At 40.6% G+C, this 42550-nt stretch carries 37 protein-coding genes and 2 pseudogenes; 17 read left to right on the top strand and 22 right to left on the bottom strand.

What is annotated here, in order from left to right; genetic code table 11:
• Window positions 1-19: 19 nt before the first annotated feature.
• A pseudogene (gene avtA / locus CWC30_RS08660) lies at window positions 20-584 on the bottom strand (valine--pyruvate transaminase); the annotation flags it as partial.
• 234 nt (window positions 585-818) lie between these two features.
• Between avtA and CWC30_RS08655 the strand changes: the two are divergent.
• From CWC30_RS08655 to CWC30_RS08640, 4 genes are all read left to right on the top strand, one after another.
• A complete protein-coding gene (locus tag CWC30_RS08655) occupies window positions 819-1832 on the top strand; it encodes an endonuclease/exonuclease/phosphatase family protein (RefSeq protein WP_138626881.1) in 1014 nt (337 codons plus the stop codon).
• A gap of 355 nt (window positions 1833-2187) precedes the next feature.
• On the top strand, window positions 2188-3192 hold the full coding sequence (locus CWC30_RS08650; RefSeq protein ID WP_138626880.1) for an HlyD family secretion protein: 1005 nt from the start codon (window positions 2188-2190) through the stop codon (window positions 3190-3192).
• Window positions 3192-5981, top strand: coding sequence for a ribosome-associated ATPase/putative transporter RbbA (gene rbbA / locus CWC30_RS08645; RefSeq protein WP_138626879.1), 2790 nt, complete (start codon window positions 3192-3194; stop codon window positions 5979-5981). The genes CWC30_RS08650 and rbbA overlap by 1 nt, the downstream gene beginning before the upstream one ends.
• Window positions 5982-5983: 2 nt before the next feature.
• On the top strand, window positions 5984-7105 hold the full coding sequence (locus CWC30_RS08640) for an ABC transporter permease (protein ID WP_138626878.1): 1122 nt from the start codon (window positions 5984-5986) through the stop codon (window positions 7103-7105).
• Window positions 7106-7422: 317 nt separating this feature from the next.
• Here CWC30_RS08640 and CWC30_RS18735 read toward each other — a convergent pair whose 3' ends face one another.
• The gene (locus CWC30_RS18735) at window positions 7423-7587 is read right to left on the bottom strand and encodes a hypothetical protein (RefSeq protein ID WP_249929839.1); all 165 of its coding nucleotides are present in this window, start codon (window positions 7585-7587) and stop codon (window positions 7423-7425) included.
• A gap of 280 nt (window positions 7588-7867) precedes the next feature.
• Here CWC30_RS18735 and CWC30_RS08630 point away from each other — a divergent pair, with 280 nt between their 5' ends.
• Complete coding sequence (locus CWC30_RS08630; RefSeq protein ID WP_036982878.1) at window positions 7868-8287, top strand: MAPEG family protein; 420 nt, start codon at window positions 7868-7870, stop codon at window positions 8285-8287.
• A gap of 52 nt (window positions 8288-8339) precedes the next feature.
• Here the strand turns inward: CWC30_RS08630 and yddG are convergent, their stop codons facing one another.
• From yddG to CWC30_RS08615, 3 genes are all read right to left on the bottom strand, one after another.
• On the bottom strand, window positions 8340-9242 hold the full coding sequence (yddG, locus tag CWC30_RS08625; protein WP_138626877.1) for an aromatic amino acid DMT transporter YddG: 903 nt from the start codon (window positions 9240-9242) through the stop codon (window positions 8340-8342).
• Window positions 9243-9424: 182 nt separating this feature from the next.
• On the bottom strand, window positions 9425-11272 hold the full coding sequence (locus CWC30_RS08620; protein WP_036982874.1) for an ABC transporter ATP-binding protein: 1848 nt from the start codon (window positions 11270-11272) through the stop codon (window positions 9425-9427).
• A 111-nt stretch (window positions 11273-11383) separates the two neighbouring features.
• The gene (locus CWC30_RS08615) at window positions 11384-11572 is read right to left on the bottom strand and encodes a phosphate-starvation-inducible PsiE family protein (RefSeq protein WP_249929838.1); all 189 of its coding nucleotides are present in this window, start codon (window positions 11570-11572) and stop codon (window positions 11384-11386) included.
• 346 nt (window positions 11573-11918) lie between these two features.
• On the opposite strand from CWC30_RS08615, the gene CWC30_RS08610 reads away from it, so the two are divergent.
• Window positions 11919-13313, top strand: coding sequence for a M28 family peptidase (locus CWC30_RS08610; protein ID WP_138626876.1), 1395 nt, complete (start codon window positions 11919-11921; stop codon window positions 13311-13313).
• Window positions 13314-13432: 119 nt separating this feature from the next.
• Entirely contained in the window at window positions 13433-13879 is a 447-nt protein-coding gene (locus tag CWC30_RS08605) for a DUF4826 family protein (RefSeq protein WP_138626875.1), read from the top strand.
• A gap of 98 nt (window positions 13880-13977) precedes the next feature.
• Here CWC30_RS08605 and CWC30_RS08600 read toward each other — a convergent pair whose 3' ends face one another.
• The 4 genes from CWC30_RS08600 to CWC30_RS08585 are packed head-to-tail and all read right to left on the bottom strand — an operon-like array spanning window position 13978 to window position 16889.
• A complete protein-coding gene (locus CWC30_RS08600) occupies window positions 13978-14445 on the bottom strand; it encodes an outer membrane lipoprotein (protein ID WP_036982871.1) in 468 nt (155 codons plus the stop codon).
• Window positions 14446-14461: 16 nt separating this feature from the next.
• Window positions 14462-15079 carry a penicillin-binding protein activator LpoB gene (gene lpoB / locus CWC30_RS08595; RefSeq protein ID WP_051894383.1) on the bottom strand — a complete coding sequence of 206 codons (618 nt, stop codon included), beginning with the start codon at window positions 15077-15079 and terminating at the stop codon, window positions 14462-14464.
• A gap of 11 nt (window positions 15080-15090) precedes the next feature.
• Window positions 15091-15516: a YcfL family putative periplasmic lipoprotein gene (locus CWC30_RS08590; RefSeq protein WP_036982869.1), complete on the bottom strand. Its 426-nt coding sequence runs from the start codon at window positions 15514-15516 to the stop codon at window positions 15091-15093.
• 8 nt (window positions 15517-15524) lie between these two features.
• Window positions 15525-16889 carry a COG3014 family protein gene (locus CWC30_RS08585; RefSeq protein WP_138626874.1) on the bottom strand — a complete coding sequence of 455 codons (1365 nt, stop codon included), beginning with the start codon at window positions 16887-16889 and terminating at the stop codon, window positions 15525-15527.
• Window positions 16890-17105: 216 nt separating this feature from the next.
• Here CWC30_RS08585 and CWC30_RS08580 point away from each other — a divergent pair, with 216 nt between their 5' ends.
• The gene (locus CWC30_RS08580) at window positions 17106-17981 is read left to right on the top strand and encodes a DMT family transporter (protein WP_138626873.1); all 876 of its coding nucleotides are present in this window, start codon (window positions 17106-17108) and stop codon (window positions 17979-17981) included.
• Here the strand turns inward: CWC30_RS08580 and CWC30_RS08575 are convergent.
• The 7 genes from CWC30_RS08575 to CWC30_RS08545 form a co-directional block, all read right to left on the bottom strand.
• The gene (locus CWC30_RS08575; protein ID WP_036982866.1) at window positions 17968-18663 is read right to left on the bottom strand and encodes a M15 family metallopeptidase; all 696 of its coding nucleotides are present in this window, start codon (window positions 18661-18663) and stop codon (window positions 17968-17970) included. The genes CWC30_RS08580 and CWC30_RS08575 overlap by 14 nt on opposite strands.
• On the bottom strand, window positions 18663-19793 hold the full coding sequence (dapE, locus tag CWC30_RS08570) for a succinyl-diaminopimelate desuccinylase (RefSeq protein ID WP_138626872.1): 1131 nt from the start codon (window positions 19791-19793) through the stop codon (window positions 18663-18665). The genes CWC30_RS08575 and dapE overlap by 1 nt, the downstream gene beginning before the upstream one ends.
• Window positions 19793-20137, bottom strand: a complete 345-nt coding sequence (locus tag CWC30_RS08565) for an ArsC family reductase (protein ID WP_138626871.1) — start codon at window positions 20135-20137, stop codon at window positions 19793-19795. The genes dapE and CWC30_RS08565 overlap by 1 nt, the downstream gene beginning before the upstream one ends.
• 4 nt (window positions 20138-20141) lie before the next feature.
• Complete coding sequence (locus CWC30_RS08560; RefSeq protein ID WP_138626870.1) at window positions 20142-20639, bottom strand: PTS glucose transporter subunit IIA; 498 nt, start codon at window positions 20637-20639, stop codon at window positions 20142-20144.
• A gap of 3 nt (window positions 20640-20642) precedes the next feature.
• Window positions 20643-21029, bottom strand: coding sequence for an ACT domain-containing protein (locus CWC30_RS08555; protein WP_138626869.1), 387 nt, complete (start codon window positions 21027-21029; stop codon window positions 20643-20645).
• Window positions 21030-21250: 221 nt separating this feature from the next.
• A complete protein-coding gene (gene pta, locus CWC30_RS08550) occupies window positions 21251-23404 on the bottom strand; it encodes a phosphate acetyltransferase (protein WP_138626868.1) in 2154 nt (717 codons plus the stop codon).
• A 1-nt stretch (window position 23405) separates the two neighbouring features.
• Window positions 23406-24620 (bottom strand): acetate kinase, encoded by a 1215-nt coding sequence (locus CWC30_RS08545; protein WP_138626867.1) that lies wholly within the window; start codon window positions 24618-24620, stop codon window positions 23406-23408.
• A gap of 254 nt (window positions 24621-24874) precedes the next feature.
• Between CWC30_RS08545 and yfbV the strand changes: the two genes are divergently transcribed.
• A complete protein-coding gene (gene yfbV / locus CWC30_RS08540; RefSeq protein ID WP_036982860.1) occupies window positions 24875-25321 on the top strand; it encodes a terminus macrodomain insulation protein YfbV in 447 nt (148 codons plus the stop codon).
• Here yfbV and rlmA read toward each other — a convergent pair.
• Genes rlmA through xthA form a run of 3 tightly spaced genes read right to left on the bottom strand, consistent with a single transcriptional unit; the run spans window position 25305 to window position 27564 of the window.
• Window positions 25305-26108, bottom strand: a complete 804-nt coding sequence (rlmA, locus tag CWC30_RS08535) for a 23S rRNA (guanine(745)-N(1))-methyltransferase (RefSeq protein ID WP_036982858.1) — start codon at window positions 26106-26108, stop codon at window positions 25305-25307. The genes yfbV and rlmA overlap by 17 nt on opposite strands.
• The gene (locus CWC30_RS08530) at window positions 26105-26752 is read right to left on the bottom strand and encodes an energy-coupling factor ABC transporter permease (protein ID WP_013464794.1); all 648 of its coding nucleotides are present in this window, start codon (window positions 26750-26752) and stop codon (window positions 26105-26107) included. Before CWC30_RS08530 ends, rlmA begins: the two co-directional genes overlap by 4 nt.
• Window positions 26753-26757: 5 nt before the next feature.
• On the bottom strand, window positions 26758-27564 hold the full coding sequence (xthA, locus tag CWC30_RS08525) for an exodeoxyribonuclease III (protein WP_138626866.1): 807 nt from the start codon (window positions 27562-27564) through the stop codon (window positions 26758-26760).
• A 240-nt stretch (window positions 27565-27804) separates the two neighbouring features.
• Between xthA and CWC30_RS08520 the strand changes: the two genes are divergently transcribed.
• The 4 genes from CWC30_RS08520 to rluB all read left to right on the top strand — a co-directional run bounded on the left by CWC30_RS08520 (window position 27805) and on the right by rluB (window position 30568).
• Window positions 27805-28236: an exonuclease III gene (locus CWC30_RS08520; protein ID WP_138626865.1), complete on the top strand. Its 432-nt coding sequence runs from the start codon at window positions 27805-27807 to the stop codon at window positions 28234-28236.
• A 201-nt stretch (window positions 28237-28437) separates the two neighbouring features.
• Window positions 28438-28956 (top strand): EF-hand domain-containing protein, encoded by a 519-nt coding sequence (locus CWC30_RS08515; protein WP_138626864.1) that lies wholly within the window; start codon window positions 28438-28440, stop codon window positions 28954-28956.
• Window positions 28957-29111: 155 nt separating this feature from the next.
• Window positions 29112-29702 carry an SMC-Scp complex subunit ScpB gene (gene scpB / locus CWC30_RS08510; RefSeq protein ID WP_013464798.1) on the top strand — a complete coding sequence of 197 codons (591 nt, stop codon included), beginning with the start codon at window positions 29112-29114 and terminating at the stop codon, window positions 29700-29702.
• Window positions 29699-30568: a 23S rRNA pseudouridine(2605) synthase RluB gene (rluB, locus tag CWC30_RS08505; RefSeq protein WP_036982855.1), complete on the top strand. Its 870-nt coding sequence runs from the start codon at window positions 29699-29701 to the stop codon at window positions 30566-30568. The genes scpB and rluB overlap by 4 nt, the downstream gene beginning before the upstream one ends.
• A gap of 72 nt (window positions 30569-30640) precedes the next feature.
• Here the strand turns inward: rluB and CWC30_RS08500 are convergent, their stop codons facing one another.
• On the bottom strand, window positions 30641-31387 hold the full coding sequence (locus tag CWC30_RS08500) for a YciK family oxidoreductase (RefSeq protein WP_010389778.1): 747 nt from the start codon (window positions 31385-31387) through the stop codon (window positions 30641-30643).
• 207 nt (window positions 31388-31594) lie between these two features.
• Here CWC30_RS08500 and CWC30_RS08495 point away from each other — a divergent pair, with 207 nt between their 5' ends.
• Together CWC30_RS08495 and sohB are read left to right on the top strand one after the other, a co-directional pair.
• The gene (locus CWC30_RS08495) at window positions 31595-34036 is read left to right on the top strand and encodes a VolA/Pla-1 family phospholipase (protein WP_138626863.1); all 2442 of its coding nucleotides are present in this window, start codon (window positions 31595-31597) and stop codon (window positions 34034-34036) included.
• Window positions 34037-34136: 100 nt separating this feature from the next.
• Complete coding sequence (gene sohB / locus CWC30_RS08490; protein WP_138626862.1) at window positions 34137-35153, top strand: protease SohB; 1017 nt, start codon at window positions 34137-34139, stop codon at window positions 35151-35153.
• A 72-nt stretch (window positions 35154-35225) separates the two neighbouring features.
• Here sohB and CWC30_RS08485 read toward each other — a convergent pair whose 3' ends face one another.
• A complete protein-coding gene (locus tag CWC30_RS08485; protein ID WP_013464802.1) occupies window positions 35226-36557 on the bottom strand; it encodes a dicarboxylate/amino acid:cation symporter in 1332 nt (443 codons plus the stop codon).
• A gap of 185 nt (window positions 36558-36742) precedes the next feature.
• Between CWC30_RS08485 and CWC30_RS08480 the strand changes: the two genes are divergently transcribed.
• Complete coding sequence (locus CWC30_RS08480; protein WP_138626861.1) at window positions 36743-39454, top strand: Ig-like domain-containing protein; 2712 nt, start codon at window positions 36743-36745, stop codon at window positions 39452-39454.
• A gap of 253 nt (window positions 39455-39707) precedes the next feature.
• Window positions 39708-42416, top strand: coding sequence for a type I DNA topoisomerase (gene topA / locus CWC30_RS08475; RefSeq protein ID WP_138626860.1), 2709 nt, complete (start codon window positions 39708-39710; stop codon window positions 42414-42416).
• A gap of 36 nt (window positions 42417-42452) precedes the next feature.
• Here the strand turns inward: topA and CWC30_RS19245 are convergent.
• A pseudogene (locus CWC30_RS19245) lies at window positions 42453-42550 on the bottom strand (IS982 family transposase); the annotation flags it as partial.

The raw sequence follows: 42550 nt of genomic DNA, 5'->3' as shown, positions 1-42550 counted from the left end.
CTTATGTGCAGCTCAGGTTAGCTAATAAATCGAGATGCTGTACTTCTTCATCAGTGATGACATAACCTATAGGGTTAGTAGGGCAAGACACACACAGTACGCTAATGCTTCTGTCGCTTGCTAATACTTGCTCAACAGCTTTAAATTTAATGATATATTTAAATTGGTTTGAGCCACTTTCAGTATTTAAAATTTCGATATCGGGCTTTGTTGCTACAAACATATCGTCTGTTAAGCCTTGATCTGCATAGCCTACATATCAGGTGCCAGCGGAAATAAAACCTTTTTATGGCTTCCATCAGGCATACTGCCAGCTAACAGATTGAATAACAAAAAATTGGCTTGGCTGCCATTACCCGCAGGGCCATCGTAAAGTCTGAATACGTTGGAAAGTGTATTATTCACAACAAACTTTTGTAACTCATTGATAAAAAATTATTAACCTCAGGCACTAAGGCCGGATTACCACCACCGAGCATAACAATATTTGGATTGTTACTGTTTTTAGCATCGCCTAAATCTTCAATTAACTGAGTAATACCATTAGGTTGAGTAAATTTAGTGCCGAAGTTTGAGTAATCCATAATGACCGTGTGCCTTAAAAAATGATAAGTTAGTGTAAATTAACACTATGAATTTGATATTGAAAAATTTTCACCGCTTAGATTACTATAGCGATAACCCGCTATGATCGTTTTTAATATTTTAAGTAGGGCAGCCTTATCAGCAACCTTGAATCACACACTAAAACACCTTTAAACACCACAGCAGACGATTCGGTTATTACTGATACGATTCTTAAAATTGCTACTTTTAATTTGTTTAATTACCTCGAGCCGCCTAATGCCTATTATGAATTTGAACGCATATACACCGCAGAGCAGTGGGCTAAAAAGCAGCGTTGGCTTGTAAATTACTTAACCGAGCATCAGCCTGATGTGATTGGCTTTCAAGAAGTATTTAGTATTAAGTCGCTTAAAGAATTAGTTAAAGAGCAAGGTTATGCGTACTTTGCCGTGGTAGATGAGCCCCAGGTAATCGACGACTTTATTTACAAACGACCTGTAGTAGCGCTTGCTGCTAAATATCCCATCGTTGAAGTGGCGAGTGTTGAGCATGACCATGAGCTTGCTAAAACCCTTGGCTTAACTGAGGATTTTACATTTAGCCGAAAGGTGCTTAGAGCTACAATAACCTTACCGCATATCGGCAATACCGATTGCTATGTGGTGCATTTTAAGTCTAAGCGCTCAATGATAGAGCTCGATGAGCAAAACCAAGATCTCACACCCGAAAAAAACATTATCGAGCTATTAAAAGCCGATATAGCAGGGAGTTGGGGCTCAACAATTCAGCGCGGCAGTGAGGCTACATTGCTGATGATAGACATCATTGCACGCCGCGAATCTGCACAAAACCCAATGGTTTTAATGGGCGATTTTAATAACAACTTAGCCGATGGTGTATTAAGCCATTTGTTAACTAATACGCTGCGTTTTGCCCCGACGTTTGACAGTAACACTTACCTTGCAAAATATTGCCTTAACGACGCGTGGCAGTTATTTACAAGGTCGCAATTAAATTCGGCTAATCAAAATAATGAAAATACAGTAGATTTAAAGCGAAAGCCTACCCATTATATTGGCGCGAGCAGCTCAGTGCTTGACTATATTTTGCTATCTTGCGAGTTTGACTCAAGTTACGACGACAGCTTTTTTGAGGTGAGGCAGTACCATACTTACGATCGTCATTTAATTAACCCTGAATTTGAGCGTGATGATTTAAGCACCGATCATGGCGTGGTATTGATTAGCTTAGCATTAAGGTCGTGACGGATTTTGTTACTAAAAATTATAAGCTAATCTGCCGCTGACATAATTAATATTAAGGCGCTCAGTAGGTGCCTTGATGTTATCCCTTTCTTTTATCCTGCTGTTTTAAAAAATCACTAATAAATAGTGCATTAACTCTAATTTATATTGATCCACATCACCTTTATTAACGGTGAGGATGGTAGATTAGTGACGCTGGATTTTTAAGTTCGTTTAAATTGCTTATTACAACTACCCATGTTGTACTTTCAAGGCAGGGTTGCTTTAATATAACAAATAGCGTGCTGTATCATAAAAATTTTTACCTTGACTACCCTCACTTACATTACTTTATACATACATGGAGTTTTAGCACATGACAATTAAATCAACGTTCAAATCTTTGAGTAAGCTCGCTGTTTTGGTCATTGTGGGGGGGGCTGGCTGGTATGCTTGGCAAACCTTGCAGCCTACATCATTTGCTGAACAACTCCCTGACAGTGTTGCCTATGGAAATGGGCGAATTGAAGCGACTGAGTACGATATTGTTACAAAATTACCGGGCCGCTTAGTTGACGTTATGGTGCAAGAAGGCGATATGGTCAAAGCGGGTCAAACGTTAGCGGTTATTGACACTGATGATTTAAATGCACAGTTACGTGAAGCTCAGGCGGGGCTTCGTGTTGCTAATGAGTCTCGTAAATACGCATTAGCGATTGTAGAGCAGCATAAAAGTGAGCTTAATTTTGCACAAACTGAATTGCGCCGCTCTGCAAAATTATTGGAAAAAGGCCATATTTCAAAAGAAGTGGTTGATCAACAACGAACCACCTCTACTATTGCGCAAGCTGCTTTAACCGCGGCAAACGTAAAAGTTGTGCAGTCGGATGCTGAAATAGAAGCAGCGCAGGCACGTATTGAGCGATTACAAAGCAACATAGCCGACAGCACGCTCACAGCACCAATCAATGGACGCATATTGTATCGATTAGCTGAACCTGGCGAAGTGCTTGGCAGTGGTGGTAAGGTTTTATCGTTATTGGATTTAACCGATGTTTATATGAGTATATATTTACCAACAGCGCAAGCGGGCAAGGTAACAATAGGCTCACAAGCGCGCATTGTTATTGATGCTATTGCCGAGTATACATTACCGGCTAAAGTGACGTTTGTATCTGCACAGGCGCAATTTACCCCTAAATCGGTAGAAACCCGAAACGAGCGCGATAAACTGATGTTTAGAGTTAAGGTAAAGCTCGACTCGCAGTTATTAAAAGATCATATCAAACAAGTAAAAACAGGGGTGCCAGGGCTTGCTTATGTGTTGTTAGCGCCTGAAAAAAATTGGCCTACGTCATTACAGGTACGAGTGCCTGAATAATGGATAACGACGATAAAAACATTCAACAGCCATCAAGTGAAAGTGTGGTTAGGCTTACTAAGGTGAGCCATCGCTATGCTAATAATCGCGTGCTTGACAACATTAGTATTTCATTACCTGCCGGGAAAATGGTCGGGTTTATAGGCCCTGATGGCGTAGGAAAATCAAGCTTGTTGGCACTTATCGCAGGGGCAAGGACGATTCAAGAAGGGGAGGTTGAGGTATTAAACGGCAATATGCGCAGCAGTGGTTTTCGTAATACGGTGTCGCCACGCATTGCTTACATGCCTCAAGGACTTGGCAAAAATGTGTATCCAACACTTTCTGTGTTTGAAAATATAGATTTTTTTGGTCGTCTATTTTCTCAAAATAAAGCCGAGCGAAAACAACGAATTAATAACCTTTTAAAAAGTACAGGCTTAGAGGCATTTGCCGATCGCCCCGCAGAAAAGCTCTCTGGCGGGATGAAACAAAAACTCGGTTTGTGCTGCGCACTGATCCATGACCCTCAATTATTAATTTTAGATGAGCCAACAACCGGGGTTGATCCGTTATCGCGTCGTCAATTTTGGCAATTAATAAACAGTATTCGCGCTGAAAATACACAGATGAGCGTACTGGTTGCGACCGCCTACATGGAAGAAGCCGATGATTTTGATTGGCTAGTCGCTATGGACGATGGAAAAGTAATCGGTACGGGCAGCCCACAAAACCTAAAAACGCAAACGAATAAAGAATCGCTTGATGAGGCGTTTATAGCATTACTTCCTGAAGAAAAGCGCCATGATCATCAGCGGTTAGTTGTGCCACCTCGCAAACAAGACATAAACACAACTCAGTTCGCTATAGAAGCAAATGGATTATGTAAAACATTTGGTGATTTTACCGCCGTTAACAAGGTGAGCTTGAGTATTGAACAAGGTGAAATTTTTGGCTTTTTAGGCTCAAATGGCTGTGGAAAAACCACCACAATGAAAATGCTTACGGGGTTACAACCGGCAACCAGTGGCGAAGCAAAATTGTTTGGTGAAAAGGTCGATGCCAATAACATCGAAAGCCGCAAACGCGTTGGTTTTATGTCACAAGCGTTTTCGCTTTATAACGAGCTTACAGTAAAGCAAAACTTGGTATTGCATGCGCGTTTATTTCACTTGCCTGCAGAGAAAATAGAGCCGCGCGTTAAAGATTTAATTACTCGGTTTAACCTTAAAAAATACAGTGACGATTTTCCTACCGATTTGCCCTTAGGTATTCGCCAGCGTTTATCGCTTGCTGTTGCGGTAGTACATAGCCCTGAAATGCTCATACTTGATGAGCCCACATCGGGGGTAGACCCCGTTGCGAGGGATGACTTTTGGCAGCTACTCATTGAGCTTTCGCGCGAACAAGGCGTGACTATTTTTATTTCGACTCACTTTATGGATGAAGCGGCACGTTGCGATAGAATTTCGTTAATGCATGCAGGTAAAATACTTGCCAGCGATACGCCAGCTGCACTGTGCCAAGCGCGTAATACCGACACACTAGAAGCTGCCTTTATTGAATATTTAGAAGAGGCGGTAAATGCAGCCGGAGCAAGCCCGGCGATACAAGCATCGATAACGGATAAAACCAAAGCATTGGATTCAGCGCCCGCTACTTGTAAAAATAACATTAACCCCGCATTTAGTTTGTTGCGGTTATTTGGTTATGCGCATCGCGAAACGCTAGAGTTATGGCGCGATCCTATTCGCCTAACGTTTGCTTTGCTGGGCTCGATAATTTTACTGTTTATTTTAGGTTACGGCATTACATTTGATGTTGAAGATTTAAGCTTTGCGGTACTAGATCAAGACCAATCGCCCGAGAGCCGCAACTACATTCAAAATATGGCAGGTTCACGTTACTTTATCCAAAGAGCAGATATTAAAAGCCCGCAAGAACTTGATAAACGAATGCGAAGTGGTGAGTTAAGCGTGGCCGTTGAAATTCCACCTAACTTTGCTCAGCAATTTAAACGCGGCCGTAAACCTGAAATTGTAGTGTGGATTGATGGTTCTATGCCGTTTAGGGCAGAAACGATTAATGGTTATATGAGCGGCGTGTATTACAGCTATTTAACCAACTTATCTTTGCGCACTTATGCACAAGTACCAAACTTAGTGCCAGCTAATATTGAATCTCGCTATCGTTATAACCAAGATTTTAAAAGCATTGAGGCCATGGTGCCGGCGGTTATTCCACTACTATTGGTATTTATTCCTGCGATATTGATGGCGCTTGGCGTAGTCCGGGAAAAAGAGTTGGGTTCAATCATAAACTTATATGTAACACCGGTTAACCGGCTGGAATTTATTATTGGCAAACAGCTGCCTTACATTTTAGTGAGTATGATCAGCTTTTTTGGCTTAGTCGCACTTGCTATTACTGTGTTTGGTGTGGCGCTAAAAGGCAGCTTTTGGGCGCTTAGTTTGGCTGCATTATTATACGTTACAGCGACTACCGGAGTCGGGCTGTTAATTTCGGCTTTTACAAAAACACAAATTTCAGCATTGGCAGCCACTACGGTGGTTGTGTTAATGATTGCCGTTAACTTTTGTGGGTTAATTGACCCTGTTTCTTCCTTAGAAGGGTTTGGCGCGATTATAGGCAAACTGTTTCCGACTACCTACTTTTTAGAGGCGTGTCGAGGGGTCTTTAATAAAGCGCTTAATTTTTCTGATTTATCAGCCCAGCTACTGCCTTTATTCGCTTTTATACCTGTGCTGACTCTGGCCAGTGTATTTTTACTTCCAAAGCAGGACAAATAGCCATGCAACGTCACGGAAATATTGTTAATTTAGGTATTAAAGAGTTGCGTAGTTTATGGCGTGATAAGGTTTTACTGCTATTTGTTTTTTTTGCTTTTACTGGGTTGATTTATGTGGTGGCTTCAGCCACGTCGATAGAGTTAAATAATGCGCCGATTGCAGTTGTTGATCACGACCAATCGCAATTATCTAAGCGTATTATTAATGCCTTTTATGAGCCTTACTTTAAAACGCCAGACAGTATTTCATTAAGCGATGTTGACTCAGCTATGGATAATGGCCGCTATACTTTTGTGCTTAATATCCCGCCTTATTTTGAGCGTGATGTACTTGCAGCTAAGCAACCTACAATTCAAGTAAATATAGATGCTACGCGCATGTCGCAAGCATTTATTGGTGATAACTATATTCAAACCATTATTAACGGTGAAGTAAATGAGTTTGTGCAAGGTTATCGAACCGTTTATTCACTGCCAATAAAGCAATCGGCGCACATTATGTTTAATCCAAACATGACAAGTGTATGGTTTGGTAGCGTGATGGAATTAATGAACGTGATCACAATGATTTCGATTATTTTAACTGGCGCCGCGGTGATCCGTGAACGCGAACATGGCACATTAGAGCATTTATTAGTGATGCCATTAAGCCCCTTTGAAATAGTGATGGCGAAAATTTGGGCCAATGGGTTAGTGATTTTATTACTAACTGCGTTTTCATTATTTATTGTGATCGAAGGTTTGTTACAAGTGCCTATTCATGGCTCGCCAGGCTTATTTTTATTTGGCGTTGCTATTCATTTATTTGCGACCACATCGCTGGGTATATTGTTAGGCACACAGGCGCGCACCATGCCGCAACTCGGGTTACTGATGATCTTAATTTTATTACCATTACAAATGCTCTCTGGCGGTGTTACGCCGCGTGAAAGTATGCCTGAGGTGGTGCAAAATATTATGTTATTGGCGCCAACAACGCATTTTGTAAAATTTGCTCAAGCTATTTTATACCGAGGAGCAGGGGGGGATGTAGTTTGGCCTTACTTTTTAGCATTAACTGTTATTGGCAGTGTGTTTTTTACTGTTGCATTAATGCGCTTTCGTAAATCAGTGGCGCAAGGTTAGGGTATTAAAATATAACGCGTGTTTTCAAAAAAGTGGCTGTTTAAGATAAAGCCACCCGTTAACGTTAAAGCGCTAAGGGTGGCTATTGAAGTATGGGGGAGTGATACCATCCGCAATAATTATTAAGCGAATGGGTTTGACTTAGTTTAGTCTTGGGTTAAGTGGTAAACCTTTCAGTTGTTGTAACGCGTTGTTTGCTAAACGAGTATTTTGTTGTGTGTGCATACCTAAAGACGGTAGCTGATCCGCATTCAAAACCAGTTTATATTGGCTTAGCGTTTGTATAAGATCAGCGTTTAATACACTGTAATTAAGCGCTATTTTTTTGCGAAATTGCGTTTAATGGTGGCTACGTCTTTGTATTGTGCCAACTTAGCCAAGTTTTCACCTTTTTCGATTTCATATTGAGCTGAAAAAGCGGGCGCTGATACACAGTTCAATAGCGCTAAGGTTACCAAGCATTTGGTTATTTTATTCATCATATTCATTTTACCGTTCCGTTATCAGTAACACCATAAAACAACACTTAGAATAAATGCTAAAATAAAAATTATAAAAATACGTAATTAGTACTGATTTTAAGTTGCGCTCAGACTCTAAAAAAATACCAAGACGCTGTGATAGAGTAAGTTTTATATAAAGAATGAATCTATTACAAAAATTTATTTTACTAAAAAGTAATTACTATATACATCAGTGGCTTATCTTTGGCTTGATAGTTGCTGTAACTACTACTCTAATAACAACACAAAGGATTAAACAATGACCGATATAGCACATTCAGCGTTTATAGCATTTTATTTATATTTAATTATGATGTTAGTTCAGTGGGCAGTGGCGACGTTTAGTAAAGCCAAACAGCCTGGAGCTGTACCAGGAAAAATTGATAAAGACCTATCTCATGAGAGTTTTATATTTAGAGCGCATCGCACCTTTCATAACACATTAGAAAACAGTGCGTTATTTATAGGAACGGTTTTATTTGCCTTTGTGATGAATTACCACAGTTCGGTTTTTGCAATCTGTATTTGGGTTTACGTTATTGCACGTTTAATTCATATGGCACTGTATTACGCCATTGCCACAGAGAAAAACCCCAGCCCGCGTAGTTACTTCTTTTTAATCGGTGTGATTGCAAACATTGTGATGTTAGTGCTGTTAGGACTGCGATTAGCAAGCTAATTAAATGATTAAAGCGAAAAGCAGACAGTCCCTAGCTTTTCGCTTACTTATTTTATTGGGCTGGCTTTGTTTTTCGCGTCACAATAAAACACATTAATGAGCCTAATGTAACTAATACTACGCCTTGCCAAAATGCGTTGGTGAGCGATAGTGATAAGTAAATAGAGGCAAATAGCGTAGACAATACAGGAATAAAGTAAGACAAGGTGCCTAACAACACTAGGTTACCGCCAATTATTGCTTGGTTCCATAGTGCGTAACCTCCACCAATAACCACCCCTGCCAGCAATAAAGTAAAACTAGAATATACGTTAAACTCAAAGCTGGGTTCATTACTCAGTCCGTAACTTATCCATAAAGAGATTGCCGTGGCTGCAAAAAATACACTAATGGCATTTTTACCCTCGCTAAGTTTAACCGTTACACTGCAATACACAGCCCAAATAAACGCTGCTGCAAACGCCATAGAGTAGGGCAATGGGTTGTCGCTAATATTAGCGGTTAATACAGCCATAGATAAACCACTGTTGCCTGCAATACACCATGCAACGCCTAAAAATGCAATCAGTATGCTCGGGTAGACTAATACGCTTACTTTAGTGCGGTTAACAATAATCGATAATAATATGGTTAACGCTGGCCAAAGGTAGTTAATAATTGCCATTTCTAACGCTTGCTGGCGACTATTTGCAAAGCCGAGGGATAACGCTAAACACATTTCGTAAATAACAAATAAGCTGCCACCAAAGACTAAATAGCGTTTTGGGTAATTGCTTAGCCTTGGTACACCCATGACTAGTATTAAAAAAATCGCACTGACGCTGTAAATTAAAGCAGCACCGCCAATAGGGCTAAATAACTCTGATAAATCACGAATAAAGGCAGTTAAACTGCTCCAAAGTAAAATAGCGAACACCCCATAGAGGGTGTATTTATGTTTGCTTAAAAATGACATGGTGAATTGCTTGATGAATGATAAAAAGTCAGTCGCGAATGTGACATTTTAAAAACAGTGGGGCAAGAGGTAGACTATAAAATTCGACTAAATAACTATAAATAGCTTTAAAATCAAAGAATAAGTTTAATTTTAGTTAACAAGAGCAGGCTATAATAATAGCCCGCCTTCAATTAGTTTAATTACTCAACGCCAATAAAGCCGCCGGTTTGATGTGCCCAAAGAGCAGCATAAATGCCGCCTTGGGCAATTAATTCATCGTGACTGCCTTGCTCTACAACGCCGCCTTCATCAAGCACGATGAGTCTGTCCATTTGTGCAATGGTCGATAATCGATGGGCAATGGCGATTACTGTTTTACCTGTCATTAAATCATCTAAGCTTGCTTGAATAGCCGCTTCGACTTCTGAGTCTAAAGCGCTGGTGGCTTCATCAAGTATAAGGATTGGTGCGTTTTTAAGTAGTACGCGTGCAATGGCAATACGTTGGCGTTGACCACCTGATAGGGTGACCCCTCGTTCGCCTACTTGCGCATCAAAACCTTTATTGCCTTTGCTATCTTCTAAATCGGTTATAAAATCAAGGGCTTTGGCTTGCTTAGTCGCATCGAGCATTTCGGCTTCTGTGGCATCGGGTCTGCCGTATAAAATGTTATCTTTTACTGAGCGATGTAGTAGGGATGTATCTTGGGTAACCATAGCAATATAGCGGCGAAGGCTTTCTTGGCTTACATCCGTAATATTTTGGCCATCAATACTAATGCTGCCTTTGTCGGTGTCGTAAAAGCGCAGCAACAAGTTAACTAATGTAGATTTACCCGCGCCAGAGCGACCCACTAAGCCGATTTTTTCACCGGGTTTAATGTTTAAGTTTAATCCGTTTATTACGGGGCCACGGTTATTTTCATTCGCGGCTTTACCGTAGTTAAAATGTACATTATTAAAGTCGATTGCCCCTTGGGTGACCTTTAACGTTTCGGCTTCTGGTTTGTCATCAACCGCAATAGGATTAGAAAGGGTGCGCATGCCATCAGCCACGGTGCCAATGTTTTCAAACAAGCTGCTAATTTCCCACATGATCCATTGGGCCATGCCATTGAGCCTTAATGATAAACTCAATGCCACGGCAATCGCTCCTGCACTAATGGCGCTTAACGACCATAAATACAAGGACACAGCTGCTACCGAAAACACTAACAAATAGTTTAAGCTTTGAATAACCACGTTTAAGCTGGTGACCAAGCGCATTTGTTTATAAACAGGCTGTAAAAATACATCCATACTTTGTTTAGCGTATTGTTCTTCGCGTTGAGTGTAAGAAAACAGCTTAATGGTTGAAATATTTGTGTAGCTGTCGACGATACGGCCGGTCATTTCTGAGCGTGCATCAGCTTGTGAACTTGCAATACTTTTTAATCGGGGTACAAAGTAAATTTGCACGCAAATATACAATGCTAACCACACTAATAATGGCAACATTAAACGCCAGTCTGAGGCGGCCACTAAAAACACCATTGAGCCAAAGTAAACAGCAATGTACATCAGTACATCAAGTAACTTAGTGACTGACTCACGTACTGCTAATGAGGTTTGTAATACTTTTGTAGCGATACGCCCAGCAAATTCGTTTTGATAAAAGCTGACACTTTGACGCAGTAGATAACGGTGTGCCAACCAACGAATCGACATAGGGTAATTCCCCAATAGCGCTTGGTGTAAAATAGCTGATCTAAAAAACACCACTACAGGCATGACGACTAAAAGCATTAACCCCATTTTTATTAACGCGGATTGTTGCTGCGAAAACAGCTCTTCAGGTGTGTACTCGCCAAGCCAGTCAACCAGTTGTCCCATATAACTAAATAAAGACACCTCTAAAATGGCTAATAATGCGGCACTGAGCGACATAAGCACTAACGACAGTTCCATGCCTTTAGTGTAGTGACGACAAAATGCAAAAAGGGTTTTAGGAGGCTGAGATGGAGAACGCTCTGGGAACGGTTTAGTCATCCGTTCAAATAGTCGATACATATTAACTGCTTAATTAAATATTTTATAAAGATGTCCCATTATACCATTGTAAAACACAAAGGCGCAGTGGGAATGAGGTGTGCGTCGGTTAACTTAAGTTGAGTTAACCGTTTATAGCTTAGTGTGGCCGGTTTTATTTTTTACCAGCCAATACGATATACCCAGTGCTAAAGTAACTAACGCCAGGCCAACAATTTGCTCTGAGGTCACTAATTTTAAATCGAGGACAATAATTTTACACGCCACAACCATCAATGCGGTAGCAATAACCAGTTCAACGGGCAGCGAGCTAGAGCCCAAATATAACCGGATTTAGTAAATCAGGGGATCAACATGATCATCTGGTAATTTTTCGTGTTTCTTCATGTTATTTCAGCACCTTATTGATTAAATTAGCCTTTATAAAATGATAGCTGATTAATTTTGTTTAGCACTATATACGGTCAAAACAGTATAAGTGATTATTTTTATTAAAATAGTGTGCTTGAACAGAGGACTTGTTTGGTGAGGGTTAAATTGTAAGTAAAATTCAAGGTGTTAATAATCTGTAATTAAGCGTGTGATTTTTAGTGTCTATCTCAAAAGGTTTGCGGTTATTGGTTTCTGCTGTCATGTTGGTAGCATTCATTATGAGGATAACAATGCGATGTCTTATTTAGGTTTAAAGTTAGTTAATCGACTTATAAAGTATGGTGTGTTGACATCATTATGCTCTGTAACGCTTACAAGCTTTGCTGGCGAGTCTACACAACAAGCATCATTGCATAAAATTGCACAAGAAATTTCGGCGCAGCGTATTGAGAGTGATATTCAAACGCTGGTGAGTTTTGGTACGCGACATACGCTATCAGAGACTAAGTCTGATACACGTGGTATTGGCGCTGCAAGGCGTTGGATTAAAAAAGAATTTGAAGCGATTTCGGCACAATGTGGTGGCTGCTTAGAAATAATAGAGGTAAAACAAACCATTTCGGGAGAAAAGCGCATTCCTAACCCTGTAGAAGTGGTTAACATAATTGCGATTCAGCGCGGCAGTACTGAGCCTAATCGTATGGTGATGATGTCGGGTGATATAGACTCGCGCGTTAGTGATGTAATGGATTTTACCAGCGATGCGCCAGGTGCAAACGATAACGCTTCAGGGATTGCCGGTGTTATTGAGGCAGCGCGTGTTTTATCGAAATATACATTTAATGGCTCGGTTGTTTACGCGGCGCTCTCAGGTGAAGAGCAAGGTTTATTTGGCGGTAAAATTTTAACCGCTTATGCGCAAAAAAATAATTGGCAGGTTCATGGTGTTTTAAATAACGACATGATTGGTAATATTACCGGTATTAATGGCGTAACCGATAACACCACTGCACGCATTTTTTCAGAAGGGACGCGAGTGGTTGAAACCAAAGAGCAAGCGCGTACTCGTCGTTTTACAGGTGGCGAAGTTGACTCAGCGAGTCGTAATTTAGCGCGTTACATAGACACCATTGCCGATAAGTACATTGAAAATTTAGACACTATGCTGGTATACAGACTCGACCGATTTGCTCGAGGAGGGCATCATCGCCCATTTAATGATGCGGGCTTTGCGGCTGTACGTATAATGGAAACTAACGAGCATTACGACCGTCAACATCAAGACCTACGCACCGAAAATGGCATAGTGTACGGTGATACCATCGATGGGGTTGATTTTGATTACGCCGCAAAACTCACGTCATTGAATGCGGTGAGCCTAGCGTCAATGGCATGGGCACCAGCGCCACCGAAAGAAGTGAAAATTAGTGGTGCCGTACGCGCCAGTACCACACTTTCTTGGCAACCATCGGAAGATAAAAATATTGCCGGTTACAAAATTTACTGGCGCTATACGAGTGAGCCACAATGGCAATACAGCCAATGGGTTGATAATGTAAGCGAGTTTACGCTTAAAAATGTGGTTATTGATAACTACTATTTTGGCGTTGCTAGCGTGAATAAACAGGGTGTTGAATCGCCAGTGGTGTTCCCCGGTGATGTGGGGTCGTTTGATCACAACATAAAATAATCGGTTTGCTTAAAAACCCAGCAAACAGCTGCGAATAAGGTGTTAAGCACGCTATTTATGCTTGCGCCTTATTTGTTATGCCCTTAAAGTGTAAACAAAGAAGTAAAAAGGTTATTAAAATGCAGCAACAAGAACAAAAACCATTAACACCAGAGCAGCAAGCTGAACTTCAGCAACAAGAAATTCAATGGCAGCGCGAATGCTTTCAAAATGCGCAAAAGCATTTAGCTGAAAAAGGCATTATGCCCAAAACATTGCTTGAAAAAGAAAGTCGCTTTTTAGCGCCTTTATGTGCGCTTTGGAAATTTAAAGCGCAAAACGGTAAAAGCTACTGGGTGATCACCGGTCGTTTACCAACCGATCACGCTGAAGCATCTGCAGCAAAAGATGCACGCGATGCTATGCGTTATTTTTCACTGCAGTGGCAGTTAAAGGCCGATCAAATTATTACCGGGGGTGCGCGAGATAAAACCCAAGCTGATTTTGCAAATTTACTGATTAACCGTGCACATGGTTTATATGAAATGCATGAAAACGAGCAGCTTTGGGCAAAAGAACCCGCTTAATAAATAAAAGTGAATACATTAAAAAAAACCTAACTTAGCGACCTAAGTTAGGTTTTTTGTTGGAACTTTAATAATTAAGCTCGAAACATAAATAGACTCTAATAAGCGCTATCTACGCGGACTGTGTTATTAGTTAAATAAATAAGGCGCACATTATCACCTTGGTGAAAAGGCATAGCGGGATCGTTGTCTTGTACCACCATAAATTGTTCACCACTTTCTACTTGTATTAGTAGTTCAACTAATTGGAGGTTTTCATAGCGTTGTGTCTGTTGCTGATTATGCGCAACATTACCACCAATCACTGATCCTAAAATCGTCGCTACTGTGCGACCGCTGCCACCACCAAACTGGTTACCAATAACACCACCTAATAGGGCACCCCCAAAGGTTTTCCAACCGTTACTTTTATCGTGAACCAATTGTTGCTCTGTAATGTTGCGCACCGACTTCACTTTACCAAATAGTACTTGCTGCACAGGAACGGCTTTATTGCGTTCATACTTGGCAAAAGTGGGGGCGCTAAATATTAATAAAGTGCATAAAAATAAGCTAAGTGTTTTCATGGTTCGCTCCTGTTAGTTACCAACCAAAGGTAGATTTTTCACGGGTTTTACGAATTTCAGTTTCGTCAGCCCATTCAACAAGGCCACTTTGCATATCCATTAAGCGCATTGTAAATTTGTAGTACACATCGGCTTTATCAGCATTGGATTTAACAATGCTCGATAGATTACCGTACAGCATATATTGCGCACCAATTTGTTTACCAAAGGCCACCGCAGTGCTTGGATTGATCAGTGCATCTTCATTTTGAAATGTAAGTTGTTCACGAACCGCTTCTACACGGGTCATATCAACAAATCTAAATTTTCCACTGCGAAGTAATTGAGTCGAAATTGAGTCGGTAATTGACTCAGTGTCTATGTGTTCACTGGTCTTGTTTTTAATACGCTCAACAAATACCACAGGGCGTGTATTGGCAGTCATAGTACCAACCACTGGCGAACTGAGCAGTGAGTCGGTCATTTGCGAGGCTACTTTTTGTAGGTCGGTAGAGCCAAAGTTTATATCTGTGGTTTCTACGGCTTGGGCATCACCATAACTAACGACTGCTTTATTAGCACAGCCGGTTAGTGTGAGTGCGGCTAAGCCTAAAATTGCATAGCCAGAGAGTGATTTAAATTGTTTATTGATCATCATGGTTTCCTTTAATCTTTAAATTTTTGAGCTTCAGTAGACACTTCTCTTACAGCTAAAGAGAAAGTAACGGCATTAGGGCTAGGCGCGAGTCCTGCAAGCTGAGTTTTAGCAAAGCCAAATAATGTGAGGGCTTGCCACGGCGAGTGGTTGCCTTTAATTACAAAGCCATCTTTATCAAACCAGTTAAATTGATACTGTAAATATTGTGACTTTTTATAGGTACTCGCCAAGGTGACTACCACGTCGGTTAAGTTATTTGTTTGACGGGTTTTTACATCACTAATTAATAGCTTTTTTGCTAACTGTGGATTGTTAACATTGAGCTGCTCTTTGTAGGCGTTGGTAGTTTGTTCAACTCCAATGCCTGAGGTTACAGGTCGGCTGCTACATGCACTAAGCATAAACAACGCAATAATGGGGAGTATGTATTTCATGATGGCTCCTAAAGTTGCACTACATGGGAGTTAAAATAGTTATTAACAGAGGTTAGGTAGATTAACGTTAACCTTTGCTTACTAACGGTAAAATTTATTGGCGGTTGTGAGCCAACATTTAAGGTATGTTCGCCTGCAGCCACTGCACTGCGGGCAAGACTAATTTGATTGGGTAAGGTAAGCCAGCTGCGAGTATCGGCTTGCTCAGATGCAAGATTATATAAGTTTGCTAAAATATTCCCCACATCACCGCCACTGCGGGCAAGCTCAGCGCGCAGCTTTTCTTTCGCCACTAAGCGAAATATTTGTCTCGATACGCGCCCAGCAACTTGCTGCTCTAACGTTTTAGCGGCCAGTGCTTCTAAGTGTACTAACGGGCTTAGTGATAATACATGGTCATTAATTTTGACGTTGTTAACGGTGCTTTCATAAGCATTATTTATATAAATGGGCATGGCGAGACTATAAAAGCGGGCGTCTCCTTGTGAAGTATAAATGGGTAATCGTAATTTAAATTCGTGTTGTTTTGGTATCAGGCCTTGTTCGAATAATATAACCACTTCACCTTGGTTTTTTTCTAAGCTGTTAACTTCGCCAAACTGGCGTTTAAATTGGTTAAAGTCATCAGCAAAACCTTGTTGCTTAGCAAGACGCAGTACATCGTGTTGTAAATACGGATTGTTAGGTTGTATTTCGAGCGCTTTTTTATAGTCTATGTAGGCATCACCTCCTTGCTTTGCCGTTTCATATAGCAAGCCCGATAAATAAAACGTGTACGCATTTTGAAAGCCATTTTTAACCGAGCGAATTAAGTTATCCATATCGGGGTAGTGTTGCTGTGCTTGGGCAACGCCATTATCAAATTCGCTTTGATTATTTAATAGTTCATCAACTTGTACTTTATTAGCACGGCGTATTTCAACTAAGGCGCTTTCAATATCATGTTTATAAACATAATTGAGCGCTTTGTAGCTATGCAACATACTCATTTCGTAGGCGGGCGGTGTATAACCAATAGCTGAGTCGTTGGTTAACAGCGCATTACTTTGCTCAAGCCCAGCACTTACTTGTATTTTTGCAGCTTGGCGCTTAGATTGCATTTGTTGATAGACATTTTCAAAATGAACTTGTGCGTTATCGGGGTTATTGGCTAAATCCGCGATGCGGCCTTGCTCTAATTGGCTCAGTAAATAATTACTGTGTGTTTTGCTGTTTTTGCTTATTAAGGAGCGTGCACTCTCAATATTATTATTCGTAATGGCTTGTCTAATAGGGGTGGTATTAGTGGCGTAATCATTAAAGAGATCGTCAAAGCCAATGGTGCTACAACCACTTACAATAAAGCAAAGACTAAAAGTTAAAATGTGACGCACACGCACTCCTTCTTATTTATTCTGTAAGGTTAACATACTGCCAATAAATACAAGTGTGAAAGATTGTAAAAAAGCGTAGTGTATAAACATAGAACAAAAACCCTTAACAAAAACTTTATCATTTAAAAAATAACCATGTTAACGTTTACAACATTGGGCGTTAATTTAGTCGGTATATAAATACGGTACATATTTATCAATACGTTAGGAATTAATTTGAAAGCAACACTGTTTACCATTATCGCGTTAGTTGCTTTTACTGCAAACTCGTTATTGTGTCGGTTAGCGTTGGCGCAAGGCTACATTGATGCGTGGAATTTTACCGTTATTAGGTTAATGAGTGGGGCAGTGTGTTTGACCATTATTATGCTGCTCTACACTAGGCAGTTAAATAAAAAAGCGCAGTTAAGTAATCCTATTATTAACGATACTGGCAGTTGGCGAAGCAGTGCTAGCTTATTGATATATGCGCTGTGTTTTTCTGTTGCTTATATCGAGCTTGATACCGGTATGGGAGCGCTTATTTTATTCTCGGCGGTGCAATTTACAATGATTGGCTGGGGCATATATAAACAAGAGCGTTTAAGTGCTATGCAATGGCTTGCATTTATAGTGGCGTTTGCGGCATTTGTTTACTTAATGCTGCCCTCACAGACAGCACCACCGCTGATGGCTGCATTATTAATGAGTATAAGTGGCATTGCGTGGGGAATTTACAGTATTCGTGGCAAGGCGTGTATGTCGCCGCTAAGAGCCACTACCTTTAATTTTATACGTAGTTTATTAGTGCTACCTATTTTAATTGTGGTGGGAATGAGCCAGCTTAAAAATATACGTATCGAAGGAGCGTTACTTGCAATAGCCTCAGGTGCCATCGCATCTGGCGTAGGGTACAGTATTTGGTATGTGGCTATGCCACTATTAAAGAGCACGCATGCAGCCATAGTGCAGTTATGCGTACCCGTTTTGGCGGCTATTGCAGGGGCTGTATTTTTATCTGAAACATTAACTGTACAATTTATGCTCCCCAGCAGTATCATTTTACTAGCGGTATTGGTTTTTACTACAAATAAAAAGACTAAAACTGCTTAGCTGGTGGACTTACATTGATCACAAAGCGTTCATACAATGCAGGTAAGTGGGTTAAAATAGCGTCTTTACCTAATAAATCACTGTGTTTAATGCAGTCGTGCAACACTTCTGGCGTAAGGTGGCGAATAAGCTGTGCTGATTGCGCTATGTGGCTAATATGCCAAAGCTCAGGAGCTACCCCGCCCAAGTCGTACTGGTAAGGTCGATAAAACCCAAATTCTGCTAGATGAGTGTCTAGCCATTGGCTTAATTTAGCAAAAGGCCCACCTTGCTGATATTCATTAGGGCTCAATTGCAAAACATAATCGTCACTTACTGCGCCTTTATCGTAAATATCTAAATCAGTCCCTAAATGATGGCGACTCGCCCCCGGTAGCGCAGAATAAAGCATAATGGCAATGCATTTATCAATATCACTGAGCGAATTAATATCAACGTGTTGCTGGGCTTTGTTTAATACCGGCCGCTTAGCGGAAAATTTAGCGTTCCAAATAGCTGATTGACGGTTAAAATCCCGAAAACTTGATGCAATACATAAGTCAAAGCCTGCTGATGCAGCCGCTGTTTGCAGTGCAATAAAGTCATTTACAATATCGGCATGCAAAGAGTGATTTTGTATGGCAACTAAATGTGCATCACTTTGGCCAGTGATGCATTGTATGAGTTCTTTATTTGCAGTCATTAAGTTAACAGGTGCTCTAATATTTGTTCGTAAATATCGGCCAGCGCGATTAGGTCGTCGGTTCTAACACACTCGTCCACTTTATGAATAGTGGCATTACGTGGCCCTAATTCAATAACTTTAGCACCCGTTTGTGCGATAAAACGACCATCTGAGGTGCCACCTGTTGTTTCTAAGTTAGTGGTTAACCCCGTTACCGATTTAATGGCGGCTACGGTGGCATCAACCAATGGGCCGTGATCGGTTAAAAACGGCAAGCCATTCACAATCCAATTGAGTTCATAATTTAAATTGTGTTTTTGTAAAATGGAATTTACTTTTTGTTGTAGTTGTTGATGAGTAACTTCGGTACTAAATCTAAAATTAAATTGTACCTCTAGTTCCCCAGGGATCACATTGCCTGCGCCCGTACCGCCATTAATATTAGAGATTTGAAAGCTGGTGGCTGGAAAAAAATCATTACCCATATCCCACACAGTTTGGCTTAACTCGGTTAAAGCTGGCGTGGCTAAATGAATTGGGTTTTGTGCTAAATGTGGATAGGCCACATGACCTTGCACGCCTTTTATAGTTAAAAACCCCGTGAGTGAACCACGGCGGCCATTTTTAACCACATCACCGAGTACATCGCGAGAAGAGGGTTCACCTACAAGGCACATGTCTATTTTTTCACCGCGCTTCTCTAAAGTATCAATAACGCGGGTAGTGCCGTTAATAAACGGGCCTTCTTCATCTGAGGTAATTAAAAACGAAATGGAACCTTTGTGATCTGGATGCTTAGTCACAAAGCGTTCGGTTGCCACAATCATCGCTGCTAATGAGCCTTTCATGTCGGCAGCGCCACGGCCATGCAATAAGCCGTCTTCAATTAGGCCTGCAAAAGGCGGGTGCTGCCAGTTTTTTTCAGGCCCAGTGGGCACCACATCAGTATGACCGGCAAAACAAAAATGGGGCGATTGGGTCCCTTTACGTGCCCATGTGTTTAGGGTATCGGTAAAAAATAGCGATTCAATATCAAAGCCAATGGCGCTTAGACGTTCATTCATCATATGTTGGCACCCGGCATCTTCAGGTGTAACCGACTCTCGCTGAATTAAGGCTTGGGCTAGGGTAATTACTGGATGGGTCATTATTTAAAAATCTCATCGTATTGTGCTGCTTTAAAGCCTAAGTGATATTGCCCGTTATTAACAAGAATAGGACGTTTGATCATCGCCGGTTGTTCAACGAGTAAATCTATAGCGGTTTGTTTAGTCAAGCTTTGTTTTTGCTCATCAGTAAGCGCTCTGTACGTTGTGCCACGTTTATTAACCAATTGTTCCCAATCAATATGTTCTGCAAAGTCGCTTACCATGTCGTTATTTACGCCGTCTTTGCGGTAGTCATGGAAAGTGAATGCGATGTCGTTATCGCTTAGGTATTTTTTTGCTTTTTTAATTGTATCGCAGTTGCTAATGCCATAGAGAGTGATCATAAATCTACTTCTTTTTAATAATAGTTAATAAGGTATCTACACCGGCATTAACTTGCGGGTGAGAATAATGAAAAGTGCCTAAATTATGGCCATTGAGAATTATAAGGCTGGCTAAAATAGGCGAGTCGAGCTCACGTAAATCAAAATAAGCAAGGCGTTGGCCTTTGGTTATTTTGCTGTCGTTAAGCTGAGCAATATGAGTATGCGTAAGTGTTTGTGAATCGGGAACAGCTAGGTTTATTAATACTTTTAAGCCGTTATTGGCTTTTAAAATAAATTCACAACCGGCACTTTTTACCTGCAGTAAGGTGCCATTGAAGGGCGCTAATACTTTATGACTCGATAAACTAACAACAATACCCGGGCCGAGTGTGCCAAAACGAAAAAAGGGTTGTGGATGCTCTTCCATTGGCATTACTTTACCACTGAATGGGCTCGTGATTTGTATCGCGTTTCGGGGAATTTTATTTTTAGTTAAATAGCTAACGTCTTCAGATTTCATTATTTATTGAGTTACCACGTTGTAGCCATCGGCTTTAAGGGCTGTAATTGCTTTGGTGACCGTTTGTTTTTTTACTAAAATATAGTCGGTATCGTAGGTCGATATCGAAAAAATGGACACGCCGGCTCTGGCTAATACGCCTGACAGGTTTGCCATAATGCCAGTTAACGAAAACCCTAAAGGGCCTATTACTTCCAGTGCTTGCCAATTAGATTCAGTGTCTTGGCTATCAATAATAAAGTCGACAGGGCAAACAACTGACAGTTCATCATGCGTTTTTGAGATAAAAAATAACGGTTGCTTTAACAACTCAGGCGGTATGTCAGCATCAAGGGCTAAACTATGAATAGATAACACGGTGCTGTGTAATTGTAATGTTTGTTTTGACATTAAACGTATCGCCAGCAGCAAAATAATAGCTTTATAGTATAGAGTATTGAAGCTAAATTAAAGGCTCAAGTTTAGGCCGTGCTATATTTTTATTAGCTAAAAAATAATTGTCCACAATTTCTGTGGATAAGCTTGGGGGTTGTGAGGTATAAATATCCTAACCATTTGATTATTAAATAAAAAATGGCTAGGCTATAAAAAAGGCATGTTAATTACAGGCCTTAATTAAGCGCTTCTACTTGCGCCGCCTGAATGGCTGTTAAAGCAATGGTATACACAATATCGTCAACTAATGCGCCACGGCTTAAGTCGTTAACAGGTTTGCGCATGCCTTGTAACATAGGACCAATACTGGTCAAATCAGCACTTCGTTGCACTGCTTTGTAGGTGGTATTACCCGTATTTAAATCAGGGAAAATAAACACGGTTGCTTTACCGGCAACCGGGCTATCTGGCGCTTTTTTAATAGCTACACTTTCCATAATGGCCGCATCGTATTGCAATGGCCCATCGATAATGAGATCAGGACGCTTTTGTTGGGCAATTTTTGTTGCTTCGCGGACTTTTTCTACATCAGCGCCACTGCCCGAATTACCCGTGCTGTAACTTATCATTGCTACACGAGGTTCTATGCCAAATGCGGCAGCAGAATCGGCAGATTGAATTGCAATGTCGGCTAGTTGTTCAGCATTAGGATCAGGATTAATAGCACAGTCACCATAAACAAGCACTTGATCAGGCAAAAGCATAAAAAATACCGACGAGACTAATGATGAACCTGGTGCGGTTTTAATCAACTGTAAAGGCGGGCGAATGGTATTAGCCGTGGTATTGACTGCCCCTGAAACCAGCTCATCTACTTTTCCTTGCTCTAGCATCATGGTGCCCAGTACCACGTTATCTTGCAGTTGTTCCTTTGCAATAACGTCAGTTAAGCCTTTGTTTTTACGAATTTCGACCATAGGTGCTACGTAGTCATTAATAATACTGGTTGGCTCTATTACAGTCACATGCTCGTTCAGTTCAATCCCTTGTTGCTCCGCGATTCGAAATATTTCATCGCGATCGCCAAGTAAAATTGTTTTAGCAATGCCGCGCTGGCCACAAATAGCAGCGGCTTTAATGGTTCTAGGCTCGTTACCCTCAGGCAGTACAATCGTTTTATCCGCTTTACGTGCTTTATCGGTTAATAAATACCTAAAGGCCGGCGGGGATAACTTGCGGGTTTTTCCTACACTTTTTGCTAATGTGTCCAGCCAATCAGAATCGATATGTGCAGCGTTATGATCTTTTACTTTTTCAATGCGTTGTTCATCGTCGCTAGGCACTTCTAGATTAAAGTTATGCAGCAATAAAGAAGTGCGCCAGGTATCGCCCTCGGTTGCCAAAATTGGTAGGCCAGTTTGCATAGCTTGTTCACATAGCGCCATAATACGCGGCTCAGGCTCAAAACCACCGGTAAGTAAAATTGCACCTAGTTTTGTGCCATTCATGGCCGATAAGCAAGCTGCAACGAGTATATCTGAGCGATCGCCAGGGGTAACCAATAACGCACCTGGCGTAAAATAGTTTAAAATATTGGATACCGTGCGGGCACAAAATGTAATTCGTCTGAGTCGGCGGTGTACCATATCGCCTTCGTTGATAATAGTGGCTTTTAAATAGGCACTTAAATCTTTAACACGTGGGGCAACCAGTTCAAAATCCCACGGAATAGCGCCGAGTAACATAAACGGGTTTTTTCTAAAAATAGGTAAAGAAGCTAAGCGGTTTAATTCGTTATCAAGCGCTTCTGGCTTATAGGTATCGACTAAATCGGCGCGAGCACGACCTTCCTCATCAAGGGGGGCGTTTACTTTATTAAAAATACAGCCAAGCACGCGAGGGTGGTCAATACCACCATAGTTACCAGCGGCTATTTCTAGTCGGTCTTCAATTTGAGTAATGTTGTAATTGCCAGGGGTAAGTACAAAAACGATATCCGCCCCTAAAGTTTGTGCGATTTCGCGATTTACTCTCCCCGCATACGGTTGGCGACGAGTAGGCACCATGCCTTCAATAATTGCCACTTCATCATCGTTAATTTTACTTTGAAAACGCTCTACAATTTCTTCTAGCAGGTCATCGCCTTTGCCATCGCCAATCATTTGCTCGGCGTAATCCAGCGCAAATGACGTAGGTGGATCAATAGGTGAGCCTTGGGTAACAATTTGTGTTGACTTTTCTGGGCCTGTTTCACCCGCGCGTGGTTGAGCTATAGGTTTAAAAAAATTAACTTTAACAGTTTTCTGTTCCAGCGCCCTTACCAAACCCACCGATACTGAGGTTAAACCAACCCCAGTAGAAACGGGGATCAACATAATACGACGAGCCATATTATAACTCCTTGGTAATGTTTGCGGCATCAAGTGCGATCACCCATTCTTCGTTAGTGGGCATAACAACCGCTTTGCTACGTGAATCAGCTGTACTAATTAACCCAGCTTGGCCAAAACGTGCATCAAGGTTTGCTTGTGGGTCTAAATTAATACCTAAAAAGGCCAATTGTTTAAGTACTTTATCACGGATAATATCGGAATTTTCGCCAATACCGCCGGTAAAAATAACTGCGTCTAGCTGTTGCAGCGGGACCATGTAAGCGGCTATTTGTTTTGCGAGGCGGTAACAAAACATATTAAGAGCCAGCATAGCTTGCTGGTTGCCTGCAATAGCGGCTTCTTCTATGGTGCGACAATCGTTAGACAACTCGCTTATGCCTAATAAACCACTTTTTTGATTGAGTAAGTCATCAATTTGCTGAGCAGTGTAATCGAGTTGCGTGGTTAAAAAGTTAAATAGGCCCGGATCAATGTCACCACAGCGCGTACCCATAACAAGCCCTTCAAGCGGGGTTAACCCCATACTGGTATCAACACTTTTGCCATTTTTAATCGCACACACTGAACAGCCGTTTCCTAAGTGGGCGCTAATAAAGTTACTGTTTTCAATAGGAAGTGCCAACAACTTCGCAGTTTGTCCTGCCACATATAAATGGCTGGTGCCATGAAAACCATAGCGCCTAACACCAAAGTCTTTATAAAGCTGATAAGGAAGGGCATAAAGATAAGCGACTTCATCCATTGTTTGATGAAATGCTGTATCGAACACGGCTACTTGCGGTAAGTTTTTAAATGATGCTTGCGCTGATGAAATACCCAGCAAGTTAGCGTGGCCATGCAAAGGTGCTAGCGTGGCTGCTTGCGTGATACCTGCAGTAACGCGTTCATCAATTAATACTGATTGGGTAAAATGCTCACCACCATGCACAACACGATGACCAACAGCAACTAGTTGCTCATCAAGATTGTGATCTTTTATTAAATCAACCAGCGTATCAATGGCATGCGCGTGTGCCTGATTAGCAGCAAGTTTAATGGTGGTCTTTTCTCCCTTAAATTTATATTTTATTGAGGGAGCATCTGCACCTAGGCGCTCAGCTAAACCTGAAATAATGTCTTTTCCTGTGTTTGCATCAATAATTGCAAACTTTAAACTTGAGCTTCCACAATTAAGTACCAAAACATGGTTTGGTTTTTTTGGCAGAGTTGGCATAGAATCATTTTCCATTTAAATATTAATCAGTACACTTGGTTGATATATAAGCATTGTAGGCTTAAATGGGTATAGACTAAAGTGTAGTTGACTTTATTAAAAGAGGCTTTGTGGAATTCTTTCGATAATTTATGCTTTTTGTGAGTTTTACTAATGAAATTAAGCATTTTTACCGATAAAGTTAGAGTTGTGTTACACTTTTATAAGCAAGATGCTTTTACAAGTGTTAAATGCCGTGATTGTGAGGATTTATAATGCAAAAAAGTGTGATATCACAAGTTCAATTAGGGCGCGCTTATGCTAAAACATGGCCTATGCGTAAAGAGGTCGCGCCATTATTTGCCGAGTTTAAAGTGATCAGAGCAACCGAGCTTGCGATTACAGTAATGCCTATTTTAGCCATGCTAACTTTGTTTTTTCAGCTTAATTATTTAGGCTCTGATTTTTTACCTCAAGCTATTGCCAGTAGTCTATTTTTTATCTCCTTGCCGTTACAAGGACTTTTATGGCTAGGTAAACGTGCGCAAACAGAATTAGAACCCGCTATGCTGCAATGGTACAACGAGTTGTTTGCAAAAATGGTCGCCAACGGTTACGACGCACAAATGGGGAAAAACAAGCCCCGCTATTTGGAGCTTGCTGAATTGTTAAAAGACATGTTTGATAAAATGGATAAAACCTTTACTAAAGAGCAGTTTTAACAAACTGGCTAATATAAAATGACAAGGTAACCTTATGATGCTGTTTTTGTTCAAGTGCCTGCCAATGCTCGGGTCTGAACTTCCATGCAAAGGGTGTCATCATTATTAAATTTCTTACGTCGCTAAATGTGAGTGACACTTGCTCTGTAATGAGCTGTTGCGATGATTGGTTAAAGCCTGTTGGCGTAGCAACTTCAGTATGTTCATTTACCGTATTATAGATATATTTTTTCAACTCTTTGAGGTGCATAGGCCCAGGGCTTGCCACCACTAAACAGCCATCCTCTTTCACAAGGCGAGAAAGTTCATCGTCGAACAAAGGGGCAAACACGCTAATTAACACATCAGCAAGGTGATCATTAAAGGGCGCGTGGCTTATTGATGCCACGCTAAATTGACATTGTTTGTATCGTTTTGCTGCGTATTTTACCGCCGACTTAGATATATCAACACCATACACAGTAGCTTGCGTGTTATTTGCTATAGCATGGGTGTAAAACCCCTCGCCACACCCTAAATCAATCACTATATTTGCATTGAGCGGTTTGACTAAATTAGCTAAGGCCGTCTGTAAAAATGCATAATGGCCTTGCTCTAAAAAAGAACGCCTTGCTTGTACCATTTCTAAAGAGTCACCGGGCTGTTTAGAGTTTTTATTTTGCACGGGGAGTAAGTTTACATAGCCTTCTTTGGCAAAATCAAAGCTGTGGTTATTATCACAGCGTAATGTTTTTTCATTAAGTGCCAATGGAAGTTTGCAAATAGGGCAATGGTAATGAAGACTCATGAGCCTAAATAGTCCTTATCAAAAAAAGTTTTTACCCAGTGCGGGCGATAGGTGATCATAACAGTTATTGCCATACCGTTTAGCATTGCTTCAGGAAACGCTAAAATAGGACTGAGATAAATGTAGTTTTCTGTTAGCTGATGCCAATTATATTCGCCAATTGCGTAATAAAAAACACCCCCGAGTATAATGTTAACGCAAGCAACGACACCAGCCGTTAAAAAGCTACAAACAAATATATAGATAAAAAAGTGCCGCGCTAAGTAGTGGTAACAAAGCATAAATACAAAGTAGCTTAATAATACTGGAATAAACGCACTTATTAGTAATTTTACCGCAATCAGCTCGAATGCTATTTGTCCAAAAGCAGTTAGCAGGGCTGTTGCTAATACACAACTTAAAATAGCCAGACGCCAGCCTAAAATCAGCGTAACAGCAGTAATGCCCAATATATGAAGATCAAGACCAGGTAAAATACCGGCTTTTATACGCCATAGTAAAGCGAGCACCAGCGCGCAGGCAAACACACCGGTTTGCCTTGCTGGCGTATTAAATAAATTGGCGTATGTTGATTTATTAACACTTAAAAAGCCAATAACAATAACACCAATCCACAGTAATGCCTGTAATTGCACGCTTAGCATAATCGTTAATTAAACTCAGACCAAATAGGGGCATGATCTGAAGGCTTGTCGATAGCACGTAATTCGTAATCTATACCGGTGTCGATACAGCGAGCTGCTAAGTCATGCGTTGCCAGAACCACATCAATCCTTAGTCCACGATTATCAACAAAACCCTTAGAGCGGTAGTCAAACCACGAGTATTGATCGTTAGTTTCTGGGTTTTGCTCTCTAAAGGTGTCTTTAAAGCCCCAGTTTAATAACGTTGCTAGCCATTCACGCTCAACGGGTTGAAATGAACATTTTCCGGTTTTTAACCAGCGTTTTGCGTTTACCTCACCAATACCAATATCTAAATCGGTTGGAGAGATATTAATATCGCCCATTACAATTACATCTTGATCAGGCGTGTAATGACTATTTAGGTGAGTCATTAAGTCTTGATAAAATTGACGTTTATAAGGGAATTTAGTTTCGTGATTGATGTTATCGCCTTGCGGGAAGTAGCCATTCATAACATGTAGGTCACGGCCATTTTCTTGCTCTACGGTAACGCTGATCATTCGCTTTTGCGACTCATCTGTGTCGGTGGAAAAGCCTTTTAATACCGACTTAGGCTCTTTTTTGCATAACATTGCCACACCGTAATGCGCTTTTTGTCCATGAAAATAAACGTGATAACCCATTTTTTGTACATCTTCTAGCGGAAACGCTTCATCGTGCACTTTGATCTCTTGAAGACCAATAATATCTGGCTGGTGTTTATCAATAATAGCTTGTAACTGATGTAGGCGAGCACGCAGACCATTGATATTAAAAGAAATCACTTTCATAAAGTTTACCTTCAAATTTATTTTCATTGTTGGCCAAATTGTATCAGTATTTGGAGCGACATAACATGACTGAAACGAGAAAATAGCTGCACAAATGTTGAACAATTTTTGCTTAATGTTTAAACATTGTAAATGCAATATTAAACAATAAAATAAATAAAATATTCAATTTATATGTTAAAACTTGTCTATATAGTGCGCAAAAATCGTATGTTTAACTCGTTCAAATAGGACCTCCTAATGAAAACTCAATTACTTTTAGCCGCCTCTCTTTTTGTTTCTGTAACTGCTACTGCGCAAAGCAATACGTATTACAGCCAAGACAACAAATTAGAGTCTAACTTATGTGTAGTAAGCGCCAATGAGGGGTTTTCGGCTGCTCGTAAAATGGCAGCAAAGCACGGTGTATATTTATCACGTTATTCAAAAAGTATCCTATGTAACGGTCAAGACATCCATGACATTGCAAAAAAAGAAGAAGCAACGCAATCAGTTGTGTCTAAAGTAGAAGTATTTGCAAAAGATTCACACCAAGAAACACAGTTATGTATGACTGCATTAAAGCAAGGCCTACAACCAGTACGTAAGCAAATTGGTAACTTAAATTCATTAAAGTGTAATGGCCAAAGCGTTACTGATTTTGTTAAGCGTTACCAAAACGCTGCAATCTAAATTACCGTTTTAGATATAAATAGCTCGGTTCTTACCGAGCTTTTTTTTGCAAAAATTACCAGAGTAGCTTGCAAAAATTGCATTATTGAATATCGCAATAGAAGTTGTTTTTGGTTAATTGTTTGATTTTAATAGTTTATTTTTTTTGGCATCGTATTTGTATTACTAGAATTGAAATTTATTAATACAAGGATACGTCTGATGAAAAAATTAACGATAGTTTCTACTGTTTTAGCCGCATTGAGTTTAGCAGCTTGTTCTTCTAATCAAGGTTTAGAAAAAATCGACAGTGATTTTGCAAGCTTAGATAACGATGGCGATGGCTTTATTTCTAAAATAGAAGCCGACGATGATAGTATTTGGCAGCACTTTTCGAATATAGATACTAATATGGATAATCAAATAAGCCGTAATGAATATGACGCTTATATGCAGCTAAATGCTGGGAAAGTTGCTACAGATAGTGAAGTGAGTGAGTCTGCATTTAAGGCTGATATTGCGAAGTTTGATAAAATAGAAAATGACTTTAAAAGCTTAGATAATGATAGCAACGGTTTTATTTCAGTTTCTGAAGCTGACGATGATGATATTTCAAATCATTTTGGTTACATGGACAGCAATAAAGATAAACGAGTAAGTAAAAAAGAGTTTGATAGCTATATCCAAAAGCATGGTGATTCTGTTGCAGAGGACGATGCACTTGAGCAATTTAAAAAATAGCTAAATTACATTATTAAATACACTTGATACCAAGCCAGTGTTTTTCACTGGCTTTTTTATACCTATAAAATGTTATTTTATTAATATGTTTTCCTAGTTTGCCGTTGTTCTGTCATAATAGATGGCTGTGTGTGTTTATTAACTTTAGAGTGATTATGGTTGGTCGGCGAATTAGTGATGAACAATTAATTGAAATCATTGAAGCGGCGATTTTTGTGGCAGGCAAGCCCGTATCAAAACGTCATCTTAAGGACACGGTTTTAAACGACTTAGCAATTTCTATGGCGCGCATTAATGATGCTGTAGAGGCCATTCAAGTTCACTATCAGACGCGTGGAATACGTTTAGTTGAGGTAGGCAGTGGCTATCGTTTTCAAGCGTGCAGTAGTTTAAGCCCATGGTTGAGTAATTTATGGCAAGAACGTGCCCCTAAATACTCGAGAGCTTTACTCGAAACCCTGTCGTTAATTGCATACAAGCAACCCATTACCCGTGGTGAAATTGAGCAAGTTCGGGGTGTAGCAACTGGCTCAAATATTATTAAAACTCTGCTTGAAAGAGAGTGGATTAAAGTAGTTGGGCATAAAGAAGTACCTGGTAAACCGGCACTTTATGCAACGACTAAACAATTTTTAGATTATTTTTCGATAACGGGACTTCATGATTTACCCGCATTGCCAGAGCAACAGCAAAGTAAAATTACCCAGTTATTAAGTGATCCTTCTGTGAGAGAACCATCCGAATGAGTATACAAGGTGAAAAGTTACAAAAAGTCCTAGCCCGTGCAGGTGTAGGCTCACGCCGTGAAATGGAAAAATACATTGATGCAAATCGTGTGAGTGTAAATGGTAAAGTAGCTAAGTTAGGCGACAGGGTTGAAGAAACCGATTTAATTCGTGTTGACGGCCATACCGTTAAAATAGAGGAAAAAGCAGACAGAATTTGTCGTGTAATTATGTATAACAAACCAGAGGGTGAGTTAAGTACGCGTAAAGACCCTGAAGGCCGTAGAACCGTTTTTGACCGCTTACCTCGTATTGATGGCGATCGCTGGATAGCAGTAGGCCGATTAGACGTTAATACCTCAGGTCTAATGCTGTTTACTAATGACGGTGAATTGGCAAACCGCTTAATGCACCCAAGCTATGAAGTTGAACGCGAATATTCAGCACGTGTATTTGGTGAAGTCACTAACGAAACAATAAAAAACTTACTGCGTGGCGTAGAACTTGAAGATGGCCCCGCAAAGTTCACTGGTATCAAGCCTATGGGCGGTGAAGGTATTAATCGTTGGTATAATGTAACGCTTAACGAAGGTCGTAACCGTGAAGTGCGTCGTTTATGGCAATCACAAGATGTGGAAGTATCACGTCTTATTCGTATTCGTTACGGTAAATTAGAGCTTGATAAGCGTGTACCGCAAGGTGGCTGGATTGAGTATGATTTAGATACGGTTAACTATTTACGTAAAACAGTAAAGCTTGGCAAAGAAACACAAACTAAGCTGTCTGTTATTCCTGAAAAGCGTAAAGACAAGCGCGCTAAAATAAACCAAATTCGCAAGGCGGTTAAAAAGCACAATCAACGTGTAAAACCGACTAAACGTAAGTAAATATGCTATTAGCTACTAATAAAATAATAAAGCCGCTTTTTATAGCGGCTTTTTTATGTTTAAAACTAAATATTACTTTTTAGCTTGTGCGTCTAACGATTGGCCATTGATATCTTTTGAGTCATCACTCATTAAATACAGGTAAGTTGGCATTAAATCTTCAGGTGTTGCGAGTAAATCACGATCTTCACCTGGGAATGCACTTGCACGCATTGATGTACGGGTTGCGCCTGGGTTAATACAGTTAACACGGATTGGCGTTTTTTCAACTTCACACGCCCATGTTTGCATCATACCTTCTACTGCAAATTTAGAAATTGCATAAGGTCCCCAAAACTCTCTTCCTTTACGACCGACACCCGATGAGGTAAATACCACTGAGGCACTTTTTGATTTACGCATAACAGGGAATAGCGCTTTAGTGATCATCGCTTGTGCGGTGACGTTTACTTTCATGACGTTTTCGAATGTTGATGAACAAAAATGCTCTAACGGCCCTAAAGTACCTAAAATACCCGCGTTATTTAATAGTCCATCAAGGCGGCCAAATTGACTTTCGATCGTTGCGGCTAAATCACGATAGTTCTGCTTAGTTGCACCTTTTAAGTCCATAGGCACAATCGCTGGCTGTGGGTAGCCTGCATTGACTATTTCGTCATACACACATTCTAGTTTATTAGTTGTTTTTCCTAATAAAATAACGGTTGCACCATGTTTAGCATAGGTAATAGCTGCGACACGGCCGATACCATCACCTGCGCCTGTGATCAAAATTACTTTGTCTTTAAGTGCGTTTTCAGTTGCTTGATAGGTATGCATAAAAGTACCAATGTTTAAATTTTTTTTGATTTTAACATAGCAAATCGACAAGTAATCGAATTTATTACAAATTTAGGTGGCGAAACTAGAAAGTTTACGTTAAGTTTAACTGGTCTAATGTCTCATTAATATACTAGCTACATTATTTTAACTTAATTACACTGACTATAAACACACTATAAAAATAAGATTTGTGCGGAGAACACTATGAAAAAAATGCTACTCTCGCTCTCAGTTGCAGCTGCATTAGCAGGCTGTGGCGGCGGAGAAACGTTAGAAGATGTTAAAAACGATTCGGTTACAGTTATTCCAAAAGCTACGGTAAAGTTTGACCCTGCAAATGGTGTAATTTCGGTTCCTAATGATTTATTAATGAGCGGTACGCTTGATGGCACACTCAATATTCCTGGGGAATTAAATGACGAGAATGTTTCTATCTCTCGAGCTGAATATGCAGATCCGCAACTTGCACTAGGGGCACTTGATGGCTGGTCTACGCAAGTTCCTTTTAAAATAGATTTAACGTTTCCACCGGGCATTAGTCTAGATGAATCGTCTGCAGCTTCACCAGGCTCAGTACGTATTTTTGAAGTGATCATGGGTGCAAGCCTAACAGATGCCGAATGCTCGCAAGCACCAGCTGGTACAGCATGTAAACTAGTAGGTGAACTGACCTTTGGTGTTGATTTTGTTACACAAGGCTCTGGAGACGCGGTTGCTATTATTCCACTTAAGCCATTTAAGGCCGGTAGTTCATACATTAATGTGTTAACGACTGGACTGAAAGATTCAGAAGGGCGCTCAATTGAACCATCTTCAACGTATGCCACTGTTAAACAAGAAGCGCCTTTAGTAACGCCATCACAACTTGCGCTGCAAGGAGCTGTTAATAGCTACGAAAACGTAGTGGTAAGCTCTGGCGATATTACTAAAGACGATATTATTTACTCGGCTGCCATGACAATGCAATCAGCAGGAGCAGTGCTTGGTACGATAAAAAAGGTTTTAGCAGCAAGCTTAACAGAGCCAACAATTCCAACCCCTGCGTTGCAAATCCCAACACAGCCCATGCAAAACGTACAGGATATCTTTGAGGACTTAGGTAGAGCAGTCCCCAACGTATTTCAGGCGGCACAATATCAAAAAGGCAGCATTCAATTACCTATGTATTTAGGCACGCCTGAAGGTAAAGAGATCAGTGATTTAAACGATACTTACTGGCAAGGTATGTGTGATAGTGCTGTCGCTATTTTAGGCTATAAAGCGCAAGCTGGTGAAGCGTTCCCAACCGATCCTATTAGCACTAACGATGCAATGTGTGCTGCTTTAAGTGATGGACAGCTTCGTGATTTAGGGCTTGATAGCACTAAACACTTAACTAAATATAACTCACTTCCTAAAGTGCAAAGTATGGCTAATGTGCCAGTGCAAATTACTAAGCCGATTTTACCGGTTGTTAATGCATACCGTACAGGTTTAGGTTTAGAGCCATTTACTGCTATGCCAGCAGGTGGTTGGCCAGTAGTGATTATGCAACACGGTATAACCACACAAAAAGAAAGCATGTTAACACTAACAGCGCAGCTTTCACTGCAAGGGTTTGCCACAGTTGCAATTGATCATCCTCGTCATGGCGAGCGTGGTGTAGACGTTGATTTAGACGGTAACGATGACTTTAACGCAACTTCGGGAAAAGGCTCTGTACTTAGTTACATGAACTTGAGCTCATTATTAGTAGCTAGAGATAGCCTACGCCAGTCAAGTGCTGACTTACTTGGTTTACGTTTAGGTCTAAACTTCAGCGGTGATAGCGCAATGAATTCACAAGATGTGTCTTACATTGGACACTCTCTGGGATCAATTGTAGCGCCTGCGTTTATTGCACAAGCTAATAGCCCATTGGCCGACCAAGTAGACCCATTATTTAAGGTTAACGCTGTAGCATTAGCAAGTGGTGGTGGCGGTATTGCAAGCTTCTTACTAGAATCAGCAGCGTTTGGTCCATTTATTCAAGGCTCTGTCCTTGCTAAAGCTGGAACTGCTGAAGCTGACGAGTTTAATGCATTCTTAAATGCTGGTGCGTTATCGAACTGTGGCGCCTTGTTACCAGACATGCAGGACTTCTTAAGCTGTGGCTTTACTGAGTTTGCAACGGCACTTACCATGGCTGGCGAAACTGACAAACTTGCTAATATCAAAAGCGTGATGACGCAGTTTGTATTTGCAGCTCAAACCGCATTAGATAGTGGCGACCCGACTAACTATGCAGCAACGGTTAAAGCTCTTGAAACACCCGTGTATATGAATGTTGTTGTTGGTGATGGCACAGATAATAACAAGCCAGACCAAGTTATTCCGCCAATGACTGCTAACAATCCAATTGCAGGTACTGTCCCTTTGGCTAACTTTATGGGGTTAGACACGGTGAGTACCACTCAAGCGCCAACAGAAATGGGCTCTAGCTATTTAGTTAAATTTAATACCGGCCATCATGGGTCAATATTAACGCCAGCACAAGATGAAGGTGAGTCGTCTACAGTTGCGGGTAGTGCAGCTGCGAATGCTGAAATGCAATTGCAGGTTGCTACTTACCTAGCTTCAAGAGGGCGCCTTTTAATGGTGCAAAACACTGAGGTTGTGACGAATTAATAATCAACCACTCAATTAAGTACTAAAAGCCACTGTATAGTGGCTTTTTTTTATTTTAAAGCATGCTAAATTGACTGAAATTTATAAACGGAGAACACAGTTGGAATTTTTATACGAGTACGGTTTGTTTTTTGCTAAAACCATTACCTTTGTTATTGCTATCGCTGTCATTTTGACCTTAATTGTAAGCTCGGCTGTTAAGCCAAAAGCAAAAAAAGGTGAGATAGAAATAGATGACTTATCAGAGCAGCTTACTAATATAAAAGAAAGCTTTTTAAATAATACGCTAGGTAAAAAAGAGCTAAAAGCCTATCAAAAGCAACAAAAAATAGAGCAAAAAAAAGCTGAAAAAGAAGAGCCTAAATCACGACTCTATGTTATTGACTTTAACGGCAGCATGGATGCACATGAAGTAGAGAGTTTACGCGAAGAAGTGACTGCGATTATTTCAATCGCGGACCCTGAAAAGGACAAAGTGTTAGTTCGTCTTGAAAGTGGTGGCGGCGTGGTACATGGCTATGGTTTAGCTGCATCACAATTACAACGCTTTAAATCAGCTGGTATTGAGTTGACTGTATCAATAGACAAAGTCGCTGCCAGTGGTGGCTACATGATGGCTTGTGTGGCTGATCATATCATTGCAGCGCCGTTCGCAATTGTTGGCTCTATTGGTGTTATTGCACAAATTCCAAACTTTAATAAAATATTGAAGAAGAACGATGTTGATTTTGAACAAATTACGGCGGGCGAATTTAAACGTACGCTAACGTTATTTGGTGAAAATACCGATAAAGCCCGTGAAAAGTTTCGTGAAGAGATAGAGCAAACTCATGTGTTGTTTAAAACGTTTGTAAGCACACAGCGCCCAAGTTTAAATATGGATTTAGTGGCAACGGGTGAACATTGGTTTGCAACCCAAGCGATTGAAAAAGGGTTGGTTGATACTATTAAAACCAGTGATGATGCATTGTTAGAGCAGCAACATCAGCATCAAATTTATAAAGTGCAATACAAAATTAAAAAAGGTTTAAGTGATAAGCTTGCAATAGGGCTTAGCCATGGAGTGAATAAAGCAGGTGTAAGTTTAATGTCAAAATTTAAGGCGTTAAATCCCTAATAACAAAACTCAATAAAAAAGCCTTGTTACTTAAAGTAGCAAGGCTTTTTTTATAACTAACAAGAGAAGCGGTTAGTCAATTGACTTGTGATAGTCTTCTAAGTCTTTAGCTGCATTAGGGTCGTTAAAGATACTTTCATCTAATTCACCCTCACTTTTAGCAACTACACAGGTTACCATACAGTCACCTGTTACATTTACTGCGGTGCGGGTCATATCAAGTAGTCTATCAACACCTATTATAATTGCGATGCCTTCAACCGGTAGGCCTACTTGGTTTAGTACCATAGCCAGCATAATTAAGCCAACACCAGGAACACCCGCTGTACCAACCGAGGCAAGCGTTGCTGTTAATATCACCATTAAGTAATCAGAAATAGTTAAATCAACACTAAATACTTGAGCAATAAATACCGTAGCGACACCTTGCATAATTGCAGTGCCATCCATATTAATGGTTGCGCCTAATGGAATAGTAAATGAAGCCACTGAGTTATTAGCGCCTAGCTTCTTAGTTGCAGTTTCAAGTGTGATAGGCATAGTTGCGCTTGAACTTGAGGTGCTAAAAGCAAATAAACAGGTGTGCTTCATTTTAGCTAAGAAAGTGAGCGGGTTTAGGCCTGTAAGTATTTTTAGCAGTAGGGTGTAGTTTACGAATGCATGCAATAACAGGGCTAAAACAACGACGCCAAAGTACTTAGCTAAGCTTACAATTAAGTTAAGCTCGATAGTAGTAAATAACTTAGCCATTAAGAAGAATACGCCGTAAGGGGCAATATTCATTAACAAAGTAACTAGTTTTAAGATAACCGTGTTTAAGTCTTCAAATACAGTAGCGACACGTTTACCTGCTTTTCCGCTAAGTGCCATTGCAATACCGAATAACAAAGCAAATACAATTACTTGTAACATGTTGCCCTTTGCCATTGCTTCAAAAGGGTTGGTAGGGAACATATCAATAATTACGCGAGCTAAAGTAGGCGCTTCTTTGGCATCATAGCTTGCTTGAGAAGGTAACCCAATGCCTTCACCTGGGTTAAATAGTAACGCGAGTGTAATTGCCACTGTAATCGCTATTGCCGTTGTAACTAAGTATAAACCAATTGATTTACCGCCTAAACGACCTAGTTTTTTAGGATCGCTTAAACTGCAGGTACCACATACCAGTGATACAAATACTAAAGGCACAACCAGCATTTTCAAACTGGCTATAAATATTTGCCCACCTACATGAAAAAGGCCATCAACAAAAAAGGCTTTAATTGGCAAAGAGAATAACCCAAGAGGGATTAGGTAATCGTCTTCACCAGCTAATATAGCCTGAAATATAAAGCCTACTGCAACACCAAGCACCATACCAATCATGATGCGAGTAGTTAAACTCATTGAACGGATTTTAGACATATTTCCAATCTATTTTTTATAAATTTGGCATAGACTAACAGCATGTAATTTTTTTTACAGAAAAAACGTCAACTTTTTAAAAATTTTTATCAAAAAAAGGAGTAAAAAACTGAGATTTTAGACTAAGTTATAGGTTAACATTAAGTAGATAAGTTTAACTTAGTAATAGCGCAACGGAGAAACCTATGCCTTTAACTCGTTTGCTCAGCATTATATGGCTCAGCACATTACTCATCGCCTGTGGCGGTGGTGGCTCACTGGAAAAAGAAAGTGGAACCGTTGGCGGTGATACTGGAGGCACCGGTGGAGACGCTATCGAACAAGCAATTCAAGTTGAACTTGATTTTGAAGATAGAATTGTTACTGCCGATAACCCGCTAGAGGTGGTTGCAACGGTAACCGGAAGTGATGGTCAACCTGTTGTGCGTCAAGAGGTAAGCTTTACCACAACACTGGGTTCTTTTATACCGGCTACAGGTAGCGCTTTAACAAATTCCAGCGGTGTTGCAACTATCGAGCTTAGCGCGGGTAGTGTTGAAGGAGCAGGAACCATTGTTGCTAGCTACGAAGACGCAACAAGTAAACTTGGCTTTTACACGGCAGGTGATGAGCCTCAATCGAATGACTCAACCGCAAATATTGACATTAAAATTTTACAAAACTGCCCTGATAGCTGGTTAAATATAGACAGAGATTCTATAGAGCTTGATCCATCTGACTGTTCTCAAAATAGTAATTTACTTGGGCAACAAGCTATTGTATACGCAAAAATCACCAAACCTGGCAGTAATACGCCAGCAAGTAATGTACTGGTTCAAGCGACAACAACGCTAGGTATTTTATTACCTGAAAGCTTAACGGCTAAAACGGATGCGTTTGGTGTTGCTATTTTGAATTTATTGCCTGGCAGTAGCTCAGGTGTTGGCCAAGTTGAGTTAACCGCTCAGGGCGGCGTTGCGAGTGCTTTATTTGAAATTAACGCTGTTCAAGTTAATGTAAATTTAAGCGCGGGTATTGCAACTGGTGATGTGTTGTCTGCAGGTTCTACTACTATTATTACCGCTCAGATTGTAGATGGCAGCAATAACTTATTCACCACTCCACTTGAAGTACAATTTACCTCGGCATGTGCTGAAGAATCTACTCCTAGAGCCACTATCGATAGTGTGGTAACTAGCATTGGCGGCACGGCAAGCGCAACTTATAAAGCGGATGGTTGTAATGGTATAGATACGATTACAGCAACCGTGGTTACCGGTGGCAACGTTGCTACTAAAACAATTAATATTAATGTAGCTGCCGCTCAAACGGGTTCAATCGCGTTTATGGGTGTGACCAATCAAGTGTTAGCTATTAAAGGAGCTGGCGGTCAGACTCTTACTGAAAATTCAGAGCTTACCTTTAAACTTTTAGATATTAATGGTAACCCTGTTGGTCAAAAGCAAATTGATTTTGCTCTTTCGCAAAACCCCGGCGGCGCGTTGCTAGACAGTGCATTTCAGTTTACCAATAATGAAGGTTTAGTGACTGTAAATGTCCGCTCAGGAAGAGCCGCAGGAGTTTTATCTGTTATTGCATCACATCAAGTTGAGGCTGGCGACGCATCACAAAATAATGTGATTTCTATTGTGTCAAATGACATAACCATTACCACAGGTGTGCCAGATCAAGACAGTTTTACGCTTGCAGTGCAAACATTTAATACCGAGTCATTAAATGAAGCCGGGGTGACAACAGACTTAACTGTATTTGCAGCCGATCACTTTAATAATTTTGTTCCTGATAACACGGCAATTTATATAGCCAGCGAAGGTGGTGCAGTAGGCACAATAGATGATCAACAATTTACACCTTTATTACTTTGCCGCACCATAGATGGTGTGTGTAAAGCGCAGTGGCGTAGCCAAAACCCAATTCCTTATCATTACAGCATTTATAAAAACTCTGTGGCTGATAAGTGTGACCGTTTTTTTGGTCAAGCAGCACCTTGTACATTAGGTATCAGAGAGTCACAACTAGACACAAACGGCAATCTACTTACCTATCTTGATAGTAGTGGTAACCCGATATCACTTGCGGATGCGCCAAGTAATGCGCCAATAGATTATCCATTAGGTGGTCGTGTAAGCTTGTTAGCATACTCAGTGGGTGAAGAATCATTTAACGATGTATCTGCTAACGGTGAATTTAATCAAAACGAGTTTGATTCTACATTACAAGATTTACCTGAAGCCTTTATAGATTTTAATGAAAACGGTATTTTTGACGGAAATTTACCCGCACCTGCGAACCCCGTAAATTCTAATGGCGGTGAGGATGAGTGGTATGTGGAGCGCTCTGGTGCACTAAATAATGGTCAGTTTGATTCCGGCGATGGCATTTACAATGGCTTGTTATGTAGTGACGAGGCGCTTGCTGCAAATGCATGTACGCGTGAAACAGTAAATGTACGCGATCGTTCAGAGTTAGTGATGTCTGGAAGTACACCTTACATTAGAGCTGTAACGGCTTTAGATGACTGTAGTTTAAGTGATGGTATTAGCTTAGAAGCTTCCGATATGGCGGGTATGTGTGACATAAACCTTATTGATATTAGCAATTCCACACCTTACAGCGCGATTTCAGTGACTATCTTCTTCAGTGATATTCATAATAATCCATTGCCTGCAGGTACTAAAGTTACTGTCACTGCCGACAATGGTGTGTTAAGAGGGTTAACAGATTACACCGTTGTGAATACTGCTCAACAAGTGCCTATCTCTGTTTCAGTAAATATTACAAAAGAGGCTGAGCCAAATGATGTTGATTCTGGCTTTTTATACATCGAATTTGTGACCCCTGGTGGGGTGAAAACTCAATATACCGTGATGTCGATTTTAGACGAGCCTAAGGTTTAAAATTAATAAAGCATAGAAAATGCCAACCAATAAGGTTGGCATTTTTGTTTCTATTCTATATATTCCACATCAATTATTCAAAAAGCACTGGTTTGATTAAATTTACAACAGAAATTGTTTGTTTATTCAGTAAATACTGAAAAGTTTGTATTAAAAGCTTGTAAGAACTAGTGTTTGTAGATATACCTATAAATATTCGCGCCGCATGAGTCGGCTAAACACATTTAAAAAACTAGGTTAGAAATAGGCAACTATGGGCAAATCGCTAGTAATTGTAGAGTCACCTGCTAAGGCTAAAACAATTAATAAATACTTAGGTAATGATTTTATCGTAAAGTCCAGTATTGGACACGTACGAGATTTACCTACTTCAGGTTCTGGCAAAAACAAGGCACCAGCAAGCAAAACGCCTGCTGAAGTGCGTAAAATGCCACCTGATGAGAAAGCAGCGTATAAACAGCAACGTGACTACACTAACTTAGTCGCGCGAATGGGAATCGATCCTGAAAAAGGATGGGAGCCACATTACGAAATATTGCCGGGTAAAGAAAAGGTTGTTCAAGAATTACAAAAGCTTGCCCAAAACGCTGATAAAATCTATCTCGCAACGGATTTGGATAGAGAAGGGGAAGCTATTGCTTGGCACCTTCAAGAAATTATTGGTGGCGAGCCAGAAAAATATAAGCGTGTTGTTTTTAACGAAATCACTAAAAATGCAATACAACAAGCATTCGAAACCCCAGGTGAGTTAAACACCGACATGGTTTATGCACAGCAGACCCGTCGCTTCTTAGACCGTGTTGTTGGCTTTATGGTATCGCCCCTATTATGGGCTAAAGTAGCGCGTGGTTTATCAGCGGGTCGAGTGCAATCTGTTGCAGTGCGTTTATTAGTTGAACGCGAACGTGAAATTAAAGCATTTATTCCTGAAGAATTTTGGGACATTCATGCCGATGTTAAAAATAGCGAGTCTGACCTACGTTTAGAAGTCACTAAACAAGCAGACAAGCCATTTAAGCCAGTAAATGAAGCTCAGGCTAGTGCAGCAGTTAAAAGCCTTGAGAATGCCGAATATAAAGTTGTAAGCGTTGAAGAGAAACCAAGTAAGAGCCGTCCAAGTGCGCCATTTATTACTTCAACAATGCAACAAGCAGCAAGTACCCGATTAGGTTATGGCGTTAAAAAGACCATGATGCTTGCCCAGCGTTTATACGAGGGGGGTTATATTACTTATATGCGTACCGATTCAACTAATTTATCGAAAGATGCGGTTGAAATGTGTCGCGAATACGTAACCAATGAGTTTGGTGCCAAGTATTTACCTGCTGATCCGATTAACTATAGCTCTAAAGGTAATGCACAAGAGGCGCACGAAGCGATTCGTCCTTCTAGCGTATCAGTGCTTTCTGGGCATGTTGAAGGTGTGGATGCCGATGCGAAAAAGCTTTATGAGCTTATTTGGCGTCAGTTTGTGGCCTGTCAAATGGTGCCAGCTGAGTACGATTTAACCACCTTAACGGTCGCTGCCAACGATTTTACATTGAAAGCAAAAGGACGTGTTTTACGTTTTGATGGTTGGACTAAAGTGCAACCGGCAGTACGTAAAAAGAATGAAGAAGAGCAATCGCTGCCTGCTGTTAAGCAAGGCGAGGTGCTCACATTAGTTGAGCTTGATCCTAAGCAGCACTTTACCAAGCCACCGGCTCGTTTTAGTGAAGCAAGCTTAGTTAAAGAGCTTGAGAAACGTGGGATTGGTCGTCCTTCCACGTATGCCTCTATTATATCAACGATACAAGAACGTGGTTATGTACGAGTAGAAAATCGTCGCTTTTTCGCTGAAAAAATGGGGGAGATTGTCACCGATCGCCTTGTTGAAAACTTTACCGATTTAATGAACTTCGATTTTACCGCTAAAATGGAAGGCCGTTTAGATGATATTGCTGAAGGTAAGCGTGTTTGGACGCAGGTACTTGATAAGTTTTATGCCGATTTTTCAACCCAGTTAAAGATTGCCAAAGGTGAACCCGATGAAGGCGGTATGCGTCTTAATCAAATGGTAGAAACCGATATTGACTGCCCAACGTGTGGCAGAAAAATGGGTATTCGTACTGCTTCAACGGGCGTATTCTTAGGATGTACTGGTTATAACCTGCCACCTAAAGAGCGCTGTACTACCACTATGAACTTAGTGTCGGGTGATGAAGCGGTTGCAGCTGATGTTGAAGACGTTGAAACAGAAACATTAATGCAAATGAAGCGCTGTCCAATCTGTGAAACAGCTATGGACTCTTACCTAATAGACGAAACCCGTAAATTACATGTTTGTGGTAATAACCCTGCTTGTGAAGGGTACATCGTTGAGCAAGGTACCTTTAAGATTAAAGGGTATGATGGTCCGATTATCGAGTGTGATAAATGTGGCTCAGACATGGAGCTCAAATCAGGCCGTTTTGGTAAGTATTTTGGTTGTAACAACGAAGAGTGTAAAAACACGCGTAAGTTACTTAAAAACGGCGAAGCTGCGCCACCAAAAGAAGACCCTGTGCACATACCTGAACTTGAATGTGAAAAATCTGACGCTTATTTTGTTTTACGTGATGGCGCTGCAGGTATTTTCTTGGCGGCTAACACTTTCCCTAAATCACGCGAGACGCGCGCGCCTAAAGTGGCTGAGCTAAAGCGTTTTAGAGACCGTATTTCACCTAAGTTTTATTACCTAGCGGATGCACCAGAAAAAGATCCAGATGGTAACCTAGCGGTAGTACGTTATAGCCGTAAAAATAAAGCCCAATATGTGATGACAGAAGTTGATGGCAAAGCAACTGGTTGGACGGCACACTACGAAGGTGGTAAATGGGTAGAAGAGGCTAAGAAAAAAGCCGCGCCTAAAAAGAAAGCCGCCGCTAAAAAAGCGCCTGCTAAAAGTAAAGCGAAAGCAAAAGTAAAAAAAGACGATGAATAATTAATTATTCACCGCTTTAAGTAACCTGAGATCTGGTTAAGCCAACATTAGATTATTACTCTCTAAAATTTCAAGTTCTTGCGATGTTAAATCTAATGACGGCTTTTCCTCTTTTAGGCAATAGGCAATTAATC

The sequence above is a fragment of the Pseudoalteromonas sp. S4741 genome, from assembly GCF_005886135.1.
Lineage (GTDB): Bacteria > Pseudomonadota > Gammaproteobacteria > Enterobacterales > Alteromonadaceae > Pseudoalteromonas > Pseudoalteromonas tetraodonis.
The sequence above is the reverse complement of the archived record's forward strand: the minus strand, read 5'-3'. Positions and strand labels throughout refer to the sequence as shown.

Excerpts from the sequence above, each read along its gene's own strand:
- CWC30_RS08650 (WP_138626880.1), top strand. The coding sequence starts at position 2,188 with ATGACAATTAAATCAACGTTCAAATCTTTGAGTAAGCTCGCTGTTTTG.
- rbbA (WP_138626879.1), top strand. The coding sequence starts at position 3,192 with ATGGATAACGACGATAAAAACATTCAACAGCCATCAAGTGAAAGTGTG.
- CWC30_RS08640 (WP_138626878.1), top strand. The coding sequence starts at position 5,984 with ATGCAACGTCACGGAAATATTGTTAATTTAGGTATTAAAGAGTTGCGT.
- CWC30_RS18735 (WP_249929839.1), bottom strand. The coding sequence starts at position 7,587 with ATGATGAATAAAATAACCAAATGCTTGGTAACCTTAGCGCTATTGAAC.
- CWC30_RS08630 (WP_036982878.1), top strand. The coding sequence starts at position 7,868 with ATGACCGATATAGCACATTCAGCGTTTATAGCATTTTATTTATATTTA.
- yddG (WP_138626877.1), bottom strand. The coding sequence starts at position 9,242 with ATGTCATTTTTAAGCAAACATAAATACACCCTCTATGGGGTGTTCGCT.
- CWC30_RS08620 (WP_036982874.1), bottom strand. The coding sequence starts at position 11,272 with ATGTATCGACTATTTGAACGGATGACTAAACCGTTCCCAGAGCGTTCT.
- CWC30_RS08610 (WP_138626876.1), top strand. The coding sequence starts at position 11,919 with ATGTCTTATTTAGGTTTAAAGTTAGTTAATCGACTTATAAAGTATGGT.
- CWC30_RS08605 (WP_138626875.1), top strand. The coding sequence starts at position 13,433 with ATGCAGCAACAAGAACAAAAACCATTAACACCAGAGCAGCAAGCTGAA.
- CWC30_RS08600 (WP_036982871.1), bottom strand. The coding sequence starts at position 14,445 with ATGAAAACACTTAGCTTATTTTTATGCACTTTATTAATATTTAGCGCC.
- lpoB (WP_051894383.1), bottom strand. The coding sequence starts at position 15,079 with ATGATCAATAAACAATTTAAATCACTCTCTGGCTATGCAATTTTAGGC.
- CWC30_RS08590 (WP_036982869.1), bottom strand. The coding sequence starts at position 15,516 with ATGAAATACATACTCCCCATTATTGCGTTGTTTATGCTTAGTGCATGT.
- CWC30_RS08575 (WP_036982866.1), bottom strand. The coding sequence starts at position 18,663 with ATGACTGCAAATAAAGAACTCATACAATGCATCACTGGCCAAAGTGAT.
- dapE (WP_138626872.1), bottom strand. The coding sequence starts at position 19,793 with ATGACCCATCCAGTAATTACCCTAGCCCAAGCCTTAATTCAGCGAGAG.
- CWC30_RS08565 (WP_138626871.1), bottom strand. The coding sequence starts at position 20,137 with ATGATCACTCTCTATGGCATTAGCAACTGCGATACAATTAAAAAAGCA.
- CWC30_RS08560 (WP_138626870.1), bottom strand. The coding sequence starts at position 20,639 with ATGAAATCTGAAGACGTTAGCTATTTAACTAAAAATAAAATTCCCCGA.
- CWC30_RS08555 (WP_138626869.1), bottom strand. The coding sequence starts at position 21,029 with ATGTCAAAACAAACATTACAATTACACAGCACCGTGTTATCTATTCAT.
- pta (WP_138626868.1), bottom strand. The coding sequence starts at position 23,404 with ATGGCTCGTCGTATTATGTTGATCCCCGTTTCTACTGGGGTTGGTTTA.
- CWC30_RS08545 (WP_138626867.1), bottom strand. The coding sequence starts at position 24,620 with ATGCCAACTCTGCCAAAAAAACCAAACCATGTTTTGGTACTTAATTGT.
- yfbV (WP_036982860.1), top strand. The coding sequence starts at position 24,875 with ATGCAAAAAAGTGTGATATCACAAGTTCAATTAGGGCGCGCTTATGCT.
- rlmA (WP_036982858.1), bottom strand. The coding sequence starts at position 26,108 with ATGAGTCTTCATTACCATTGCCCTATTTGCAAACTTCCATTGGCACTT.
- CWC30_RS08530 (WP_013464794.1), bottom strand. The coding sequence starts at position 26,752 with ATGCTAAGCGTGCAATTACAGGCATTACTGTGGATTGGTGTTATTGTT.
- xthA (WP_138626866.1), bottom strand. The coding sequence starts at position 27,564 with ATGAAAGTGATTTCTTTTAATATCAATGGTCTGCGTGCTCGCCTACAT.
- CWC30_RS08520 (WP_138626865.1), top strand. The coding sequence starts at position 27,805 with ATGAAAACTCAATTACTTTTAGCCGCCTCTCTTTTTGTTTCTGTAACT.
- CWC30_RS08515 (WP_138626864.1), top strand. The coding sequence starts at position 28,438 with ATGAAAAAATTAACGATAGTTTCTACTGTTTTAGCCGCATTGAGTTTA.
- scpB (WP_013464798.1), top strand. The coding sequence starts at position 29,112 with ATGGTTGGTCGGCGAATTAGTGATGAACAATTAATTGAAATCATTGAA.
- rluB (WP_036982855.1), top strand. The coding sequence starts at position 29,699 with ATGAGTATACAAGGTGAAAAGTTACAAAAAGTCCTAGCCCGTGCAGGT.
- CWC30_RS08500 (WP_010389778.1), bottom strand. The coding sequence starts at position 31,387 with ATGCATACCTATCAAGCAACTGAAAACGCACTTAAAGACAAAGTAATT.
- CWC30_RS08495 (WP_138626863.1), top strand. The coding sequence starts at position 31,595 with ATGAAAAAAATGCTACTCTCGCTCTCAGTTGCAGCTGCATTAGCAGGC.
- CWC30_RS08485 (WP_013464802.1), bottom strand. The coding sequence starts at position 36,557 with ATGTCTAAAATCCGTTCAATGAGTTTAACTACTCGCATCATGATTGGT.
- CWC30_RS08480 (WP_138626861.1), top strand. The coding sequence starts at position 36,743 with ATGCCTTTAACTCGTTTGCTCAGCATTATATGGCTCAGCACATTACTC.
- topA (WP_138626860.1), top strand. The coding sequence starts at position 39,708 with ATGGGCAAATCGCTAGTAATTGTAGAGTCACCTGCTAAGGCTAAAACA.